Consider the following 55002-nt stretch of genomic DNA (forward strand, 5'->3'; position numbering starts at 1 on the left):
CGAGGAGCGACTGGGTACTTTCAGTGATCACCGCCTGTGGCTGCAAGGCCTCGTGGCGGGTATCGATCGACAGGCCAGCGAGGCCTGACCGCAGTGTTCACACGAAACCCATCCTTTCATTGGTGCATCGCCTTCGCATCAGCTCTCATGCTCCACATGCCCGCGCATCCGGCCGAGGCCAAACCCGCTCGCGACACGACGTCCGCGCAAGCGCAGATCCCGTTCTTCGATGCCGTGGAGCGCGGTCGCCTGCGCGAGGTCGAGGAATTTCTTGCGCAGGGCTTTGGTGCCAACGATGTGCAGGGCTACGGTTTCAATGTGGGCGACTCGCCGCTGATGAAGGCCGCGCAGCAAGGCAACGCGCAGATGGTGAAGTTGCTGCTGCGTCGCCATGCCGATGTGAACTACCGCAACGCCAACGACGGCGAGACGGCGCTGCTGCGCGCAGCCAAGTTCGCGGGCTCCGGCGGCATCAGCGACACGCACGCCATCGACTACCGCCAGACCCTGGCGCTGCTGCTGAAGGCGGGCGCGAACCCCGACACCCCCGATCGCAACGGCGGCCTTCCGTTGTTCTTCGCGCCCACGACCTGGGCCATTCGGGCGCTGCTGGCCGCCGGTGCCGACCCCAACGCCGCGAGTTCGAACCCGCCGCTGATCGAGCATGCGCACGACCCGGCGCGTGTGCGGCTGTTGCTCGCCGCGGGCGCTCGTCCTGATGTGCGCGATGCGCAGGGCGTGTCGGCGCTGGCGATGGCGGCGGAGAAGGGGAGCCTGGAGAGCATTCGGCAGCTCCTGGCGGTCATGGAGCCGGACGCAGTGCGGGGCGCCGATGCCGATGGGCACAACGCGCTCGATGCAGCGGCCAGGGGCGGCGATGCGGGGATCGTTCGCCTGCTGCTGGCGCAGGGCCTGCCGGCGACCGAGCGCACTGTGCGTGCAGCCGCGACGCAGGGGCATCTGCAGGCAGCCCGCCTGCTGCACCGGGCCATGGACCCGCCGCAGTGGCCGTCCCTCGAAGCAGGGGCACCGGCCGAGGCACGGGTCTACCTGCTGATCTTGCAGCAGAAGCCAAAGGAGGCTCTGGCCGCCTATCGCGCCTTCGAAACCGTCGCGTGCGGACGCATGACGCCGTTGGCGTCGGCGGTCGATGCCGGCAACGTGGAGGCCGTGCGCGCCTTGCTGGCCCTGGGCGTCGACGTGAACCACCAGACCCCCGCGCCGCTGCGCAGCGAGCTGGTGCCGCAGCCGCAGACCTCGTCGGGGCTGCCCCGCCTGGTCCATGTGCTGCCGCCTCCTTGCAAAGACGTTTCGCTCGCGTCGCAGGCAGGTTCACCGACGTTGCTGCAGGCCACGCTGCCTGTCGGCCGGGTGCCGTTCGCGCCCGCGCCTGGCACTGAAAGCGCCTTGCCGCCAGCGGGGTTCTGGACGGACAACGCGCTGATGCGCGCGGTGACGCGCAACCACCTCGAGATCGCGCGGCTGCTGGTGGCTGCAGGTGCCGATCCGGCGCTGCGAAGCCACTACCCGCCGCATGCATCGGCGCAGGCATGGCTGCAGGCGCGCCCGCCATCGCATGGCGCGTCGCTGACCGCATGGAAGAAATTGCTGAAGCTGAGTCGGCCCTGAGATGCAAACCCTGTCGCTCGATATCCGAGGTTGGCTTTGGTAGATTCCGCCACTCCGATCTCCGCTGACAGGAGCGCTTCATGAGTGCACAAAAAGAATTGCATCGCGGCCGCCTGATCGACCACATCGGACTGGTCGTTCGCGATCTGGCGGCCAGCAAGGTCTTCTACAGCGCCGTCTTCGAGGCGCTGAAGATCCCGATGGGCGGCTCCGACGCGCGCAACTTCTGGGCCGACGAACTGTTCGTGTCGACGCGCGACAGCGACGAAGTGCAGGGCGAACTCACCGGGCGCCACCACATCGCATTCCAGGCGCAGGACCGGGCCATGGTCGACGCCTTCTACCAGGCCGCATTGGCGCACGGAGGTCGGGACAACGGCCCGCCGGGTGAACGCGCCTACCACCCGGGGTACTACGCGGCGTTCGTGCTGGACCCGGATGGCAACAACATCGAAGCTGTGTTTCACGGCGAGGCCGATCGCAGTGCGGCTTCGGTGTGGATCAGGTTCTGATCCGTTCGAGGTACGTCGTGAAGGCGAGGGCGGTCGTCAGGCCCAGGGGTACTTTCCCTGCAGCGACGCCAGCTCGTCCTGTTCTGCCTGCGTAAGCAGGGCGCCGAGCCGCAGCTTTCGCTTGAGGCTGCGCAGGCGCTTCAGGTCGTGTCGGAGCCAGAAAACCGTGCCGCCCAGCAGGACCAGGAGGCCGATGGCGCCCCCTACGAAGTTCAGTTTTTCACTCATGCGTGACGCGTCCAGCGTTCGCCCGTACCCACGCAGTCGTTTCGGGGTTACTCATCATCAGGAGGCGTTCGTTGTGTCTCTCGCATCGGGGCCATGCACTGATCAAAGAGCCTGCCCGGAGCCAGAACGAGCCTTTTTGAACAGCACTGTCATTTCTTCGCTCGGGCTGCGATAGCCGCATGCCTCGAAGAATCGCTTCGCATTGCCCAGCGCCTTGACATAGACAGGGACACCAGGAAACTCCGCTTCAACGGCGCTCAGTAGCGCCCGGCCGATGCCCGAGCCCTGGGCGTCCGGGTGGACAGCCAGTTCACCGAGCATCGTCGTGAATGCCCCGTCGCTGAAGGCTGAGACATAGCCGAGAAGCGCGCCGCTGCCTGCACGTGCGTGGACGACGAGCGGGTAGGCCCGGTGGGAGCGTTCGAACGATGTTTCGTCGTACCCGCTGCCCCAACCGACCAACGCCATCAGATGGCCAAACTCCTGCCAGGTGACGGTTCGTTCGTTCGAAATCATGTAGTTCATGGCAAGGCTATTTTCCGCGCGTTGGCAGCGCGAGAACGAAAAGGGGCCACGCCACCCGCGCGCCCCTTCTCCCTAACTCACAGCTTCGGCGTGTACTTCACCGTGAACAGCACATTGCGCGGATCGCCGTAGTTGTTGTTCCCGTTGGCCTCGCTGTAGGCCGGGATGTAGTAGCGCTTGTCGAAGACGTTGTTGATGTTGACGGCCAGCGCCACCTCCGGCGTCAGCTGGTAGGCCAGGCGTGCGCTCCACACGGCGAAGCCGGGCACCTTGTACGTGCGGTCGTAGCCTAGCGTGTGGCTCTGGATGCTGAATCCACCGCCCACGCTGAGCAGGCTCCAGTCGCCGGGCAGCTGGTAATTGGTCCACACGCGCAGCATGTGCTTGGGCGTCCACTGGCTGAAGATCTTGCCCTTGTTGTCCGGGTCTTCGAGGAACCGGGTGGTGTTGTAGGTGTAGCCCGCCGTGAGCTGCAGCCGCGGCGCGACCTCGCCGCTGACCTCGGCCTCGAAGCCCTGGCTGCGCACCTTGCCCGACGACTTGGAGCAGTACCAGCCGTCGCAGGCAAAGCCGCCGTCGCGGTCGGTCACGGCGCGGTTGGTGTGGTCGTAGCGGAACACGGCCAGCGAGGTGTTCAGGCGGCCGTCCATCAGTTCGCCCTTCAGGCCCACCTCGTAGTTGCTGCCGATGATGGGCTTGAGCCCGTCGCCCGAGACGGTGCGCTCGGTCTGCGGCTCGAACACGTCGGTGTAGCTCGCGTAGGCCGACCATTGCTTGTTGAGCGCGAACACGAGGCCGACGTACGGCGTCACTTCGCCCGACGTGCTGACGGTGCTCGTGAAGCCCGCGGACTGGCTCGAGTAGAGGTAGTCGTACCAGCTCAGGCGCGCGCCGACGATGGCCGTGAGCGGCTCGGCCAACTGGGCCCGCCAGCTGCCGTAGATGCCCTTTTGCCGCACGTCGTAGTGCGTGTGGCTTTTCCCGCCGCCCGCCGCCATGATGGTGTCGTAGTTCTGCGCAGGGCGGTTGTGGTCGATGGCGAAGATGTTGCCGCCGCCGCTGAACCGGCGCGCATACCGGTCGGTCGACTCGAACTTCGAGTAGTTGGCGCCGATGGTCAGGTCGTGCTGCATCGACAGCGCGTCGAAGCGTCCGCGCAGGTAGACGTCGAAGCCGAGCTTGCGCGAATCGAAGCGGGTGTCCCAGTCGGCGAAGTTCAGCCCGCTGCCGTCGGCTTGCACGTCGCCGTGCATGCGCTGGTGCTGCGCGCTGTTCTTCTCGTTCATGCCGAGCGCGGAGAACTTCAGCTTCCACTTGTCGTTGAAGCGGTGCTCGGCGTCGACATACACCGTGGTCTGCTCGATGTCGCTGTGGTTCCACAGGGCGCCCGTGAACACGGAGCGCGGCAGGCCGATGTCGGTGCCGTCCGGGTAGCGCGGAAAACCGCGCAGCATCGGACGCCCCTTGGCGTGCGAGTGGCTCACGCCGAAGCCGACGGTGGTGTCGGGCGAGATGTCGTAGTCGATGGCGCCGTAGAGCGAGCGCGTCTTGCGCCACACGTAGTCGGTGAACGAGTGGCTGCGGTCTTCGTCGACCACCACGCGGCCGCGCAGCGTGCCTTCGGCATTGAGCGGACCGCCGGCGTCGAGTTGCGCGCCGTAGTGGTCCCACGAGCCCGCCTTGCCGGTGAGCGTGAGCGTCTTCTCGGGCTGGCCGCGCTTGCGCACGAGGTTGATCGCGCCGCCCGGGCTGCCCGTGCCCTGCAGCAGGCCCGAGGCGCCGCGCAGCACTTCCACGCGGTCGAAGAACACCGTGTCTTCGGTGGCCCAGTTGCCCAGCGAGTACATGTTGCGCGGCACGGGCACGCCGTCGTATTGCCAGGCGTCGATCTGGAAACCGCGCGACGTGAGGACCATGCCCGGCCCCACGCCCTTGACGCCCACCACGCCCGTGACGTTGTTGACCGCGTCGCGCAGGTCGACGAGGCCCTGGTCATCCATGCGCTGGCGCGTGATCACGCTCACCGATTGGGGAATGTCCTTGAGCGCCTGCTCGCCCTTGCCGAGCGTCAGCGCGCGCGCCGTGTACGAGCGCGTGCCTTCGGTGGTGGCGCTGCGTTCGGCCTCGGCCGTGACGGTGACCGGTGCCAGCGTCGTGCTGCCGTCGGCGCCGGTGTCTGCAGGGCCGCCGATGCTCGAGCGGCGCAGTGCATACGCGCCGCCCGCACCACCCGCCGCCTCGAGGCCCGAGCCGGCCAACAGCCGCGCGAAGCCTTCGCCCACGGCGTGCTGGCCCTGCAGGCCGGGCGACCGCTTGCCCTGCGCGAGGGCAGGCGGAATCGTGATGCTCACGCCGGCAGAGGCGGCGAAGCTCGACAGTGCCTCGTCGAGCGGACCGGGTGCGATGTTGTAGGCCTTGCGTGCTTCGGCTTGTGCGGCCGGTGCGCTGGGCGTGCCCGGCGTCTGCGCGGCGACCGTCCCGGCAGCAGCGCATGCCATGGCGAACAACGCGCCATGCACGGCGAGCGACAGCGCACGCAACGAGACGGCGTCGGAATCAAGGGGGGACGGTCGGCGACGGGCCATGGATTTCTCTCTCTCCTGCAAGGGGTGTGAAGTTGCTGTTCCTCAAGGCTTCACACGCGAGGAAAGAAAAGGGGACAGGCCGCGACAGAAAAAATCGTCACGGCCGGAATCGCCGCCAGCACCCGATGCCTCAACCGCCCGGCGCGACCACCGTGACCCAATAGCGCGTGCGAAAGAGCACGTCCACCGGCAAGGCCTGCGGCAGGCTGTCGAGCACCGGGCCCGTGTCGCGCAGCTGGAACACGCCCGACACGCGCAGGTCGGCCACCGCCGGATCGCAGCGCAGCACGCCGGGCCGGTAGCGGCCCAGCTCGGCGAGGAAGTCGTGCAGCCGCATGTTCCTGGCGCGCAGGACACCGCGCGACCAATCGTCGGCATCGGCGTCTGCCGCCGTGATCTCGCCGATGGCCGCCGAAGAAAACATGGCCTGCTCGCCGGCACGCACCACCGCCGTCAGGCTGCGCGCGTGGTCGGGGCGAACCTCGACCGCGCCGTCGAGCACCGTCAGATGGCTGCGATCGCCTTCGTGCTGCCGGACCACGAAGCGCGTGCCCAGCGCACGCAGGCGCCCCTGCGCGGTCTCGACGATGAAGGGGCGGTAGGCGGGATCGGAAGAGGGCACGGCATCGGGTGCCGTCTCGATGAGTATTTCGCCCGCATGCAGCCGCACCACGCGCTGCGTCGCGCCGTAGGCCACGTCGATGGCCGTCGCGGTGTTGAGCTGCACGCGCGTGCCGTCGGCCAGTTGCAGTTCGCGGCGTTCGCCCGTGGCGGTGCGGTGGTCGGCCAGCCATTCGCGCGCCGGTGAGGCGCGCCAGGCCAGCCAGCCGGCAGGTGCCGCGGTCAGCAGCACGGCGAGTGCCTTGGCAGCTGTGCGGCGGTCGCTTCGCACCGCTCGGCCCAGCACCGGCATCGACAGCGCGCCCGGCAGCCTGCCGAACTTGCCGCTGACTTGCTCGGCGCGCTGCCAGGCCGCTTCGTGCGCGGGGTCGGCCGCACGCCAGCGTGTCCATTGCGTGCGATCGGCCGCCGTGGCCTCGCCCGACTGCAGCAGGACGAACCATTGCGCCGCCTGCAGGGCGACGGCCTTGTCGACCACGACCGCCATCGTGCGTTGCACCGTCACGCGACCAGCAGGATGCAGCGGGCCATGGCCTCGGCCATGTAGCGCTTGACGGTGCGCTCGCTCACGCCCAGCTTCGCGGCGATCTCCGCATAGCCCAGTCCTTCGAGCTGCGCCATCAGGAAGGCCTGGCGCACCGGCGGCGCCAGGCCGTCGAGCATGGCGTCGATCTCCTGCAGGGTTTCGAGAATGATCGCCTGCTGCTCGGGCGAGGGCGCCAGCGGCTCGGGCAACGCGCTCAAGGCCTCGAGGTAGGCCTGCTCCAGCGAACGCCGGCGGTACAGATTGGCCAGCAGCCGCTTGGCGACCACCGTCAGGTAGGCGCGCGGCTCCCGCAATTGCCAGTCGCACTGCTTCTCGGGCGTGTGGTCTGGCGCGGTGAGGATGCGCAGGAAGGTGTCTTGCGCGAGGTCTGCCGCATCGAAGGCATTGCCGAGCTTCCTGCGCAGCCAGCCCTGCAACCACCCGTGGTGCTCGCTATAGAGGGTGTGGATGTGCGGGTGCAGAGCGGGATCGGCGGCCATGGCGGACGTAGTGCGGTGGCCAGGCCATCCAAATAAGAATTATTCTCATTGTATGACGACTGTGCACCAATGGCTACGTTCGGGGCTGCTGCACCAGTTGAAGCTCGTTGCCGGCGGGGTCGCGCAACGTGGCGAGGATGCCGCCCCAGGACTGCGGCTCGGGGAGGCCGCTGAAGGCCACGCCGAGCGACGAGAGTTCTGTGTACTTCGACTGGATGTTTTCCACGTCGAAAGACAGGCCTGTGAAGCGGCCCACCAAGGCCAGGTCTTCTGGCGGGGCATCTGCTTCGACACTTTCGACCACCAGGCTCATGGGTCCTGCGCCGAACACGCAAAAGCCCTGGTCGCGGCCGTCGGCCTTCAGGGGCAGGCCGAGGATCTCTTCATAGAAGCGGGAGGCGAGGGCGAGGTCCTGGACGAAGATGCGGGCGGTGTGAAGCTGCATGGGCTCTCCTGGCTGGGGGTGAGGTGCATGCTAGGCGGGGGCTTTGGCCGGAACAAGAGGCCGTGCTGTTCAGTGAAGGGCGCTCGCAAGGCGCTCGAAGTGGCGCTGGTAGACATTCGCGTAGTTGTTGCCGACCTGGCAGCACGTGATGTCTCGGTAGCTCACCAGGGATGGGCTGCCTGCCCAGTTGCCGGCCCCCGTGAAATGCTCGATTTGCAGCGAGTCGCCTTTGGTCTGAACAACTCGCCCGATCAAGAACTCGTTGATTTCGCCGGCCTCGCATTCCACGATCATCAGCGCGTGACGCAAGGTCAGCTGCGCAATCAACGTGCGCCAACTGCGCACGTCAAACTCGAAGCCAAAGGGAACCTGCTGCCCCAAGCCTTCTTCGAAGATCAGCTTCTTCTGGAGGCTGTGAGTGGCCGTCAATTCCACCTGTGTGATGTCTTCAGTTCGCAGCGCCATCAAGCCGTCCAACCGGAAGTCGTAGACGTACTGAATCAGGACCAGTTCTGACGAGACCGCCAGCACGAAGCCTTGGATCTGCGAATCGTCGATGCCCGTCCGATAGATCGAGACGAGATCACGGTCCTCCAAATGCTGTTCGAGCTGCTGCTTCTGGGGTGTCATCGGGGAGCGGTAGGGCCCGTGCTACTTCTTCGCAAGAAACGCTGCAACCAACGCATTCGCATGCCCATGACCCATCTGATGCTGGGTCTTGAGCTGGCTCACGAGCTCCATGTGCTTCAGCGGGCCCGCAGCCTGAAGAATGTCCATCCAATGCGCGATCGGCTGGCCGTAGGTCTTCTCGATGGAGGGGAAGTACGAGGCGGGTCCTTTTACCTTGGCGGTCTCGGTCATGGGCGGTTCTTTCGCAGGTGGTGTGTGAGATTCGTGCAAACGCGGGAGGGCATTCTTACAGCTGCCAGCTCCTGTTGCTGGCATTGGGCTGGATCAGGTCCCACATGTTTCCGCACAGGTCCTTGAACACCGCCACGATCCCGTGCGGCTGTTCCTCCGGTGGGCGAACGAATTCGACGCCGGCGGCCTTGTACTTTTCGTAGTCGCGCCAGAAGTCGTCCGTGTACAGGAACAGGAACACACGGCCGCCAGCTTGGTCGCCGACAGCGCGTTGCTGCTCTGGCGCCGACGCTTGCGCCAGGAGAAGGCAGGCCCCTTGTCCACCCTGAGGCTTGACCACGACCCAGCGCTTTCCTTGCGCCGGCACGGGCGTATCTTCGACGAGTTCGAAGCCCAGTGTGCCGACGAAGAATTCGAGCGCCTTGTCGTAGTCGGGGACCACCAGGGAGACGAGGCCGAGTGATTGGTGCATGGGTCGCGATTGGAAAAAATCAGGGATGGTAAGGCGATGCATCGCTCATGTGCGAACCTGGCCCGCTTGCGATCGGTATCGGCGCAAAGGGGCTGAAGCAGAAGCTCAGGCAGTGCGAGCTAGCCTAGGCTGACACCCCCGCTTCGCCAACACATTCATTGGAGTTGGGATTGATTCGACCCAGGCCAAAACTTCGCCCATTCGCGCCCCAGCCTCTGGCGTCCAACGCGTCATCGGTCACATCGAAAACTTTGAAGTTCCACTCCGCTCCGGGCCGAGGAAATAGCAGAGACCCGTTCGACTCGGTGTACCTAAGTGTCCACTTGTTTCTTTGGACTTTCCAAGTGCCAGATGCCTTCACGACCTTAGACAGCTTCCTGTTGGTGATCAGGCTCTCTACGCCACGCCCCTTGAATGTCCCATCCGCCTCGAACTTGAACACGACCGACCCGGGAAAAGCCGAGTCACTGCCTGAAGTTCCGACCCAACAGCCAACGAGCCTTCTCTCCAGATCTGGATTTCTTGAAAGAACCTTTTCGTTGAAAAGGGCACCGCCTACGAGCGCAGCAAGTGCGAAAAATCTCCAGGAGATACGGGGCAGCTTCATGGTTGGCTGGTGTCTGCTAGTGCCCGCATTCTGCCCGCGGAAGCAAGCTACCCAGTCACAGGCTTGGTTCCGACCAAGACGGGCTGATAGAACGCGGCGTCGAGTCGCTTCACGTCCTCGAAGCCAGCCTCTCTCATCAGCTCGCAAAGACGTTCGACTGAGATTGCGTAGTACCTGGAGCGCATGACATGGGTCTTCACCAGCCCGGTGGCCAGCTCGTCTTCGACGACGAAGAAGGAAAAGTCGTAGTGGTCGCCGTCGAAATTCCAGACCTGGAACAGCACGTACCGCTTGCCGTCCTCAACCCGCGCGCCATAGTGCTTGACCAGGTTCGTCCCGCGCTCTTCCTTGTCGTAGTCCCTGACCGTGATGACGCACCCGCCGCCGGGGCGCAAGCATGCGAGGAACTGGCGCAACGCAAGCAGCAGGTCTTCGTCGGTCAGCAGGTGAGGGACCGAGTTGTCGCACGAAATGACGAGGTCATATCCAGTACCGTGGTCCTCGTGGGCCGTGCGCATGTCTCCGACCTTGAAGTCGACGGCCAAGCCGCGAAGGTCCGCTTCGCGCCGAGCACGTTCGATTTCCCTGCTCGACAGGTCTGACCCGACGACGGAGTAGCCCCGCCCGGCAAGCGCAAGAGCCTGGGTGCCGATGCCGCAGGAGACGTCGAGCACCGTGCGATGCCCGGGCCATTCTGATTGGATGACGCTGTCGAGCTGCTCGCCCTGCCGCCGGATGCTGTGGTTCCAGTCGGGGAACATCAGGTGATACAGCGGGGCGAGGTCGTCGTAGAAGTCCATCGTTTGACGTCAGGCTGTGAAGGGCATCGCGAGTTTACGAATGATCGGCCCGTCGAAGGGCTGGTCTTGGCCGATGTGAGCCATCGTACCCAGGGCCGACGATGCGCCCAGAGCAGACCTACGATCGATGTGCGGTGTCGACGAAGAGTAGGCCGTCTGAGCGCACCGAAAGAATCTTCATTGCCTCATGAGCCAACTCCCGGAACTGGGCCTCCCCGGAGCTAGAGAGGTTGCTCGGCAACTGACTAAAGTTTGCCTTGAGATGAAGTCGGTCCCCGATCTGAACTGATGACCATGCGTTGATCTGAATCACGGCCAGCGAATGAACTGTGATGAGCGCATACCAATAGTCACCTTCACGCATTTCGCTCGTGGCGCTGAGAAGCTGAGTGAAAGAAGCTTCCCTTTCCTCATCGACAGCCCAATCCCATGCCCCCGTGGGCAGTCGCCTTTCCTCAACGCCTAGTGCCTGCAAGTCCGCAGGCGCTGTGTCGTCTTGCTGAAAGCGGCGCTTAACAAACGTCATAGATGAAATCTCGAGCGTTCATGGACCATCGAAGTCTCGATCAACTTTCTCAGCACTGCGGAAACGTAGTTCATGTTTCAGATCTTGCGTCGTTAGTTGGGAGGCGTTCGTGTGAGTTTGCATCTAGCCGAAAGCGGACGACTATGCCACCTCGGCGCCGCTCCTCATAAGGGACTCCAAGAGAAAGAGCGCCTCTTCGGAGTTGAGAGCCCTCGAGCGATGCGCCGTGCTGCGCACGCTGCGACCGGTAGCACGGTGTGTAAGCCTTGCGCAGCTTGTTGTATGAAAGATCATGTCGCTGTCCACTGCGAACTCACGCCTGAAATATGCAGTGGAGATGTCCCCAGATTCAAGGGAGAAATCCGCCGGTGAGGCCGCCCTTATCAGCTTGGCCGAAACGCCTTGCGGACAGCCCGCTTGAATCTCTTCTGGCAGGCGCCGGCCGGTTTCAGGAGACAACCGATCGCAGATCTTCAAGACGACGCTAGCAAGGTCGCCCGCTGCTGTGGCCTGTTCCTCATCGACGATCTCTATAGATTCCAAGTCGATTCCAACCCGGTGACACGCGCGAAGAACCTCTGCCGTCCAGCAGCCGCTGTGCGTATTGGCTGAGTGAACCAACAGGTACGTTTCAGGCAATCGAATCCGATAGGGCATGCCGCAATATAGAGCGCTTCTGCCCAAATTCTGAAGCTTCGATGAAAGTCCGCCGTTGGCCGCATCCCATCCTATTCAGGCTGCAGAAAGACAAGACCATTAAGTGCCTCTTGAAGGCTCCACTGCTGCCACCCAGGCCGAGCAATCGAACCGTCAGAGCGCAATGGAGAAAGGTTGAATCCTTCTTCTACATCCTCGAAGTACATGGCGACGCTGCGGTGCATCGCGACAACAAAGACGCTCTCGAATTCACCAGAGCGCTCGATAGCCGCTAGACGAAATGGAATGCGGTACTGCGCAAAAATTTCGCGTTCCCTCAGTGTGCACTCCGAGAGTTGGAGTCCGACCAAGGCTTCAAGCTCAACAGCGGAAATCGGCGACCATTTCATGGTTTCCTCTGATCGAACTTGGAGGGAGGGATTCCGGCCGAACAGTTTCGCAAGGCCTCGCAGCGTAGCCATCAACTTCCGCTCTTCTTGGTCACTAGAAGTCGTCGATGGGACGGATCTGGCGACGGGCTCTTCACGATGCCGCCGCGCACCCCTCAGGCTTGAACACTCGCGTGGTCGAAGCCGGAAACTTTTCAAGTTTGGCCGCTGGCCGCGAGGGGCGCGGGACCAGCTCTCCGCCGCAGTTCGGGCATGTGCCTGCGAGGCGTTGGCTCGCGCACTCACTGCAGAACGTCCACTCGAAAGAACAGATGCGGGCATCGGCTGAATCCGGCGGCAAGTCTCGGTTGCAGCATTCACACCCGGGGCGCATTTGGAGCATGGCGAAGCCTCAGAGAGTTGAGTCGGTCGAGCTTAAGCGAAGGTGTGCTCGCCGATGTATGGCGAGCACGGGAGGCTGGCGCGTGTTGCCGCACGACGAGGCCGCGTGCGGGCATCGCGATAGTCAGGCTGTCGGCCCGGCGGGTCCGAGTGCCAGGCTCATCGGCTGCACCATCAGGGGTGAGTGTTCCCGCAGCGGCTCCAACGCGCCATCGGGGCGGAAGCCGCACCCCATGTACAGGCGCATCGCGGGCGTGTCCGCGACAGTGACACCCAGGCCCACGCGCTTCATCCCTGCGCGCGCAGCCCAGGAAACCGCCGCTTCGAGTAAAGCGCGACCGGCTCCCATTCCTCGCGATGCAGGATCAACCCACATCTGGAAAAGGTCGGCGACAGCCGGCTCATCGTTGGACAACTTGCACCAGATGAGACCGCAGGCGTCGTTGCGGTTGAACGCGAAAAGCACGCGATCTTTCCCGGACGAAGTCGCCGCGGCAATGCGGGCGGACCACATCGCATCGGTTCTCGTGGCCTCCGCCTCGTACGTGCTTCCGAAGGCGTCCGGGGAGTCGAGCAAGGCCCGCAGGCGCAGGTCTCGATAGGTCTTCCATTCGTCGGGTTGTGCTGGTTGCACCGAGATCAAGTCATCACCTTCGGGTTAAGGGTTATGTGTGGGCCGAACGCTTCCTCTCGGCCTGCTTCATCGATGTGAGCCAATCGGGTGGCGAACCAGAAAGCAATGCGTGTCGTTGGCGCTCTCGTGAACGAACCCGTGGCGCCCGTACAGCGCGCCAACTGGGTTCCACTTCAGATGCTCCAGCCGCACTGCCTGTTTGTCGTGGTCCGCTTGGGCCAGCAGCTGGCGAAGCACCGCTGAACCGATGCCGGCGCGCTGGAAATCCGGCAAGACGTAGAACTCACCGATGCGGCGGTGACCGTCGACCTCCCATGTGGCGATCGTGCCGACCGGTGTGCCGCCCTTGAGGATGACCGACCACGGGCGCTCCTGCCATCGGCTCTGGTGCAGGTTCCGCTGGAAATCGTCATCCCATCCCCATCGCGCTGCCACGTAGGGGCCGAGCGCCTGTCGCTTGGCATCGAACGAAAATTCGAAATCCGAGTCGAGGGCAGTGCGCAAGGTAGGGGTCATGGATGGGCATTCGTTCCGGTTCACCACCGGATGCCGCGACGCATGCGGTTCAAGCGGCTGCTCATGATCCACGCAACCACCGGCCCGATCACCATCCCAGCCAGGCAGCTCCACACAACGACATGACTCCTGAGTTCGAGCAGCCAGGTGAGCATCGGGTACTGCGCGGCCACGGCGTCTGGGAAGCTCCACCAATAGGAAGAACCGCGGCTGGAGCCCGTGCGATGCTTGGTGCCGTCGAGCCAGTACGCGGCCAACGGTGCAAGGCCCAGATACGCAAACATCGCGGCCCAGGGGCCGAGCACGATGGCGCCCAGGAAGGCGTCGATGAAACGGGAGCGCATCGATTTACCGCTCACGCATGCGCCGCCAGATCAGATCCGCCGCCTCGCTCGCACTCACCAATGTCGAGTCGATGACCAGGCGGCTCGTGCCCCAGGCCTCGTAGTCATGCCCAAGCACAGCCTCCCAGCTCGGCAACGCAAAGCCCGCCATGTCGGCTTCCCGGTTCTCCACACGCCTGCGATGTTCAACGACGTCTGAGCACACGACCTCAACCTCCACCAGATGCGACGACACCTCTGTCGCCACGGCCCGCCACGCCTCACGCGTGACCGACAGCGGGTTGACGCAATCAGCAACCACGGACATGCCGAGCGCAAGGTTGGACCGAGCCAGCGCGTAGGCCACGACGTAGCCCGCCGGGCCCACGTCGTCAGCGCGCCCGCTTGCGGTTTTCAGTGCGTGCTCGATGGCGTCGATGCGCAGGTACACCGACGGGGCACGCGCCACGAGTTCGCGCGCGATGGTGGTCTTGCCTGTGCCGGGCAGTCCGCTCAGGACGATCAGGGTTCGAGGTTCCGAAGTCGATCTCATGGAAGGGGATGGCGGCTGCGAAAGGCCGTTCGTCGGCGATCGTACCCACCATTCGTTCATGCGGGCCCGTCGACCCGTCAGATCAGCGGCACCGTCGCCTCCTTCAGCACCCGCAGCACGAAGTGCGACTTGCTATGGCGAATGCCGGGAATCTTGTAGAGCTTCTCGCGCAGCAGCCGCTCGTAGTCGCGCGTGTCGCGCACGGCGATGCGGATGTAGTAGTCGTAGTCGCCCGACACGAGGTAGGCCTCCTGGATCTCGGGAATGGTGGCGAGGGTGCGGCCGAAGTCGTACAGGGTTTCGTCGGTGTGGCTCTCGAGGGTGACCTGCACGATCACCGAATCGTGGTAGCCCAGCTTGGCCGGGTCGACGTCGACGGTGTAGCGCTTGATGACGCCCGAGGCCTCGAGCTTCTTGATGCGCGTCCAGCAGCTGGTGGGCGACAGGCCGACCTCGTTGCCGATCTCTTGCAGGGTCTTGCGCGAGTCGAGCAGCAGCACCCGCAGGATCGCCAGATCGGTCTTGTCGAAAGATCCTTCGTTGTCTGTCGATGTTTGGCGATTGGTTTTCATGTTTCGAGCTTAAACAGCCAAAAGAAAGAAGCAAATTCTGCCTCAATAGCGGAAGAATTGACGGCATGCGACTGCTCGACCTTCCCCCCACATCCTCGCCCTCCCTCTCGCCGGCCATGCCCGAGACCCCACCCCGCGTGCGCAACGGCGCCGAAGCGCTGCTCGACACGCTGGTCGAGTGCGGCGTCGACACGATCTTCGGCTACCCCGGCGGCGCGGCGCTGCCGCTGTACGACGCGTTGCACGGCGAACCCCGCCTGCGCCATGTGCTGGTGCGCCACGAACAGGCGGCGGTGCATGCGGCCGAGGGCTATGCGCGCAGCACGGGCCGCGTGGGCGTGGTGCTGGTCACCTCGGGGCCGGGCGTGGGCAACACGATCACGGGGCTGCTCGACGCGATGAGCGATTCGGTGCCGGTGCTGTGCATCAGCGGGCAGGTGTCGACGGCGGTGATCGGCACGCAGGCTTTCCAGGAGAGCGACGCGCTGGGCATGTCGCGCCCGGTGACCAAGTGGAACCGTCAGGTGCGCGCGGCCGACGACGTGCCCGCGCTGGTGCGCCGCGCGCTCGACATCGCCACCACCGGCCGCCCCGGTCCGGTGCTGCTCGACGTGCCGAAGGACATCCAGCTGATGCGCCTCACGCACGGCGCCGCACCGGCGCCGCTGCGTGCGCTGCGCACGGGCCGCGCGCCGCTGCCGCCGCGGGCGATGCTGCAGCGCGCCGCCGACCTGATCTCGACCGCGCGCCGGCCGGTGCTCTACGGCGGCGGCGGGCTCATCAACTCGGGGCCGGCGGCCTGCGAGGCGTTCACGCAACTCGTGCACCGGCTGCATGCGCCGTGCACGCTCACGCTGATGGGGCTGGGCGCGTTCCCCGCGTCCGACCCGAAGTTCGTCGGCATGCTGGGCATGCACGGCATGCTCGAAGCCAACCTGGCGATGCACGAGGCCGACCTGGTGGTGTGCGTGGGCGCGCGTTTCGACGACCGCGTGACGGGCAAGCTCGACGAGTTCTGCCCGCATGCCCGCAAGATCCACATCGACATCGACCCCGGCAGCATCAACAAGGTGGTGCACGTCGACGTGCCGATGGTGGGCGACTGCGGCGCCATCGTCGAAGCGCTGTTGGGGCTGCTGCCCGACGAGTTTGCGCCCGAGCGGCTGGCGCCGTGGTGGGCGCGCATCGAGCGCTGGCGTGCCGAAGACTGCCTGGCCTTCACACCGTCGACCGAAGAAATCCTGCCGCAGCAGCTCATGTCGTCGCTGCAGCGGGCCATCGCGGGCCGCGACGCGATCGTCTCGACCGATGTGGGCCAGCACCAGATGTGGGCCGCGCAGTATCTGCGCTTCGACAGCCCGCGCCACTGGCTCACTTCGGGCGGCGCCGGCACCATGGGCTACGGGCTGCCCGCGGCCATCGGCGCGCAGATCGGCCACCCCGATGCGCTCACGGTGTGCGTGAGCGGCGACGCGTCGGTGCTGATGAACATCCAGGAGCTGTCGACGGCGATGCAGCACGGCACTGCGGTGAAGCTGGTGCTGAGCAACAACGGCTACATGGGCATGGTGCGCCAGTGGCAGGAGCTGAACCACGGCAACCGCCTGAGCCACAGCTGGAACGAGGCGCTGCCTGATTTCGTGGCGTTGGCCAAGGCCTTCGGCTGGGGGGCGCGGCGGGTGTCAGACCCGGCCGAGCTGGAAGACGCGCTGGCCGAATGCCTGGCGAGCAAGGGACCGTTCTTTCTCGACGTGCAGGTGGCGGCGCAGGAGAACTGCTTCCCGATGATGCCGTCGGGGTGCGGGCACCACCGGGTGATGCTGGCGAAGGACAGGTGGTACGAGGGGGAGTGAGGGCTGGGGCCTGACAACATCGGGCGGCCTCCATCGCCGCTCACCGCCGCAGACGGCGGCTGACGCGGCGACGCGCTCGGCGCACGTCGCCGCAGCGCGCCTCAGGGCGCCCGAACCGGCGTGACCTTGCGGATCACATTGCCGAAGGTGTCGGCGACATACAGCGTGCCCGCTGCATTGATCGTGAGCCCTTGCGGCTTATTGAACATGGCAGCATCGCCGATGCCGTCTTGGCTACCCGGAGTACCCTTTTGGCCGGCGAGCGTGGAGACCACCCCTGCCGGTGTGATCCTGCGCAACAGGCTGTTCCCGAAATCGGCCACGTAGACATTGCCGTCCGCGTCGACAGTGACGCCGCGGGGATTGGAGAAAGTCGCGGAGTTGCCGGGGCCATCGGTGGCGCCGGGCGTCCCCGTCCCTGCAAGTGTCGTGACCACCCCGGCGGGGGTGATCTTGCGAATTCGATGGTTCTCGGAGTCGGCGACGTAGAGGTTGCCTGACGCATCGATGGCAATGTTGTAGCCGCGCCCGAATTTCGCGGCGGGTCCCGTGCCATCGGCAAAGCCCCGCGGGCTGCTGCCGGCAAGTGTGGTGACATTGAGGGCCGGGTCGATCTTGCGAACGACGCCGCCGTCATACTCCAGAACGTACAGATTGCCGGCAGCATCCACGGCCACCGACGTGGGCGCGTTGAAAGTGGCGCCGGTTCCGTTGCCATCGGTCGTGGTCTTCGTGCCATTGCCCGCCACCGGGCTCACATCGCCCGTCGGCGTGACCCTGAAGATTCGATGGCCTTTGGCGTCCGCGACGAAGGCGGTGTCGGTCGCATCCACGGTGAGGCTGGCGAGGTCTACGAACGGTGGGTTGGGGCCGTCGCCGGCAATCGTAATGACGTCGGCCTCGGGCGAAATCTTGCGCACGAAATTGTTTCCCCAGTCACCGATGAGCAGACCACCATCCTTGGTGAGGGCGATGCCGTAAGGCAGCAAGAACGATGCGGCCGTACCCTTGCCGTCGGCGGCGCCCGGGGTGCCGCCGGCGAACGTCTCGACCTTGGCGGCGGCGGCCGAGCAGGCCACCGTCACGTCGCTCACGTCGGCCGAGGCCTTGCCGGTGCCCTTGGTGACGGTACAGACCTGCCACAGGGGTTGCGTACGGATGCTGACCTTGTAGTCCGAGCCCTCGACCAGGGTCGTTGCAAAGGTGAACTTGCCATCGGCCGACAGCTGGAGGTCGTCGCCGGCATTGTTTTGCAGCACCAGGCGGCCTTCAAGGCCGGTGACCGTGCCGCCGATGGAATGCTTCACGACGGGCGGCACTGTCGCCGGAGGGGGCGGTGCGACCATCGGCAGAAAAGCACCGCCACCTCCACCCCCGCCGCACGATGCCACCAACATGACCGCACCGGCCACGGCGCCGATTCGCGCGACCGAACTTGCTTGACTGAAAAGCATCTTGACCCCTCTTTATGGTTGTAGGACTCAACAAAAAGAAGCCCCCTGTCGACGGGCGTGCAGGGGGTTTCCAAATGTCAATCATTGTTAAAAAGAGTGTCTGCAGATATCCCCAGAACTTGGTATTTTTCGCGGTCGGCCCTCTCATCTGGCGCCAGCAATGGCTCCCTGGTCCGCCAGCCAGGGGACCTGACAACATCGCGCGGCCTTCATCGCTGCTCACCTTCACCCCAACGCTCTCCCGCAAGCGGGAGAGGGAGTCATTCATTCGGGAGCCCTGCGGGAGCCCCCTTCACGAGTGCCCGTCCACCCGCATCTGGAAGAGGAAGTAGGGCGGAATGCACGCCCCGCGTCCTTCGGGCTGGCCTTCGGCTTGCGCGCAGATGTAGTCCTCGCGGCAAGGCTGTTGTGCCGAGCAGCTGCGCAGGTTGCCGGGCCGCGTGTGCTTGCTCAGGCAATCGCCGAAGGGTTGCTTGGCTGCCAGGCACTGGTTGAAGTCGCTGAGGATGGCGATGCCGCCGCAGGTGCCGTTCGGGTCTTTCGGATCGCAGCGACCCGAGCACATGCCGCCGGGGAAGCCGACCGAGGTTTTCTCGCAGGCCGAATCCGCGCCTTCGCAGGTCGTGGCGGCGGTGCGCGGCAGCTTCTGCGCGCGGTCGCGCCACGGGTCGGCCGAGGCGGTGATGCGCGTGGGCTCGCAGCTGGCGCCGACGGTGGCTTTGTCGGGCGCGGCGTTCGCGTCGTCCGGCGAGGCCAGCGGGCGGAATGCGTCGGGCAGGGGTGTCGTCAGCGCGGCCTTCACATAGCGCTCGCGCCGCGCCAGTTCATCCTGCAGGTGTGGCGAGTGCGGCAGCGCGAGCGCGTTGCCGGTCGTGAAGGTGCGCGAGGCGCCGCGCCGGTCCACGCCCAGCAGGTGAAAGCCCGCGACCGCGCGGCTCTGGTGGCAGCCCGCGCAGCTCAGGTCGTCGAGCCGGCGCAGCACGGCCTGCGGTGACTGCAGCGTGCGGCTGCCGGGCACGGGCTGCCAGTCGCCGGGTGCGAACAGCTGTTCGAAGGGGCGGTTCGCCAGGCGCTCGAGGCCGCGCGGCGCAACCGAGACCGACTCGGTCGCCAGGAAGCGATCGGGGATGCGCACGGTGGCGCTGTCGAGCGCGCGCAGCGTGTCGGGCTGCTGCAGCCATTGCAGCAGCGCCTTGCGCAGCGGGGCATCGGCCTTGAGCTTCGCGACGTCGGGGGTGTTCTCGAGCGGACCCGCGTCGAAGCGCTGCGTGCCCGCGTTCCAGCGGAAGGCGCGCAGCAGGTACTCGGCATGGCCGCCGAGGTCGGGCCGCACGGCCGAGGGCCAGCGCACGCTCTGCAGGTTGGTCGTCACCTGCGCGATGCGGGCCTGCGCGAGCCGCGGCGGCGCGAGCGGGCCGTCGGCGGACACGAGCCAGCGGCCGAGGGCTTCGTCCTTCATCGATGCCTGTGGTGGTTGCCAGCGCCGCGCGGCGCTGGCGCAGCTGCCGTCGGCATCGGGCGCATCGCCGCGCAGCTCGACGGCGACGGTCATCGGCAGGCGCGATTGCATTGCGGCCGAGCGATAGGCGAGCCGGTACACGAGCCGCGTCTCGCCGCAGGCGCCGGGCTGGAAGGGGCGGCGGTCCATGCGGTTGGCCACGCCGACCAGTTCGAAGAAAGCGTCGGGGCTGGCGAGCCAGCGTGCGTCGAAGATCCGGTGCGGGTAGCGCGCAATGCCGACGCCGGCCTGCGGGTCGCGGCGTTGCAGGGCGGCGAGGCTGGTCTTCAGCGGGTCGGCGATCGATTGCCAGGCGGGCGAGCGTGCGAGCGCCTGGTTGGTGGCGATGCCGCTGGCGGCAGAGGGCACGTCGAACCAGCGGCCGAAACCGGCGCCGGCTTTCTCGGCGGCCTGCAGCGCGACGGGCGAGGTGACGAGCAGTACCGGGTCGGCTGCGTGGGCGAAGGAGGATGCGAGCGCGAGGCCGGCGGTCAGAAGGTGAAGTAGGCGTGGCACGCGGACGATTGTGCCGCCGCGAATCAGCTCGCCAGCATCTGCTGTCGCATGAGCCCGGCCACGGCCACGCCCTGCGGATCGCCCAGCCGCTCCAGCGCGGCGATCACGCCCTTGCGGTCGTCTTCCGAGCGGTCCTGGTTGAGCTTGAACTTGCCTTCGAGCACGCGCACCGGAACCTCGACCGCCGCGATCATGTCCAGGCGCGGCGCCACGAAGTCGAAGGGCATGGCGTCGAAGTCCCAGTTGCCGCCCAGCGGCGTGTCGTACAGCGCGACGGTGCGGCGCAGCACGGCATGGATGGCCATGCGTTCCTCGATCACGCGGGGCGTGCCGCGCGCGTGGATCGCGGTGTAGTTCCAGGTCGGGAAGGTGCTCTGCCTCACGTACCAGCTGGGCGTGACGAAGGCATGCGGGCCCTGGAAGATGGCGAGCACTTCGGCGCCCGCACGCAGTTCGTCGAACTGCGGGTTCTTCTTCGACAGGTGCGTGGTGAGCAGGCCGGGGCCGTCGTCTTGTGCATCGAGCAGGAAGGGCAGGTGCGTGGCGCTGGCGCCGGAGGGCCCCACGGTGATGAGCGTGCCGAAGCTCCATGCGCGGATGCCGGCGTGCAGCGTCGCGAGGTCGTTCTCGATGTACGGCTTGGGCGTGTACATGGCGAGGGTTTCAGCGCGCGGCCAGCGTGTGCATCCAGCGGGCGGCGTCGTCGAAGGCGCGGCCGGCCACGTCGGCGATCGACACAGCTTCGAGAAAGCCGTGGATCGTGCCTGGGTAGAGCACGTCGGTCACGGCCACGCCGGCTTCGCGCAGGCGCGCGGCCATGAGCACGCTGTCGTCGTGCAGCGGGTCGCACTCGGTGATTGCGAGGCACGCGGGCGGCAGGCCTTCGAGCCGCGCCGTGAGGCTGGCCAGGCGCGGGTCGCGAAAGTCTTCGGGCCGGCGCAGGTACAGGCCGTAGAACCACACCATCATGTGCAGCGACAGGCCGTACTCACCCGCGCCGTAGCGCACCACCGACTCGCGGTACAGCTCGGTGCTGTAGGCGCCGTAGTTCAGCAGCATGCCCAGCGGCAGCGCCTCGCCTGCGTCGCGCAGCACGAGGCAGGCACCCGCCGACAGATTCGCGCCCGCCGAGTCGCCGCCGATGAAGAGCTGCGCGGGGTCGATGTCGAGCGTGCCCGCGTTCGCCGCGAGCCAGCGCATCACGTCGACGCACTCATCATGCGGCTGCGGAAACTGTGCCTCGGGTGCCCGCGTGTAATCGATGCCGATGACGGCGATGCCCGCGCGGCCCGCGTACTCGCGCATCACGCGGTCGTGGGTGTCGAGGCTGAACAGCACGAAGCCGCCGCCGTGGATGTAGACCAGCGCGCCCTGCAGCCTGCGGTGCTGCGGGTAGTGCACGCGGATGCGCACGTTGCCGTGGCGCGTGGGCACCTGCTGTTCGACCGCGCGTGCCATCGCCGGGCCGCCTTCGGTCCACGGCGCGCGCACCTTCTCGGCGTTGGCGCGGCCCTCGGCGATCGGGATGGTGTGGCGCTTCGGGTAGCGGCCGCCCTCGGCCGCCATGAGGCGCATGAACTCGACGATCTGCGGATCGAGCGGGGGCGGGGCGGTGGGGTTCAGCCAGGTGGCGGGCAAGGGGTTGGCAGTCACGCAAACACTTTCTCGGGAGGGCGAAGGACGGGTTCGGCCAGCGACGCAAGCGGCCGAGGCGTGGCCGCCAGCAGCGCCTGCGTGTAGGCATGGCTCGGCCGGTCGAACACGGCGTCGCGCGGGCCTTGCTCGACGATGCGGCCGCGCTCCATCACGACGACGCGGTCGGCGATCTGCTCGACGGCCGCGAGGTCGTGGCTGATGAACAGGCACGCAAAGCCGTGGTGGGCCTGCAGGCTCTGGAACAGGCGCAGCACCTGCGCCTGGATGGTCATGTCGAGCGCGGACACGGGCTCGTCGGCCACCACGAAGGCCGGCCGGCGCACCAGGGCGCGTGCAATCGCCACGCGCTGGCGCTGGCCGCCCGAGAGCTCGTGCGGGTAGCGCGCGCCCAGGCCGTCCAGGCCGACTTCGTCGAGCGTCTCGTGCACACGCTTCACACGCGCGGCGGCATCGAGCGCGGGCAGGTGGCGCAGCGGCTCGGCCACGATTTCCTGCACGCGCATGCGCGGGTCGAGCGACGAGAACGGGTCCTGGAACACCAGCTGGCAGGCGAGCCGGAAGCGGTGCAGCGCGGCGCGGTCGGCGCTGCGCACGTCGTCGCCGCGAAACAGGATCTGCCCCGCGTGCGACGGCGCGAGCCGCAGGATGGCGCGGCCCAGCGTGGTCTTGCCCGAGCCGCTGCCGCCCACCAGCGCGACCATCTCGCCGGGGTGGATGTCCAGGTCGAGCCGGTCGATGACCTGCACCGGCGCATGGCGCTTGAAGAAGCCCGCGCGTGGGCCGGGGTAGCTCACGCACAGGCCGCGCACCTGCACCAGCGGCTGCTGCGCCGCGGCCGGGGCCGGCTTCGCGGCCTGGCGGCGCGGCAGGGCGTCGACCAGCTTGCGGGTGTAGGGCTGCTTCGGGTCGACGAGGATGGCGGGCACGTCGCCCGTCTCCACGAGCTTGCCTTTCTCCAGCACGATGGCGCGCTTCGCATAGCGCCCGACCAGCCCGAGGTTGTGCGTGATGAGCAGCACGGCCGTGCCCTGGTCTTTCGCGAGTCCGACCATGAGGTCGAGCACTTCGCGCTGGCTCAGCGTGTCCAGCGCGGTGGTGGGCTCGTCGGCGATCAGCAGGCGCGGTTTGAGCAGCATCACGCTGGCCAGCATGATGCGCTGGCGCATGCCGCCCGAGAACTCGTGCGGGTAGGCGTGCAGGCAGCGCTCGGGGTCGGCGATCTGCACGCGGCGCAGCATGTCGAGACAGCGTGCGCGAATCTCCGAGGCCGACAGCTTCGTGTGCATGCGTAGGCCCTCGGCCATCTGCTCGCCGATGCGGTGCACCGGGTTGAGCGAGACCATCGGCTCCTGGAACACCATGCCGATGCCGGGCCCGCGGATGGGGCGCATGGCCTTCACGTCGCGGGTGCTCAGGTCTTCGCCGTCGAACACGATCTGCCCGCCGCTTTGCGCGATGCCGGGCGGCAGCAGCTGCAGGATGGCGCGCGCGGCCATGGTCTTGCCACTGCCCGATTCGCCCACCACGGCAAGGAACTCGCCGGGGCGCACGTCGAACGAGAGGTCGTGCACCAGCGTCTGGGCGCCGCCGTGCAGGTCGATCTTCAGGTGCCGCACCGAGAGCACGGGCGCTGCGGAAGTAGAGGGATGGGTCATGACTTCTCCGTGCGCGGGTCGAGCCGGTCGCGCAGCGATTCGCCCAGGAGGTTGATGCCCAGCAGCGTGAGCGCGATGCACAGGCCCGGCACCAGGCACAGCCACACGGCCGAGGCCATGTAGGGGCGGGCGCTGGAGAGCATGTTGCCCCAGGTGGGCGCGGGCGGCGGCACGCCCAGGCCGAGGAAGCTCAGGGCGCTTTCCGACAGCAGCACCCAGCCGAACATGCTGGTGGCCAGCACGGCGACGGGCGCCACGCAGTTGGGCAGGATGTGGCGCCACATGGTGTAGATCTCGCCGTTGCCGATCATGCGCGAGGCCTCGACGTACTCGCGCTCGCGCAGCGACAGCACGGTGCCGCGCACCACGCGCACCACCGAGGGCGCGTAGGCCATGCTCAGTGCGAGCACGATGCCCCACTGGTTGGCGCCCACGATCACCATCACGCCCAGCGCCAGCAGCAGGCCCGGAAAGGCCAGCAGCGTGTCGTTGAAGGCCATGAGCACGCGGTCGGTCCAGCCGCGCACGAAGCCGGCAAGCACGCCCACCACGAGGCCGACAGCGGTGGCCAGCGCCACCGTGAGCAGCGCGATGAGGCAGCTGGTGGAGGCCGCGCGCATGGCGCGGCTGGCCACGTCGCGCCCGAACTCGTCGGTGCCCAGCCAGTGCGCCATCGAGGGCGGCTGCAGCTTGCCGCGCAGGTCGATGCCCAGCGGGTTGTAGGGCGTCCACAGCGCGGCCACCAGCGCCAGGACCAGCAGCACGCCGATGAGCACGCCGCCCACGAGGGTATGGGTCTTGATCTTTTTCACTGCACCGACACCCGGGGATCGAAGAGGGGATAGCACATGTCCACGATCAGGTTGATGACCACGTAGATGCAGGCCGTGAACAGCAGGCAGCCCTGCAGCACCGGGTAGTCGCGCGCGAAGATCGAATCGATCATCAGGCGGCCCAGGCCGGGCAGGGTGAACACCGTTTCGAGCACCGCGATGCCGCTCAGCAGATGGCCCAGGATGAGGCCGATCATGGTGAGCGTGGGGTTGAAGGCGTTGGGCAGCACGTGGCGGCGCAGCACCTGCGACTCGGGCACGCCCTTGGCGCGCGCGTGCGTCACGTACTCGAGCCGCAGCACCTCGATGGTGCTGGCGCGCGACATGCGCGTGAGCACGCCGGTCTCGACCAGCACCAGCGTGACGATCGGCAGAATCACGTAGAGCAGGCCCTGCGAGAAGTCTTCCGACATGGGGACGTAGCCCACCACCGGCAGCCAGTGCAGGTACTGGCCGAAGAACATCAGCAGCAGCAGGCCGAGCCAGAAGCTCGGCACCGACAGCATCAGCGTGGCCGCGCCGATGATGGCGAGGTCGGTCGGCCGGTCCTTGCGCCAGGCGGCGACGAGGCCGGCGGGCACGGCGATCAGCGAGGCCAGCGCCACGGCGGTGAGCACGATCACGGCGCTCACATGAAAGCGCTCCCAGATCAGCGGCAGCACGGCCAGGCCGTTGGTGGTCGACACGCCCAGGTCGCCGGTGAGCGCGTGGCGCAGCCACACGACGTACTGGGTGACCAGGGGCTGGTCCAGCCCCATCTGCTGGCGGGCGAGTTCGAGCTGCGCGGGGTCGGCGCCTTCGCCGAGCATGAGCTGCACCGGGTCGCCCGGAATCAGCCGCATGAGCGTGAAGACGGCAATCGACACCAGCAGCAGCGTCGGGACCGTCATGGCGATCCGGCGCAAGAGGTAGGCAAGCATGGCGGCGGCGCCCCGTCAGCCGCGCGCGTCGAGCCGGACGTTCCAGAACCGCGGCTTGGCCGGCGCCCAGCCCTTGAAGCCGGCCACGCTCTTGCGCATGGCGGTGGCGTCGCTGGCGTTGAAGAGCACGACCATCGGCACGTCCTGCAGCATCTGCTTGTGCAGCTCGTCGAACAGCACCTGGCGGCGCGCCTTGTCACGCGAGACCATGCTCTCGGTGAGCCGGGTCTGCGCGGCGGCGCTGTCCCACACCTTGCGCGGCTGCGCGGCCTTGTCGCCGGACACCATCTCGTAGTTGAGCGAGGGGTCGATGCGTGCCGAGTAGATGAAGGCCATGCTCTGGTACTGGCCCTTGGTGTAGCGGTCGAGCTGCGTGGCCCAGTCGAGCACTTCGAGTTCGATGTTGATGCCGGCCTCGGAGGCCATGGCCTGCACCAGCACGGCGGCCGAGTACAGCGCCTCGTAGCGCTTGTTGGCGACGAGCTTGATCGACTGGCCGCGGTAGCCGGCTTCGGCCAGCAGCTTCTTCGCGCCGGCGATGTCGCGCTTGTAGCCGCCGGCCTGCACGGCGCTGTAGAACGGGCTGGACGAAGGCACGACCGAGTTGTTGACGGCCGACAGGCCCTCGGTGACCGACTTGGCGATCTCGGGCGTGTCCAGCGCCAGTGCCAGCGCACGGCGGACGCGCACGTCTTTCAGCAGCGGGTCGGTGGTCTGCAGCAGCAGCGCCACCATGGTCATCACCGGCGTGGTGTCGACGCGCACGTCGCTGCGCCCGCGCATCTCGACCACGTCGGCGGGGCTGGGGCTGATGAAGGCGTCGATGCCGCCGCTGTACAGCGCCGCCTTGGCTGCGGCCGAGTCGGGAATGACGACGAAGCGCAGGTTCTCGATCTCGGCCTTCTTGCCGCCCGTGAGGCCGTCGCGCGCCTCGGGGCGCGAGCTGTAGCCGTCGAAGCGCGTGAGCTCGATGTACTGGCCGCGCTTCCACTCCTTGATCTTGTAGGGGCCGGTGCCCACGGGCTCCTTCCACTGGCCGTCGGCGCCCAGCGAGCTGCGGTGCACGATGGCGGCGCCGCCGCAGTCGGGGCGCGCCATCATCGTGAGAAACAGCGCGCTCGGGCGCTCGATCTTGAACACCACGGTCTTCGGCGTGGGCGCTTCCACCGCGAGCACCTTGGTCATGCCCTTGCCGTCGAACTCGGGCAGGCAGCGCCAGCCGCTGGTGGGCTTGAGGTAGCGCTGCCAGCTCCACACCACGTCGTCGGCCGTGAGCACCGCGCCGTTCTGGAACTTCACGCTGTCGCGCAGGGTGAAGGTGTAGGTCAGGCCGTCGGCTGAGGTGTCGACCTTGCTCGCGAGCATCGGGCCGACCGAGGTGTCTTCGCGCAGCGCGACCAGGCCTTCGACGACGTGGATGAGCACGTTGTCGGTGTTGTCGTCGCGGTTGCCGCCGGGGTCGGTGGAGCGGATGTCGGAGTTGATCTGGATCCGCATCGTCTGGCCGGCACCGGCCGGGGCCGGGGCCTGGGCAAAGGCCGCGCTGGCGGCGAGGCCGAGACCGAGGGCCAGTGCGGCAGCGGCGCGCGCAGCGGGAGGGAGGGACGGGGGCGTGGGCAGGTTCATGGCAACACTCCTGGCGATGGCTGGGCGGGGCGGGCGGATCAGAGGGAATACTCGGTGAAGCGGTGCGCCTTGAAGGGCGCCGGCGCGATGCGCATCTTTCGTGCCGCCGGGTCCATGACGATGGTCGCCACGGTGGCCGACGAGGCACCGCCGGGGCCCGCGCTCGGGCTGCGGCACACGGCGCGCGGCGCGCCGAAGCGGTCCTGCAGCGCGTCGAGCACGTCCTGCTCGGTGAGCAAACCTGCAGCGCGCCGGTTGTGCAGCGCCTCGGTCACGCGGCGGTCGCGGTAGAGCGAATCGGGCGTGGTCTCCAGGCTGCGGTCGACCACGCGCGCCAGTGCCGCCGGGGTCTTGAAGTGGTTGGCGTGCACCAGGATGCCGCCTTCGGGCTGCTGCCAGAACACCTGCTCGGGGCAGGTCTCCAGGCTCACGGCCTCGCCCTCGGCGTGCGTGATGATCATGTTGTTGGAGATCGAGCGCGCGCTGCGGCACACCACGCCCAGCGCGTTGGCGTACAGCGTCGACTGCAGGATGCCGCGGCGGATCAGCGCCAGCGGCACGCCTTGCTGCTTGCCGTCGTTGTCGGCCTTGATGAAGTTGCCGGTGACGGCGATGCCCGCGCTGTTGAGCCCCGCGCGTGCCAGCGTGCCGGCCTCGGCGAAGGTGAGCATGGCCGGGCCTTCGTCCGGCTGGATACGCAGCACCACGCCGAGTTCGAGGCTCTCGACGCGCCAGTCCCAGTTCTGCGCATGGATGAGCTTGCCGTCGCGCGCGGCCGAGGGCATGACGACCACGCCGGTGCAGCCGTCGGGCGGCTCGGTGGCTTCGAGCTGCTGGAAGGCGTAGAGCATTTCGCTGCGCGCGTTGAGCGCCACGATGTCCTCGGCCGGCACGCCCGCGCCTTCGCCCACGCCCTCGATCTCGCGCAGCATGCCGGCGTCGAAGGCCTCGACCATCGGCATGAAGCGGCGCGCCAGCGCGCGCGTGCGCTCCCAGCTCAGGCCCACGCGCTCGAAGGCGGCGCGGTAGGTGCGCAGGCTCAGGTCGATGCGGTCGCCAGCGGCGCGGCCGTACTGGCGCCCGCGCTGCTGTGCGTCGCCTTCGATGTCGTAAAGGGGGAACGAATCGATGTCCATGGTGTGTCTTGTCTCCGGGGCTTGTCTTGTGTGTCTGTGCGATGCGGCCTGGGGTGCTCAGGCTGCGGTGTCGGTGGCTTGCGCGGTCTGCGCGATGGCGGCGCGCAGGCTGTCGATGATCTGGTCGATGTGCCGGCGCTCCAGCGTGAACGGTGGCGACAGTGCAATGGTGTCGCCCACCGAGCGCACTAGCACGCCGCTTTCGTCCAGGCAGTGTTGCGCCACCGCCTGCGCATGCGTGCCGGGGCCCGAGGCCCAGGCTTGCAACTCGATGCCGGCCAGCAGGCCGACGTTGCGCACGTCGATCACGCCCGGCAGGCCGCGCAGGCTGTGCAGGCCGTCTTCGAAGTAGGGCGACAGCTCGGCGGCGCGGGCGATCAGGCCGTCTTCGGTGTAGGCGTCGAGCGTGGCCATGGCGGCGGCGCAGGCCAGCGGATGGCCCGAGTAGGTGTAGCCGTGCGAGAGCTCGACCGCGCTCACGCTGCCGTGCATGAAGGCGTCGTGCACCGCGCCGCGCATGAGCACCGCGCCCATCGGCACGGCGCCGTTGGTCAGGCCCTTGGCGGTGGTGATGAGGTCGGGCGTCACGCCGAACAGGTCGGACGCGAAGTTGCTGCCCACGCGCCCGAAGCCGGTGATGACCTCGTCGAAGATCAGCAGGATGCCGTGCCTGTCGCAGATCTCGCGCAGGCGCTTCAGGTAGCCGCGCGGCGGCGGCAGCACGCCGGTGGAGCCGGCCACGGGCTCGACGATCACGGCGGCGATGGTCGAGGCGTCGTGCAGCGAGACCAGCGCCTCGAGCGCGTCGGCCTTGTCGATGCCGTGCGGCGGCTCGCCGCGCGAGAAGGCGTTGCGCGCCAGGTCGAGCGTGTGCGGCAGGTGGTCCACGCCGTTGAGCAGCGGCCCGAAGGTGCTGCGCTGGCGCCCGATGCCGCCCACCGAGATGCCGCCGAAGCCCACGCCGTGGTACGAGCGCTCGCGCCCGATGAGCCGGTAGCGGCCCGCGTCGCCGCGCGCCCGGTGGTAGGCCACCGCGATCTTCAGCGCGGTGTCGACCGACTCGGAGCCCGAGTTGGTGAAGAACACATGGTCCATGCCGGCCGGCGCCATCTGCGTGAGGCGCTGCGCCAGCGTGAAGGCGGCGGGGTGGCCGATCTGGAAGTTGGAGGCGTAGTCGAGCACGTCGATCTGCGCCTTCATCGCCGCGCTGACCCGCGGGTTGCGGTGCCCGGCGTTCACGCACCACAGGCCGGCGATGGCATCGAGCACGCGGCGGCCGTCGGCCAGGTCGTAGTGCAGGCCCTCGCTGCCGACGATGAGGCGCGGCGCCTGCTTGAACTTGCGGTTGGGCGTGAAGGGCATCCAGAACGCGTCGAGCGAACCGGGTGGCGTTGTCAGGATATCGGCGGAAGCCACGGTGTTTTTCTCCTTGGGGAAACGACCCGTCGTCCGGGTCGGCGTGGGGCCGATCTTGAAATCCAAATTGTATTTTTGGCGCGAGATGTACATGGTTTTTTGGGGCCAAAAATACAAAAGACCCGCGATGATCGGCATCCAGCCCGTGTTTCCGGAGACCCATGGATGGCCCCGCAGCAGCAGATGCAGACGCAGATGGACAACAAGTCGGTCCCGCCGCTCACCCAGCGCGTGAGCCGCTACATCCTCGACCAGGCCCTGGCCGGCGGCTACGAGAACGGCCGCCACATGACCGAGACCGACCTGGCCGGCCGGCTCGGCATTTCGCGCACGCCGGTGCGCGCCGCGCTGCGCCTCTTGCACGAGCGTGAGTTGCTGGCGCATGTGCCCAACCGCGGCTACACGCTGGTGGCCGATCGCGAGGCGCTCGACCGCGCACGCCGCGAGATGCCGGAAGACGAAGAGAAGACGCTCTATTACCGCGTGCTGCGCGACCGCCTCGCGGGCAAGCTGCCGACGCGCGTCAACGAACTCGAGCTGGCCCAGACCTACGGCGTGCCGCGCCCGCTGCTGCGCAACGTGATGACCACGCTGCTGCAGGACGGCGTGCTGCGCGGTCGCCACTACCAGCGCTGGGAGTTCACCGAAACCCTCGACTCGGTCGAGAGCGAGCGCGAGAGCTACCGCTTTCGCCTGGTGGTCGAATGCGCGGCGCTGCGCGAGCCGGGCTTCAAGGTCGAGCATGAGCGGCTGCTCGCCTGCCGCGAACAGCAGCAGACCTTGCTGGCGCATGCCTCGCGCCATTCGTGGATGGAGTTCTTCGAGGCCAACGCGCAGTTCCACGAGCTGCTGGCCAGCGCTTCGGGCAACCGCTTCATCCTCGATGCGGTGAAGCAGCAGAACCGGCTGCGCCGCATCTCCGACTTGTCGGACTACCCGCTCGTGAACATCGACCTGCTGCGCAAGTCGTGCCGCGAGCACCTGCAGATCCTCGACGCGGTCGAGGAGAACAAGCTCGAAGTCGCCGCGAAGCACATGCACGCCCACCTGAGCCGTGCCAGCGACATCCTGGAGCGCCGCGTGATGGGCGACCTGGATGCGCTCGGCGAATGAGCCACCGCACCCTTATGACCACCCAAGAAACGACGGCTCCCGATGCCGCGCTGGCCGACGGCTGGCGCGATGGTTTTCCCACGGCCGGCACCGCGGTGCAGCGCCCGCGCGAACGCCCGATCTTCCAGGCCCCAGAGAACCGGTGGGCCTTCTCGCACCTGCGCGAGCTGCAACCGACGCGCAACGTGTCGCGCGGCACCGGCCCGGTGTCGGTGCTGCCGCGCGCCGAGCGGCCCGAGCTCGACACGCTGGCCTTCACCTTGCCCGCCGACGGCTCGCGCACCGACTGGCACAGCGCGCTCACAACGATCTGCGCCGACGGCGCGGTGGTGCTGCACCGCGGGCGCATCGTCTACGAGCGCTACTTCGGCGCGCTCGACGAGCACGGGCAGCACATGGCGATGTCGGTCACCAAGTCGGTCGTCGGCACGGTCGGCGCGATGCTCGCGGCCGAGGGCGCGCTCGATGAGCATGCGCAGGTGCGGCACTACATCCCCGAGCTGGCGGCCAGCGCCTTCGGCCGCGCCACCGTGCGCCAGGTGATGGACATGACGACCGGCATCGACTACTCGGAGGACTACACCGACCCCGATGCCGGCGTTTGGAAGCACGCGCGCGCCGGTCAGCTGTTGCCGCGTCCTGCGGGCTACGCGGGTGCCGAGGGCTACCGCCAGTTCCTGCAGACCGTGCAGGGGCAGGGCACGCACGGCGAGGCCTTTGCCTACCGCACCGTCAACACCGACGTGCTGGGCTGGCTCATCAGCCGCGTGGCGGGCCAGCCGCTGGCGCGGGTGCTGGGCGAGCGCATCTGGTCGCGCCTGGGTGCTGAGCAGGACGCGGCCTTTGCCGTGGACGGGCAGGGCGCCGAGTTCGCGGGCGGCGGTCTGTGCACCGGCCTGCGCGACCTCGCGCGGCTGGGCGAAATGATGCGGCTGGGCGGCGCCTTCAACGGCGCGCAGATCGTGCCCGAAGCCGTGGTGGCCGACATCCGCCGCGGCGCCGATCCGGCGCGCTTTGCGCTCGCGGGCTACACGCGGCTGGCCGGTTGGAGCTACAGAAACATGTGGTGGGTGGCGCACGACGCGCGCCGCACCTTCACCGCGCAAGGCATCCACGGCCAGGCGCTGCACATCGATCCCGAGGCCGAGATGGTGGTGGCGCGCTTCGCCTCGCACCCGCTGGCCGCCAACGCGCACCTGCCGACCTCGATGCCCGCCTTTCGCGCGCTGGCCGAGCACTTGATGCGCGGCTGATTTCCGTCTCTTCTCTTTCTATTTTTTCTTCATGCTCACCCAAGTCACGACCAACGCGAGCCTGCAGGCCCGCAAGAACGCCGCCTGCGCGCAGGGCATCGGCACGCTCACGCCGCACTTCACCGCCCGCGCCGACAACGCCGAGCTGTGGGACGTGGAAGGCCGACGCTTTGTCGACTTTGCCAGCGGCATCGCCACGCTCGCCACCGGCCACCGCCACCCGCGCATCGTGGCCGCCGTGCGCGCGCAGCTCGACGACTTTCATCACACCTGCTTCCACGTCACGCCCTACGAGGAATACGTGGCGCTGTGCGAGCAGTTGAACCGCGTGGTGCCTGGCCGCAGCGCGAAGAAGAGCGCGCTCTTCACGACCGGCGCCGAGGCCATCGAGAACGCGATGAAGGTGGCGCGCGCCGCCACCGGCCGCAGCGGCGTGGTGGCGTTCTCAGGCGCGTTCCACGGCCGCACCTTCATGGGCATGGCGCTCACCGGCAAGGTCGCGCCGTACAAGGCGGGCTTCGGCCCGATGCCGGGCGACGTGTGGCATGTGCCGTTTCCGGCCGCGCCGCTGGGCGTGACGGTGGACGACAGCATCGCGGCGCTCGACCGGCTGTTCAAGACCGACGTCGATCCGCAGCGCGTGGCCGCGATCGTCATCGAGCTGGTGCAGGGCGAGGGCGGCTTCTACGTGGCGCCGCACGCGCTCATGGAACACCTGCGCGCGGAGTGCGACCGCCACGGCATCCTGCTGGTCGTCGACGAAATCCAGACCGGCTTCGGGCGCACCGGCAAGCTGTTCGCGCTGGAGCACTACGGCATCGAGGCCGACCTGGTGACGACCGCCAAGAGCCTGGCCGGCGGCTTTCCGCTGTCGGCCCTCACGGGGCGCGCCCAGCTCATGGACGCCACGCGCGTCGGCAGCCTGGGCGGCACCTACGCGGGCAACCCGCTGGCGGTGGCCGCGGCGCTGGAGACGATGCGCGTGATCGAGGACGAAGGGCTGGTCGCACGCGCCCGCATGCTCGGCGAGCGATTGACGGCGTGCCTCGCGGCACTGCGCACCGAGGTGGCGCGCATCTGCGACGTGCGCGGCCTGGGCGCGATGGTGGCGGTGGAGTTTCGCGATCCGCACAGCGGCGAGCCCGATGCCGAGTTCACGAAGCGCGTGCATGCGGCGGGGCTCGAGCGCGGTCTGCTGCTGCTGACCTGCGGCGTGCACGGCAACGTGGTGCGCTTCCTGTTTCCGCTCACCATTCCGGAGGCGGTGTTCGAAGAAGGGCTGGGGCTGCTGGCCGAATCGATTCGCGCGTCCAACGTCTGAACGACTAACGGCGCGGCGCAATACCGAGCGTGCGGCAGAAGTCGTAGAAGTCTTCGAGCTGCAGCGACTTGTCGAACACCGCGTCGACGCCTGCCGACAGCGCGCCTTCACGCACCTCGGAGGTCGCGTGGTTCATGAACACCACGGTGCGCTGCGCGGGCGACTTGCGCTCCCTCAGGTGGTTGGCCACGGTCAGGCCGTTGCCTTGCGCGAGGAACACGTCGATCACGGCGGCGTCCCAGGCGTCGGGGTTCGCGTCGAGCCAGTCGATGGCTTCGTCGCTGCTGCTGGCGGTGGCGACGACTTCGCATCCGGAGAATTCCCTCAGTCCATCGGTCAGGGTGGTGGCGATCAGGGGGTTGTCTTCTATGAGGTAGATGCGGGTCATCGGTGCGTAGCCTGGAAATGAAATGCGTCGGCTCGTCTGCGCTTGTGGCGCGGGTCTGCCGGGCCGGTCCATTGTCACGAGGCGAGGGCGGGGCGGAGTCGGACAACGCCGCCACATGGCGTCCCCCGCGCACGCGAAAGCGCTGTTTGTGCATTGCATCACTGGCGTACAAGACGCGGGCGCGGGGCGTGCCTATCTTGCGGGGCTTCTTTGACTCCGTCACGACAGGTTCTTCGATGCCGCGTTCTTCGTCTTCTTTCGCTCCACCCTTCACCGCCTCGGGCCGCAGCGCGCTCGTGCAGGCGCCGCCGTGGCACTACGCCGGGTGGCTGGTCAACGTGGACTTCTCGTTCGATGCCGCACGCGGCGCGGCGCTGGTGCCGCCAGAGGTCGGCGTGGCCACGGGCCATGGCTGCGTGCATTTCGCCGACTGGCAATCGTGCGGCGACGACGGGCGCGAAATGCTCGACCCCGTGTACGCGCAATACCGCGAGACCATCGTGGTGCTCGAGATCGAATCGGCGCGCGGCGACACATCGCGCCGCTGCTTCTACTGCCCGCTCATCTACGTCGACCAGGACATCTCGATGCTGCGCGGCTGGCTGCAGGGCTGGCCCAAGAAGATCGGCCAGACCTGGCTCACGCGCAGCCTGCCGCTGATCCATCCGGCCGCCGCGCCGATGGCCGCCGGCAGCCGGCTCGGCGCGAGCCTCAGCGTGAAGGAGCGGCGGCTGGTGGATGCCACGGTCACGCTGTCGGGCGAGGCGAGCGGGCCGCTCGGCTTCCTGGCCGCGCCCACCATCGGCGCCGTCGGCTGGCCCGACCTGACGCAAGCAGGCAGCGTGGCGGTGCCGCGCTACCTGCGCGCCGACATCATCGACCGTGTCGAAACCGGCTGGGTGCAGGGCGAGGCCACGCTGCGTTTCCACGAGCATCCGGTCGAGGAACTCGCGCTGCTCGGCCCCGTGCAGGCGACGCAGGCCAGCGCGGGCTGGATGGGCCTCACGGTGCGCGGCGCGATCGCAGTGTGAGGAGGGCGCTGCCTCCGACAGGTAGCTGCGCTACCCTCGGCGGGTCATGACGCTTCCCGCCCCGACGACCTCGCACGTGATCGGCCTGCCGCTGGCCGACGGCACACCGGTCGAGGTGATGTTCGCGGGCGACCCCAAGGCGCACTTCGCGCTGCATTGGCATGCGGAGTGGAGCGTGGGCGCGATCGTCGAAGGCCGCTGCGAGTTCGTCTGCGCCGGCGCGCCCCGCTCGGCGCAGGCCGGCGAGCTGGTGCTGATGCCGCCGTTCGCGCTGCACACGGCCGGCGTGAGTGCCCAGGGCTTTCGCATGGTGATGCTGTATGTGCCGCACGCCTGGGTGGCGGCGCGAATGGGGTGGCCGGCTGGTCGGCGCGGGTCGCTGCGGCAGGAGGTCTGGCGCGACGAGGCGAGCGTCGATGCGCTCGCGCAGGCGGCATCGGCGAAGGACAGTGCGCGCATCGGCGTGCTGCTCGACGGCATCTTCCGCACGCAGACGACCGAGCCGCTCGTGGCGGTTGCGCGGGCGGCGGCTGATGCGCGCGTCGAGGCCGTGTGCGACCTGCTCGCGACCGAGGACGCCTGCCGCATCGAACCCACGTCGCTCGCCGAGCGGCTCGGCGTGTCGCGCGAGCACTTCCATCGCCTGTTCCGCGCGGCGGTCGGCATGGCGCCAGCGCAGTACGCGCGGCTGGCGCGCATCGCCCGCGCCAAGGTGCTGCTGCGCGAAGGCCACGGGCCCGCCGAGGTGGCCGCGCAATGCGGCTTTGCCGACCAGGCGCATTTCTCGCGCTGGTTCCGTCGCTGCTTCGGCGTGACGCCGGGGAACTACCGGGCAGGCGGCTCGCCAAAAACCGTCGCGTGAGAAACTACGCCCCCGAGCGAGCGCCCCGCGTATGAACGACAAGTCCTTGAATCTGAAAGAAAAAATCATCTCCGTCGCGCCCATGATGGACTGGACCGACAGGCATTGCCGCGTCTTCCACCGCCTCATGACACGCCACGCGCTGCTCTACACGGAGATGGTGACCACCGGCGCGCTGATCCACGGCGACGTGCCGCGCCACCTGCGCTTTCATGAAGAAGAACACCCTGTCGCGTTGCAGCTCGGCGGCAGCGAGCCACACGACCTGGCCCATTGCGCGAAGCTCGGCGAGGAGTGGGGTTACGACGAGATCAACCTGAATTGCGGCTGCCCGAGCGAGCGCGTGCAGCGCGGCGCGTTCGGGGCCTGCCTCATGAACGAGCCGCAGCTGGTGGCCGATTGCGTGAAGGCGATGGTCGACGTGGTCGATGTGCCGGTCACGGTGAAGCACCGCATCGGCATCGACAAGATCGAGAGCTACGAGTTCGTGCGCGACTTTGTCGGCGCGGTGAGCGAGGCGGGCTGCGGCACCTTCATCGTGCATGCGCGCAACGCCTGGCTGCAGGGCCTGAGCCCGAAGCAGAACCGCGAGATTCCGCCGCTGCGCTATGCGCTGGTGCACCGCCTGAAGCACGACTTTCCGGCGCTGCAGTTTTCGATCAACGGCGGCATCGCCACCAACGCGCAGGTGCACGAGCACCTGCGGCTGCTCGACGGCGCCATGATCGGCCGCGAGGCGTACCACAACCCCTGGTGGCTGGCCGAATGGGACGCCGAGTTCTACGGCGACGCCCCCCAGACGCTCACGCGCGAGGACATCGAGGCGCAGATGTGCGACTACATGGTGCGCGAGGCAACCGAACACGGCACCAACTGGTGGTCGATCGCACGCCACATGCTGGGCCTGCGCAACGGCCTGCCCGGCGCGCGCCGCTGGCGCCAGGTCTGGAGCGACCACCGCCTGAAGACCCGTCCGCCGCACGAAGTGATGGCGCTGGCGCACGAACCCGTCGCCGCTCAGGCCGCCTGATTCCCTTCGCCGCCGTCACCGACTTTGTAGACAGTCAACACAATTGAGCGAAGTTGACGCTCGATGGAACACAGTTTCATGACAATGCAACAACAAGTGTGAGCGAAGCACCTGTTTTTGCTCAAGAATAAGGCGGTCAGGGAAACAAGAAAAAGGTTCTGTCTTATGAGTGAAGCTGTGGGCGGCAAGGAAGAAGTCAGTGCGCTTGCCAGGGGGTTGTCGCTGCTGAAGGTCATCGGGATGTCAGCGGCACCCGTCGGAAACCGGGAATTGGCCGACACCACCGGCATCCCGAAGGCCACGGTGTCGCGCCTCACGGCGACGTTGGTGGGCGCGGGGTTTCTGCGGCAGTCGCAGGACAGCGAGCGCTTCAGCCTGGGGCCGGTGCTGCTCGACATGAGCAGCCGCTACCTGCGCAATTTCGACCTGAGGTCGCTGGCGCGTCCCCATCTCGGCAACCTGGCGGAACTGTCGGGGGCCAGCATCCACATGGCGGTGCGCGACGATCTGGACATGCTGGTCATCGACTCGCTGCGCCCGCGCTCGGCGCTCATCAGCTCCCGCATCGACGTCGGCTCGCGCATGTCGATCGCCACCTCCGCCTCCGGCCGTGCCTACATCGGCGCCTTGCCCTCGGCCGAGCAGTCGGCGCTGCTGGAGCAGATCCGGCTCGAAACCGGCGAGAACTGGCACGCCATCGAGCCGCGCCTCATCGCCAGCCTGGAAGAGTACGCCCGCCTGGGCTACTGCACCTCCTTCGGCGAATGGAACCCCCAGATCCACGCCCTGGGCTTCGCGCTCGAAGGCCCGCGCGGCGAGCGCTACGGCGTGAGCTGCGGCGGCCCCGCGTACCTGCTGCCAAGGGAGACCATGCTGACCCGCGTAGCCCCTCGCATGCTGGAAATCGCCCATCGCATCTCTACAGAGGCAGGCACCCTCACCTTGGACTGAACGAGGCCGCGCCGCAGGCGCAGGCCCCTTCGCGAGACGCCGCGGAACCGGCTCTGCCGGGCCGCAGGCGTCGCCCCCGGAAGGGGGTTGGCGAAGCGACACGAAGTGCGCGAAGCCTGGGGGAGAGCCTTATACAGCGGCTTCGAGGCCGTTGAGGAAGTGCTCGCGCATGCGCGCCATGGCCGTGGCCGCGTCGCGCGCCTCGATGGCCGCCATCACCGCGCGGTGCTCCGCCAGCGATTCGGCAATGCGCCCCGCCTTCAGCAGCGAGTTGTGGCGATTGAGCTTCATCACCTTGCGCAGGTCGGCCACCATCTGGTCGCGCCACTTGTTGTTGGCAATGGCCAGCAGGCTCATGTGGAAGCGCTCGTTCACCGCAAAGAAGTGCTCGCGGTCTTCCTTGCCGGGGGCGGCGGCGGCTTCCAGCTCGGCATGCAGCGCCTTCAGCTCGGCGCGCTGGGCGTCGGTGGCGCGCTCGGCCACCACGCCGGCGGCGTCGCTCTCGAGCAGGGAGAGCAGGTGATACACATCGGCCAAATCCTGCTCCGACACTTCGGTGACGTAGGCGCCGCGGCGCACCTTCATCGTCACCAGCCCTTCGGCGGCCAGCACCTTCAGCGCCTCGCGCAGGGGCGTGCGGCTGATGCCGTATTCCTCGGCCAGCTTGAGTTCGTCGATCCAGCTGCCGGGCTCCAGCTCGCGGCGGAAGATCCGTTGGCGCAGGAGCTCGGCCACCTCTTCATAGAGGGCGCGGGGGGTCAGGGTGACGGCGGACATGGGCTGCACTGTACTTCAAAAAATGCGTTTGAATTAATAATTACGGATGGGTTAGACTTGTGAACGGCTTGCAAATCCGTGCAAGCGACCTTGCGAATCCCGTCAGACCACCGCCTGGAGCGGCGCCTTCCATGAGCAGCAGCACACCCGAACCCACCTACAAGCCGGCCGACCTCGACGCCTGGGCCAAGTCCGCCGCCAAGTCGGCGCCCGGCGGCGACGTGAATGCGCTGAACTGGATCACGCCCGACGGCATCAGCGTGAAGCCGCTGTACACCGCGGCCGACTTGCAAGGCCTGAAGTACACCGACACGCTGCCCGGCTTCGAGCCCTACCTGCGCGGCCCGCAGGCCACCATGTACGCGGTGCGCCCCTGGACCATCCGCCAGTACGCCGGCTTCTCCACGGCCGAAGAATCGAACGCGTTCTACCGCAAGGCGCTGGCCGCCGGCGGCCAGGGCGTGAGCGTGGCCTTCGACCTGGCCACCCACCGCGGCTACGACAGCGACCATCCGCGCGTGACCGGCGACGTTGGCAAGGCCGGCGTGGCGATCGATTCGGTCGAGGACATGAAGATCCTGTTCGACCAGATCCCGCTGGACAAGGTGAGTGTCTCGATGACGATGAACGGCGCCGTGTTGCCGGTGCTCGCAGGCTACGTGGTCGCGGCCGAAGAGCAGGGCGTGGCGCAGGATCAACTGAGCGGAACCATCCAGAACGACATCCTCAAGGAGTTCATGGTCCGCAACACGTACATCTTTCCGCCGGCGCCGAGCATGCGGATCATTGGCGACATCATCGAGTACACGGCGCAGAAGATGCCCAAGTTCAACTCGATCTCGATCAGCGGCTATCACATGCAGGAAGCCGGCGCCAACCAGGCGCTGGAGCTCGCGTTCACGCTGGCCGACGGCAAGGAGTACGTGAAGACCGCGCTGGCCAAGGGCCTCGACGTCGACGGCTTTGCCGGCCGCCTGAGCTTCTTCTGGGCCATCGGCATGAACTTCTACCTCGAAGTGGCCAAGATGCGCGCGGCGCGCCTCTTGTGGTGCCGCATCATGAAGGAGTTCAACCCCAAGAACCCCAAGAGCCTGATGCTGCGCACGCACTGCCAAACGTCTGGCTGGTCGCTCACCGAGCAGGACCCGTACAACAACGTGGTGCGCACCACCATCGAGGCGATGGCCGCGGTGTTCGGCGGCACGCAGTCGCTGCACACCAACGCGCTCGACGAAGCCATTGCGCTGCCCACCGAGTTCAGCTCGCGCATCGCGCGCAACACGCAGCTGATCATCCAGGAGGAGACGCACATCACGAACGTGATCGATCCCTGGGCCGGCAGCTACATGATGGAAAAGCTCACGCAGGACATGGCCGACGCCGCCTGGACCATCATCGAAGAGGTCGAGGCGATGGGTGGCATGACCAAGGCCGTGGACAGCGGCTGGGCCAAGCTCAAGATCGAGGCCGCCGCCGCCGAGAAGCAGGCGCGCATCGACTCGGGCAAGGACGTGATCGTCGGCGTCAACAAGTACAAGCTCAAGAACGAGGACGCGATCGACAGCCTGTCGATCGACAACGTCAAGGTGCGCGAGCAGCAGGTGGCGCGCCTGCAGAGCATCCGCGCTTCGCGCGACAACGCCAAGGTGCAGGCCGCGCTCGACGCGCTCACCGAAGCCGCCGAAAGCAATACCGGCAACCTGCTGGCGCTGAGCATCGACGCGGTGCGTGCGCGCGCCACCGTCGGCGAAATTTCCGATGCCCTCGAAAAATCCTTCGGCCGCCATCGCGCCGACACGCAGAAGGTGACCGGTGTGTACGCTGCCGCCTACGACTCGGCCGAAGGCTGGGAAAACCTCAAGACCGAGATCAACGCGTTCGCCGAGGCGCAGGGCCGTCGCCCGCGCGTGATGATTTCCAAGCTGGGCCAGGATGGGCACGACCGCGGCGCGAAGGTGGTGGCCACCGCGTTCGCCGACCTGGGCTTCGACGTCGACATGGGCCCGCTGTTCCAGACGCCCGAAGAGTGCGCGCGCCAGGCCATCGAGAACGACGTGCATGCCGTGGGCGTGAGCACGCTCGCCGCCGGCCACAAGACCCTCGTGCCGGCCATCATCGAAGAGCTGCGCAAGCAGGGCGCGGACGACATCATCGTCTTCGTCGGCGGCGTGATTCCGCGCCAGGACTACGACTTCCTCTACGAAGCCGGCGTCAAGGGCATCTACGGCCCGGGCACGCCCATCCCGGCCAGCGCCAAGGACGTGCTGGAGCAGATCCGCGCGGCCGTCGCAGTCTGAGACGAATCGACGTGGGCGATCTCTTGTCGCGGCTGTCGCTGCAGCCCGTGGATTCCAGCGATTTCGAAGACATGCTGGCCGTGCGCATCGATGCGATGCGTCCGAGCCTGGAGCGCGTCGGCCGTTTCGACCTCACGCGCTCGCGCGAGCGCCTGTCGGCCGGTTTCGTGGTGCCGTACATGCACCACATCGTGCTCGACGGCGAGCAGCGCCTGGGCTTCATCACGCTCAAGCCCGAGGACGCGGATGCGCTGCGCCTCGATCACCTGTACCTGCGCACCGGCTTCCAGGGGCGCGGCATCGGCGAATGGGCGCTGCGCTGGGCCAAGGCGCAGGCGCGCGAACAGAAGCTGGACATCAAGCTCACCGCGCTCGTGCAGAGCGACGCCAACCGCTTCTACCAGCGGCACGGCTTCGTGCTCGAAGGCGAGGAGGGCGTCGACCTGCACTACCGCTGGCGCGTGGCGTCGGAGGCCGCGTGCTGAACACCGTCGGCGCGCTCGAACGCGCGCTCGCCGATGCGCCGGGCATGGCGCAGCGGCGTGCCATCGCCAAGGCGATCACGCTGCTCGAATCGACGCGCACCGACCACCGCGCGCAGGCCGACGAGCTGCTCACGGCACTGCTGCCGCGCACCGGCGCATCGTTTCGCCTCGGCATCTCGGGCGTGCCCGGCGTGGGCAAGTCGACCTTCATCGAAACGCTGGGCCTGCTGCTGATCGGCAAGGGCCACCGCGTGGCCGTGCTCACCATCGACCCGTCCTCCACCGTGTCGGGCGGCTCCATCCTCGGCGACAAGACGCGCATGGAGCGCCTGTCGGTGCACGAGCGCGCCTACATCCGGCCCAGCCCGTCGAGCGGCACGCTCGGCGGCGTGGCCGAGAAGACGCGCGAGGCCATGCTGGTCTGCGAGGCCGCGGGCTACGACATCGTGATCGTCGAGACCGTGGGCGTGGGCCAGAGCGAAACGGCCGTGGCCGGCATGACCGACATGTTCGTGCTGCTGCAGCTGCCCAATGCGGGCGATGACCTGCAGGCGATCAAGAAGGGCGTGATGGAGCTGGCCGACCTGGTCGCCATCAACAAGGCCGACATCGACCGCGACGCCGCCACGCGCGCGCAGGCCCAGATCACCTCGGCGCTGCGCCTGTTCGGCCACCAGGGCAACCCCGACCACGCGCACGCCGTGCACGACGCCCACAGCGGCGTGGAGCGCCGCTTCTGGCTGCCCAAGGTGCTGCAGCTCAGTGCGCTCGCCGGCACTGGGGTCGACGCCTTCTGGGACGCCGTGCTCGAATTCAAGACGCTCCAGACCGCCAACGGCAAGCTCGCGAAGCGCCGCGAAAAACAGGCCACCGCGTGGATGTGGGAACGCATCGACGCCGGGCTCAAGCAGGCGTTTCGCCAGCATGCGCAGGTGCGCGAGCTGCTGCCGCAACTCACGCAGCAGGTGGCCCAGGGCAGCCTGCCGGCCTCGACGGCGGCGCGCCAGCTGCTCGCAGCGGCCGCCATCACCGCCCGGGTGTGACACCTCGGCCCCCACAAGACTCTCCCAGCAATCCAGAACCACAGCTTCGGAAGCACACCATGCAAGAACTGATCGAACAACTCGAAAAGAAGCGCGCCCAGGCGCGACTCGGCGGCGGGCAGAAGCGCATCGACGCGCAGCACGCCAAGGGCAAGCTCACGGCGCGCGAGCGCATCGAGCTGCTGCTCGACGACGGCACGTTTGAAGAGTGGGACATGTTCGTCGAGCACCGCTCGGTCGACTTCGGCATGGCCGAGCAGAAGATCCCCGGCGACGGCGTGGTCACGGGCTACGGCATGATCAACGGCCGCCTCGTGTTTGTGTTCAGCCAGGACTTCACGGTCTTCGGCGGCGCGCTCAGCGAAGCCCATGCCGAGAAGATCTGCAAGGTGATGGACCAGGCCATGAAGGTCGGCGCACCGGTCATCGGCCTGAACGATTCGGGCGGCGCCCGCATCCAGGAAGGCGTGGCCTCGCTGGGTGGCTATGCCGACGTGTTCCAGCGCAACGTGATGGCCTCGGGCGTGGTGCCGCAGATCAGCATGATCATGGGCCCATGCGCCGGCGGCGCCGTGTACTCGCCCGCCATGACCGACTTCATCTTCATGGTGAAGGACAGCAGCTACATGTTCGTCACCGGCCCCGAGGTGGTGAAGACCGTGACGCACGAGAGCGTGACGGCCGAAGAGCTTGGCGGTGCCATCACCCACACCACGCGCAGCGGCGTGGCCGACATGGCGTTCGAGAACGACGTCGAGGCGCTGATGATGCTGCGCCGCCTGTACAACTACCTGCCGCTGAACAACCGCGAGAAGCCGCCGGTGCGCCTGGGCAACGACGGCCAGGGCGACCCGGCCGACCGGCCCGACTACTCGCTGGACACGCTGGTGCCCGACAACCCGAACAAGCCCTACGACATCAAGGAACTGATCCTGAAGGTGGTGGACGACGGCGACTTCTTCGAGCTGCAGCCCGACTACGCGAAGAACATCGTGATCGGCTTCGCGCGCATGGAAGGCCAGACGGTCGGCATCGTGGCCAACCAGCCGCTGGTGCTGGCGGGCTGCCTGGACATCAAGAGCAGCATCAAGGCGGCGCGCTTCGTGCGCTTTTGCGATGCCTTCAACATCCCCGTCATCACCTTCGTCGACGTGCCCGGCTTCATGCCCGGCACCGGCCAGGAGTACGGCGGCATCATCAAGCACGGCGCCAAGCTGCTGTACGCGTACGCGGAGTGCACGGTGCCCAAGATCACCGTCATCACGCGCAAGGCCTACGGCGGTGCATACGACGTGATGGCCTCCAAGCACCTGCGCGGCGACGTCAACCTGGCCTGGCCGCGCGCCGAGATCGCGGTGATGGGCGCCAAGGGCGCGGTGGAGATCATCTTCCGCGAAGACAAGAACGACCCCGAGAAGCTCGCCGCCCGCGAGGCCGAGTACAAGGCCCGCTTCGCCAACCCGTACGTGGCCGGCGCGCGCGGCTACATCGACGACGTGATCCTGCCGCACGAGACGCGCAAGCGCATCTGCCGCTCGCTCGTGATGCTGCGCGAGAAGAAGCTCGAGAACCCGTGGCGCAAGCACGGAAACATTCCGCTCTGAGCCGCACGGAGAAAGAAGAACATGTTCAAGAAGATCCTGATCGCCAACCGTGGCGAAATCGCCTGCCGCGTGATTCAAACGGCCAAGAAGATGGGCATCCTCACCGTCGCCGTCTACTCCGACGCCGACAAGGAAGCCCGCCACGTCGAGCTGGCCGACGAGGCCGTGCACATCGGCGCCGCGCCCAGCCGCGAAAGCTACCTGCAGGCCGACCGCATCATCGCGGCCTGCAAGAAGACCGGCGCCGAGGCCGTGCATCCGGGCTACGGCTTCCTGTCGGAGAACGAAGCCTTTGCGCGCAAGGTCGAGGAAGAGGGCATTGCCTTCATCGGCCCGAAGCACTATTCGATCGCGGCCATGGGCGACAAGATCGCCTCGAAGAAGCTCGCGAACGAAGCCCAGGTCAACACCATCCCCGGCTGGAACGACGCCATCGAGACGGCCGAGCGCGCCGTCGAGATCGCCAAGGACATCGGCTACCCGGTGATGATCAAGGCCTCGGCCGGCGGCGGCGGCAAGGGCCTGCGCGTGGCCTTCAACGACAAGGAAGCCTTTGAGGGTTTCACTTCTTGCCGCAACGAGGCGCGCAATTCCTTCGGCGACGACCGTGTGTTCATCGAGAAGTTCGTCGAGGAGCCGCGCCACATCGAGATCCAGGTGCTGGGCGACTCGCACGGCAACGTCATCTACCTGAACGAGCGCGAGTGCTCCATTCAGCGCCGCCACCAGAAGGTGATCGAGGAGGCGCCGTCGCCCTTCATCACCGACGCCACGCGCAAGGCGATGGGCGAGCAGGCCGTGGCGCTGGCCAAGGCCGTGAAGTACCAGAGCGCGGGCACGGTGGAATTCGTGGTCGGCAAGGACCAGAGTTTCTACTTCCTGGAGATGAACACGCGCCTGCAGGTGGAGCACCCGGTGACGGAGTGCATCACCGGCCTGGACCTGGTCGAGCTGATGATCCGCGTGGCGGCCGGCGAGAAGCTGCCGCTGGCGCAGGCCGACGTGAAGCGCGACGGCTGGGCCATCGAGTGCCGCATCAATGCCGAAGACCCGTTCCGCAACTTCCTGCCCTCGACGGGCCGCCTGGTGAAGTTCCAGCCGCCGGCCGAGAGCATGTTCGCGAGCGACACCGGCCACCTGCACGGCGTGCGCGTGGACACCGGCGTGTACGACGGCGGCGAGATCCCGATGTACTACGACTCGATGATCGCCAAGCTCATCGTGCACGGCAAGGACCGCAACGAGGCGATCGCGCTCATGCGCGAGGCGCTCAACGGCTTCGTGATCCGCGGCATCAGCAGCAACATCCCGTTCCAGGCCGCGCTGCTGGCGCATCCGAAGTTCGTGGCGGGCGATTTCAACACCGGCTTCATCGCCGAGCACTACGGCAAGGGCTTCCATGCGGAAGACGTGCCGCACGCCGATCCGGCGTTCCTGGTGGCGCTGGCCGCCTTCGTCAACCGCCGCTACCGCGCGCGCGCCTCGGGCATCAGCGGGCAACTCGCGGGCCATGGCGTGAAGGTGGGCGAGCAGTTCGTGGTGGTCGAGCTGGGCCCCGAGGGCAAGCACGTGCACCACGCGGTGTCGGTGAGCGACTTCCAGGGCAAGACCGGCGCCAGCGCCGTCACGGTGGGCGACAAGCGCTACCAGATCGAGAGCGACTTCGCGCTCGGTGCGGTGCGCGTGCAGGGCACGGCCAACGGCAAGCCCTTCACGGCGCAGGTGGAGCGCGGCGCGGGCAAGAACCCGCTGGCGCTGCGCGTGTCGCACGACGGCACGCAGATCGAGACCATGGTGCTGTCGCCGCTGGGCGCGCGCCTGCTCGAGCTGATGCCCTACAAGGCACCGCCCGACCTGAGCAAGTTCCTGATGTCGCCGATGCCGGGCCTGCTGGTCGAGGTGTCGGTCCAGCCGGGGCAGCAGGTCCAGGCCGGCGAGAAGCTGGCTGTGATCGAGGCCATGAAGATGGAAAACGTGCTGTTCGCCACGCAGGACGGCGTGGTGGGCAAGATCTCGGCGGCCAAGGGCGAATCGCTCGCCGTCGACCAAATCATTCTGGAGTTCAACTGATGGGTGCCAACGACCTGCAACAAGCGGCAATCACGCTGCACCGCCCGGCCAAGGCCGTGGCGACGCCCCAGGGCCCCTGGTCCGTGGAGGCCATCCAGGCGCTGCTGGACAAGCCCTTCATGGAACTGCTGTTCGAGGCGCAGACCGTGCACCGCCGGCATTTCCCCGAGGGCGACATCGAACTGGCCACGCTGCTGTCGGTGAAGACCGGCGGCTGCCCCGAGAACTGCGGCTACTGCCCGCAGTCGGCCGAGTTCGACACCGGCGTGAAGGCACAGAAGCTCATGGAGGTCGACGAGGTGGTGCGCGCCGCGCAGGCCGCCAAGGACGCCGGCGCCACGCGCTTTTGCATGGGCGCCGCCTGGCGTGCGCCCAAGGACCGCGACGTCGAGAAGGTGGCGGTGCTGGTCGAGGCCGTGAAGGGCCTGGGCCTGCAGACCTGCGCCACGCTGGGCATGCTGGAGCCGCACCACGCGCAGCAGCTCAAGGCCGCGGGCCTCGATTACTACAACCACAACCTGGACACCGCGCCCGAGTACTACACCGACGTGGTCGACACGCGCACCTACCAGGACCGCCTGGACACGCTGGCGGCCGTGCGCAGCGCCGGCATCAGCGTGTGCTGCGGCGGCATCGTGGGCATGGGCGAGCAGCCGGTGCACCGCGCCGGGCTGATCGCGCAGCTCGCCAACATGGACCCGTACCCCGAGTCGGTGCCGATCAACAGCCTGGTGCGCGTGCCCGGCACGCCGCTGGCCGACTCGGAGCCGGTCGATCCCTTCGACTTCGTGCGCATGATCGCCGTGGCGCGCATCACGATGCCGACCGCGCGCGTGCGCCTGTCGGCCGGCCGCCAGCAGATGGGCGAGGCGGTGCAGGCCCTGTGCTTCATGGCCGGCGCCAACTCGATCTTCTACGGCGACAAGCTGCTGGTCACCGGCAACCCCGACGTCGATGCCGACGTGCAGCTGCTGCGCAAGCTCGGCCTGCGCTCGCACCGCACGCAGGAGCAGGCCGAAGAAGGCGGCTGCGCATGACCACGCCGCGTCCCTTCAAGGTGCTGGGCATCCAGCAGATCGCCATCGGCGGCCCCGACAAGCTGCGTCTGCAGAAGCTGTGGGTCGACATGCTGGGGCTCGAGGTGACGGGCACCTTCCGCAGCGAGCGCGAGAACGTCGACGAAGACATCTGTTCGATGGGCAGCGGCCCGTTCAAGGTCGAGGTCGACCTGATGCAGCCGCTGGACCCCGAGAAGAAACCGGCGGTGCACACCACGCCGCTGAACCACGTCGGCCTGTGGATCGACGACCTGCCCAAGGCCGTCGAATGGCTCACGGCGCAGGGTGTGCGCTTTGCGCCGGGCGGCATCCGCAAGGGCGCGGCCGGCTTCGACATCTGCTTCCTGCACCCCAAGGCCAACGACGAGTTCCCGATCTCGGGCGAGGGCGTGCTGGTCGAGATGGTGCAGGCGCCGCCCGAGGTGGTGACGGCCTTCAACGCGCTCGCCGCTACGCGCTGAGCGCCTTGCGCACCGGCGGCTTCACGTCGGCGCGCTGCGGCGGCAGCATCGGCTGGTGCTCGCGCGCCGGGTTCAGGATGATCGAGGTCGCGGTCTCGGTCAGGATGCAGAACTTGGCGAGCACCGCATCGAGGTGCGGCACGTCGATCACGGCGATCTCGAGGATCCAGCTGTCCTCGCCGGTCACGTTGTAGGCATTGACGCATTCGGGCGTCTCCTGCACCAGCTTCACCACGAGGTCGTAATCGGCGCGACCGACGCGGATGATCCCGCGGATGCCGTAGCCCAGCCGCGTGAGGTTCACGGTGGCGCGGTAGCCGGTGATGACGCCGGCGGCTTCCAGCTTTTTCACGCGCTCGGTCACGGCCGGCTGGCTCAGGTGCACGCGGCGGCCCAGCTCGGCCATGCTCAGGCGGGCGTCGGCCTGCAGTTCGGCCAGGATGCGGGTGTCGTGGGCGTCCAGCGTGGGGGTCAAGGTGAAGTCCATGGAAGTCCTTTAATTCGACGGTGCGGTGCGAGCAGAACCATGAATTTCGCATGGCTGCCGGCCCATGGCTTTCATACCATGACGGGCATTCCATACCAAGAAGAGACACCCTCGATATGTCGACACTCGCCACGCCCGCGCAGGCCGCGCCTGCCGCTTCCTCCTCGCGCCCCCGGCTGACGCCGCTGCTGTGGCTGTGCCTGGCCGCCACCTGGGTGGTCTGGGGCTCGACCTACCTGGCCATCAAGTACGCGCTGATCAGCTTTCCGCCGTTCCTGCAGATGGGCTCGCGCTTCCTGGTCGCGGGCGTGCTGCTGGCGGCGTGGATGCGCTGGCGCGGCACGCCCTGGCCGACGCGCCTCCAATGGCGCAATGCGCTGGTCGTCGGGGCGCTGATGCTCGGCGGCGGCATGGGTGGCACGGCGCTGGCCGAGGTGTCGATCGGCTCGGGGCTGGTGGTGGCATTCATTGCCGTCATTCCGTTGCTGATTGCGCTCTTGAACCTGATCTGGGGCGTGAAGCCGGCGCGGCTCGAAGCAGCGGGCATTGCGCTCGGGCTGGTCGGCGTGCTGATGCTCACGCAGGGCAGCGGCTTCAAGGCCTCGCCCGAAGGGCTGGTGGCGATCTGCGTGGCCTGCATCTGCTGGTCGCTCGGCAGCGTGCTGAGCCAGCGCAAGCTGCCGCTGGCGCCCGGTGCGATGGGCTTTGCGAGCGAGATGCTGTGCGGCGGCGTGGTGCTGATGGTGCTGGCTGCGGTGTCGGGCGAAACGATGAGTTGGCCGCCGCAGCCGGTGGCGCTGGGGGCGTGGGTCTACCTCGTGGTGTTCGGCTCGCTGATCGCGTTCAACGCCTACATGGTGCTGCTCGCGCAGGCGCCGGCCGGGGTGGCGGCGAGTTACACCTTCGTCAACCCGGTGATCGCGATGCTGCTGGGCGTGTGGATCGCCCACGAGACGGTCACGCGCTTCGAGTGGTACGCCGTGGGCGTGGTGCTGGCGGGCGTGCTGCTGTTGCTGTTCAAGCGCCCGCAGAAGGGCTGAGTTCGACGAGGCTCAGGCGGGGCGGCGCCAGAAGGCGAGGGTGGCGGCCAGCAGCCACATGCCGACCGCGCAGCTGCGGTTGAGCACCTTGAGGCCGCGGCGCGAGAGCCAGCGCACGGCCTGCGTGCCGGCGCCGGCATAGGCCAGCATCACGCAGGTGTCGAGCACCACGAAGATCGCGCCCAGCACCAGGTACTGCATGCCCTGGGGCTTGGCGGTGTCGATGAACTGCGGCAGGAAGGCCGCGAAGAACAGCACCGTCTTCGGGTTCGACAGCGCCACCATCAGGCTGCGCACGAGTGCGATGCGGCCGTGCGGACGGACCTCGATGGCCGACTTGGCCAGTGCCGTGCCCAGGTCGGTCGCTTCGCTGCGCCACAGCTTGATGCCAAGCCACACCAGGTAGGCCACGCCCGCGACGCGGATCGCGTTGAAGAGCCATTCCGAGGCCGCGAGCAGCGAGCCCAGCCCGAGCGCCACGACCGCGATCAGCGAGACGCTGCCGAGCGACGCGCCCGCGATGCCCCAGCTGGCGCGGCGCATGCCGCCGTCGATGCCGTTGGACAGCGCCAGCAGCATGGTCGGGCCGGGGATCACCGCCAGGGCGAGCGAGGCGACGGCATAGATCAGCAGGGTGTCGAGGGTCATGGTTTGTTGGCGGCTTGGCGCTGTTCGGCGGCGGCCCGGGCGCGCGCCAGGGCGGCTTCGACGATGGAGCGCTTGCGCGTGTCGGCGGCCTGCGGTTCGGCGGCGGCGGGGGGCGGCTCAGCCTCGCGCTTCGCGGTGTCACGATGTTGGGCGTGCAGCTTGTAGCGCTGCAATGCGGCCTCGGCCTGTGCCTGCGACCACGCCTGCCAGCCGCTGCGGCCGGGTGTTTCAACCTCGAGCGAGATGCAATCGACCGGGCAGACCGGAATGCACAGCTCGCACCCGGTGCAGTGCGCTTCGATCACCGTGTGCATGCGCTTGTGGATGCCGATGATCGCGTCGGTCGGGCAGGCGTCAAGGCAGAGCGTGCAGCCGATGCACCAGGCCTCGTCGATGACGGCCATGGCGCGCGGGCCTTCGGTGCCGAACTGCGGATCGAGCGGCAGCACGGGTCGGCCCGTGAGCAGCGCGAGGCGTTCGATGCCTTCGGCGCCGCCCGGCGGGCACTGGTTGATGTCGGCCTCGCCGTCGGCGATGGCCTGCGCGTAGCCCGCGCAATCGGGGTAGCCGCACCGTGTGCACTGCGTTTGAGGCAGTGCGTCGTTGATGCGTGCGGCCAGCCCGTTCACGGTGGGTGATGCGCGCGGCTCAGCGCGCGGCGCTGGCGCGGGGCTTCTTTGCCGCTGCGGCCGGCTTCCTGGCAGCCGGCGCGGCCTTCACGGCGACCGCTTTCTTGGCAGCGACCGGCGTCTTGCGGGCCGCGGCGGTGGCCACGACCTTCAGCTTCTGGCCCGGCTTGATGCGGTCTTCGGCCGGCAGCTCTTCGCGCGCACCGGCGCGGCGCTGGGGCTCGTCACTGGCGGCGATGAAGTTGCGCACCTTCGGGTAGACCAGATCGCGCCAGCGGCGGCCGCTGAAGATGCCGTAGTGGCCCGCGCCCTTGACTTCGTAGTGCTCGCGCTTGGCATCGGCGATGCCGGTGCACAGGCTGTGCGCGGCCTGGGTCTGGCCCGAGCCGGAGATGTCGTCGAGTTCGCCTTCGACGGTGAGCAGGGCGGTGGCGTGGATGTCCTGCGGACGCACACGCTCCACCTGGCCGGCGGGGCTCTTCACGTCCCAAGTGCCGTTGACCAGGTCGAAGTCCTGGAACACGGTGCGGATGGTTTCGAGGTAGTAGTCCGCGTCCATGTCGAGCACGGCGTTGTACTCGTCGTAGAACTTGCGGTGGGCTTCGGCGCTGGCGTCGTCACCCTTGATCAGGTCCTTGAAGTAGTCGTAGTGGCTGCTGGCGTGGCGGTCGGGGTTCATGGCCACGAAGCCCGTGTGCTGCAGGAAGCCCGGGTAGACCTTGCGGCCCGCGCCCGGGAAGCCTTGCGGCACGCGGTAGATCACGTTGTTCTCGAACCACTCGAAGCTCTTGTTGGTCGCGAGGTTGTTCACGGCCGTGGGCGATTTGCGCGCGTCGATCGGGCCGCCCATCATGGTCATCGTGAGGGGCAGCGGCTCGCCGCGGCTGGCCATGAGCGACACGGCAGCCAGCACCGGCACGGTGGGCTGGCACACGCTCACCACGTGGCAGTTGCCGTACTCGGCCTGCAGGCGGCGGATGAACTCCTGCACGTAGTTGATGTAGTCGTCCAGGTGGAACTCGCCGTCGGACAGCGGCACCAGGCGCGCGTTCTTCCAGTCGGTGATGTAGACCTTGTGGTCCTGCAGCATGGTGCGCACGGTGTCGCGCAGCAGCGTGGCGTAGTGGCCCGACAGCGGCGCCACGATCAGCACCACGGGCTGGCTCTTGAGCGTCTTGAGGATGTGCGGTTCGTCGGTGAAGCGCTTGAAGCGGCGCAGTTCGCAGAAGGGCTTGTCGAGCTCGACGGCCTCCTGGATCACGACCTCTTCGCCGTCGACCTTGACGGACTTGATGTTGAACTCGGGCTTCTCGTAGTCCTTGCCCAGCCGGTACAGCAGGTCATAGCCGGCGGCCATGCGCTGTGCCATCGGCAGTTGGCTCCAGACGGCGCCGGGACCGTAGAGCTTGGAGGCGGCCTGGGCGAAGTCCGAGAAGGGCTCCATCAGGGAACGCTGGGCTTCGTAGAGTTGATAGAGCATCGCGGGTCTTTGAGTGGATGTTGCAGTGCAATATATCAGTGCATTTGCCGCGGCGCAGGGGGCCGAACCCTAGCCCGCAGCGGGCTGGATTCGGCTTCTGTGGCCGAATGTGAACGAATCGTCAAAAAGTCGATTCAGTCACACCCGGTTGTCACCTAGATGACCTTCGCAATCGACGCGCAGACGTAGTCGATGTTCTTGCTGTTGAGCGCGGCGACGCACATGCGGCCGGTGTCGGTGCCGTACACGCCGAACTCGTTGCGCAGGCGCACCATCTGGTCCTTGGTCAGGCCCGAGTAGCTGAACATGCCGATCTGGGTGGTGATGAAGCTCATGTCTTCCTTCACGCCGGCGGCCTTCAGGCCGTCGACCAGCTTCTGGCGCATGGCCTTGATGCGCACGCGCATCTCGCCCAGTTCCTTTTCCCACAGGGCGCGCAGCTCGGGGGTGCCCAGCACCGCGGCCACCACGGCGCCGCCGTGGATCGGCGGGTTGCTGTAGTTGGTGCGGATGGCGATCTTGAGTTGCGACAGCACGCGGCTGGCTTCTTCCTTGTTCTCGCACAGCACCGACAGGGCGCCGACGCGTTCGCCGTACAGGCTGAAGCTCTTGGAGAACGAGGTCGAGACGAAGAAGGTCAGGCCGGCGTCGACGAACTTGGCGACGGCCGCGCCGTCTTCCTTCAGACCGTAGCCGAAGCCCTGGTAGGCCATGTCGAGGAAGGGCACGAGGCCCTTGGCCTTCACTGCGGCAACGACCAGGTCCCATTGCTCGGGGGTGATGTCGTAGCCGGTCGGGTTGTGGCAGCAGGCGTGCAGCACGACGATGGTGCCGGCCGGTGCCGCGTTCAGGGCGGCCAGCATGCCGTCGAAGTTGATGCCGCGCTGGGCGGCGTCGTAGTAGGGGTAGCTCTCGACCGTGAAGCCGGCGTTGGTGAACAGCGCGCGGTGGTTTTCCCAGCTCGGGTCGCTGATCAGCACGGTGGCGTTGGGGTTGAGCTTCTTGAGGAAGTCGGCGCCGACCTTCAGGCCGCCGGTGCCGCCGATGGCCTGGATGGTGGCCACGCGGCCGGAGGTGACGGGCTCGCTGTCGGGGCCGAAGACCAGGCCCTTGACGGCGTTGTCGTAGGCCACGATGCCGTCGATCGGCAGGTAGCCGCGGGCCGAGGGGGCCTTCATCATGTTCTGCTCTGCGGCCTGCACGCACTGGAGCAGGGGCAGCTTGCCGTTGTCGTCGTAATACACGCCGACGCCGAGATTGACCTTGAGGGGGTTGGTGTCGGCTGCAAATTGCTCGTTGAGGCCGAGGATCGGGTCGCGCGGCGCCATTTCGACCGCGGTGAACATAGACATGGAAAGGTCCTTTGGGATGAAAGCTTCGCTGGCAACCGGAGGAGGCTTTATCCTTTCCGGTTGCCTTGAATTTTACCGGCGCCACGCCACCTGTCGGGAACAGCCATGCCAGAGAACACCGAAGCCATAGCAGACCTGAAGAAAGTCGACCCGATAGGGCCGGCGAAGCAGGGCGAATTCATCCGCTACCCCGATTCGCCGTTCGAGCTGTTCCAGCCCTATCCACCGGCGGGCGACCAGCCCGCGGCCATCGACGGCCTGGTGGCCGGGGTGCTCGACGGCGAGGTGTTCCAGACCCTGCTGGGCGTGACCGGCTCGGGCAAGACCTTCACCATGGCCAACGTGATCGCCCGGCTGGGGCGCCCGGCCATCGTGTTCGCGCCCAACAAGACACTGGCGGCGCAGCTGTACAGCGAATTCCGCGAGTTCTTCCCGAAGAACGCCGTCGAGTACTTCGTGAGCTACTACGACTACTACCAGCCCGAGGCCTACGTGCCGCAGCGCGACCTGTTCATCGAGAAGGACTCCTCGATCAACGAGCACATCGAGCAGATGCGCCTGTCGGCCACCAAGAGCGTGCTGGAGCGGCGCGACACGGTCATCGTGGCCACGGTGAGCGCCATCTACGGCATCGGCACGCCCGAGGACTACATGGAGATGCGGCTGATCGCCCGCGTCGGCGACAAGGTCGGCCAGCGCGACCTGATCTCGCGGCTCATCCGCATGCAGTACACGCGCAACGAGCAGGACTTTGCGCGCGGCACGTTCCGGGTGCGCGGCGACACCATCGACGTGTTTCCGGCCGAGCACAGCGAACTGGCGATCCGCTTCGAGCTGTTCGACGACGAGATCGAGTCGCTGCAGCTGTTCGACCCGCTCACCGGGCGCATCCGCCAGAAGGTGCCACGCTTCACGGTGTACCCGTCGAGCCACTACGTGACGCCGCGCGACAAGGTGCTGGCGGCCGTGGAGACCATCAAGATCGAGCTGGCCGGCCGGCTCAAGGAGCTGACCGGCTCGGGCAAGCTGGTCGAGGCGCAGCGGCTGGAGCAGCGCACGCGCTTCGACCTCGAAATGCTGGCCGAGATCGGCCACTGCAAGGGCATCGAGAACTACACGCGGCACCTTTCGGGCGCGGAGCCCGGCGACCCGCCGGCGACGCTCACCGACTACATGCCGAAGGACTCGTTGATGTTCCTCGACGAGAGCCACCAGATGATGGGCCAGCTCAGCGCCATGTACAACGGCGACCGGGCGCGCAAGGTCACGCTGGTCGAGTACGGCTTTCGCTTGCCGAGCGCGCTGGACAACCGGCCGCTCAAGCTCGAGGAGTTCGAAAAGCGGGTGCGCCAGTGCATCTTCGTGTCGGCCACGCCGGCGCAGTACGAAAAGGACCACGCCGGCAACGTCGTCGAGCAGCTGGTGCGGCCCACCGGACTGATCGACCCCGAGGTCGAGGTGCGTCCCGCCACGCACCAGGTGGACGATGTGCTGGGCGAGATCCGCATCCGCGTCGAGAAGAACGAACGCGTGCTGATCACCACGCTGACCAAGCGCATGGCCGAGCAGCTCACCGACTACCTGGGCGACAACGGCGTGAAGGTGCGCTACCTGCACAGCGACGTCGACACGGTCGAGCGGGTTGAGATCCTGCGCGACCTGCGCTTGGGCACCTTCGACGTGCTGGTGGGCATCAACCTGCTGCGCGAGGGGCTGGACATTCCCGAGGTGTCGCTGGTGGCGATCCTCGATGCCGACAAGGAAGGCTTCCTGCGCGCGGAGCGCTCGCTGATCCAGACCATCGGCCGCGCGGCGCGCAACCTGAACGGCAAGGTCATTCTTTATGCCGACCGGATGACCGAGTCGATGAAGAAGGCCATGGGCGAGACCGAGCGCCGCCGCAACCGGCAGATCGCCCACAACGAGGCGAACGGCATCACGCCGCGCAGCATCGTGAAGCAGGTGCGCGACCTGATCGACGGCGTCTACAGCGAGAAGACCGGCAAGGAAATGGCCAAGCTCGACCTGGAACGCGCCAAGGTCGAGGACATGAGCGAAAAGGACATTGCCCGGGAAATCAAGCGGCTCGAAAAGCAGATGCTGGAGCACGCCCGCAACCTCGAGTTCGAAAAAGCGGCCCGGGTGCGCGACCAGCTGGCGCTGCTGCGCGAGCAGGCTTTCGGGGCGTCGGGCGGCG

55 protein-coding genes (2 of these 55 only partly in view) are annotated in these 55002 nt (G+C 67.4%); 20 read left to right on the forward strand and 35 right to left on the reverse strand.

The genetic code is table 11. The features are described from left to right. From VHAB30_RS07350 to VHAB30_RS07360, 3 genes are all read left to right on the forward strand, one after another. Positions 1 to 88: the 3' end of a hypothetical protein gene (locus VHAB30_RS07350; protein WP_159276365.1), read on the forward strand. 422 nt of this gene lie to the left of the window's left edge; the window shows 88 of its 510 coding nt (coding positions 423-510); its start codon lies off the left edge, out of view; it ends in the stop codon at positions 86 to 88. Positions 89 to 147: 59 nt separating this feature from the next. Continuing rightward, complete coding sequence (locus tag VHAB30_RS07355; protein ID WP_159276367.1) at positions 148 to 1629, forward strand: ankyrin repeat domain-containing protein; 1482 nt, start codon at positions 148 to 150, stop codon at positions 1627 to 1629. 80 nt (positions 1630 to 1709) lie between these two features. Beyond that, on the forward strand, positions 1710 to 2141 hold the full coding sequence (locus VHAB30_RS07360) for a VOC family protein (protein ID WP_159276369.1): 432 nt from the start codon (positions 1710 to 1712) through the stop codon (positions 2139 to 2141). A 36-nt stretch (positions 2142 to 2177) separates the two neighbouring features. On the opposite strand, the gene VHAB30_RS07365 is transcribed toward VHAB30_RS07360, so the two are convergent. The 18 genes from VHAB30_RS07365 to VHAB30_RS07450 all read right to left on the reverse strand — a co-directional run bounded on the left by VHAB30_RS07365 (position 2178) and on the right by VHAB30_RS07450 (position 14862). Then, positions 2178 to 2369, reverse strand: a complete 192-nt coding sequence (locus VHAB30_RS07365) for a hypothetical protein (RefSeq protein ID WP_139703061.1) — start codon at positions 2367 to 2369, stop codon at positions 2178 to 2180. Positions 2370 to 2471: 102 nt separating this feature from the next. Beyond that, positions 2472 to 2894 (reverse strand): GNAT family N-acetyltransferase, encoded by a 423-nt coding sequence (locus VHAB30_RS07370; RefSeq protein WP_159276371.1) that lies wholly within the window; start codon positions 2892 to 2894, stop codon positions 2472 to 2474. Between the two features lie 77 nt (positions 2895 to 2971). Beyond that, positions 2972 to 5479: a TonB-dependent siderophore receptor gene (locus VHAB30_RS07375; RefSeq protein ID WP_216850700.1), complete on the reverse strand. Its 2508-nt coding sequence runs from the start codon at positions 5477 to 5479 to the stop codon at positions 2972 to 2974. Positions 5480 to 5609: 130 nt separating this feature from the next. Continuing rightward, the gene (locus VHAB30_RS07380; protein ID WP_235926499.1) at positions 5610 to 6605 is read right to left on the reverse strand and encodes a FecR domain-containing protein; all 996 of its coding nucleotides are present in this window, start codon (positions 6603 to 6605) and stop codon (positions 5610 to 5612) included. Continuing rightward, positions 6602 to 7126: a sigma-70 family RNA polymerase sigma factor gene (locus VHAB30_RS07385; RefSeq protein WP_070061085.1), complete on the reverse strand. Its 525-nt coding sequence runs from the start codon at positions 7124 to 7126 to the stop codon at positions 6602 to 6604. The genes VHAB30_RS07380 and VHAB30_RS07385 overlap by 4 nt, the downstream gene beginning before the upstream one ends. Positions 7127 to 7199: 73 nt before the next feature. After that, on the reverse strand, positions 7200 to 7571 hold the full coding sequence (locus VHAB30_RS07390; RefSeq protein ID WP_159276374.1) for a VOC family protein: 372 nt from the start codon (positions 7569 to 7571) through the stop codon (positions 7200 to 7202). Positions 7572 to 7640: 69 nt separating this feature from the next. Beyond that, positions 7641 to 8201 carry a hypothetical protein gene (locus VHAB30_RS07395; protein WP_159276376.1) on the reverse strand — a complete coding sequence of 187 codons (561 nt, stop codon included), beginning with the start codon at positions 8199 to 8201 and terminating at the stop codon, positions 7641 to 7643. Positions 8202 to 8222: 21 nt separating this feature from the next. After that, positions 8223 to 8432, reverse strand: a complete 210-nt coding sequence (locus VHAB30_RS07400) for a DUF4287 domain-containing protein (protein WP_070061083.1) — start codon at positions 8430 to 8432, stop codon at positions 8223 to 8225. A 55-nt stretch (positions 8433 to 8487) separates the two neighbouring features. Continuing rightward, positions 8488 to 8904 carry a VOC family protein gene (locus VHAB30_RS07405; protein WP_159276378.1) on the reverse strand — a complete coding sequence of 139 codons (417 nt, stop codon included), beginning with the start codon at positions 8902 to 8904 and terminating at the stop codon, positions 8488 to 8490. Between the two features lie 654 nt (positions 8905 to 9558). Continuing rightward, positions 9559 to 10311, reverse strand: a complete 753-nt coding sequence (locus VHAB30_RS07410) for a class I SAM-dependent methyltransferase (RefSeq protein ID WP_159276380.1) — start codon at positions 10309 to 10311, stop codon at positions 9559 to 9561. Positions 10312 to 10429: 118 nt separating this feature from the next. Beyond that, the gene (locus tag VHAB30_RS07415) at positions 10430 to 10837 is read right to left on the reverse strand and encodes a hypothetical protein (RefSeq protein ID WP_159276382.1); all 408 of its coding nucleotides are present in this window, start codon (positions 10835 to 10837) and stop codon (positions 10430 to 10432) included. A gap of 728 nt (positions 10838 to 11565) precedes the next feature. Further along, positions 11566 to 11883: a hypothetical protein gene (locus VHAB30_RS07420; RefSeq protein ID WP_159276384.1), complete on the reverse strand. Its 318-nt coding sequence runs from the start codon at positions 11881 to 11883 to the stop codon at positions 11566 to 11568. 133 nt (positions 11884 to 12016) lie between these two features. Next, on the reverse strand, positions 12017 to 12265 hold the full coding sequence (locus tag VHAB30_RS07425; RefSeq protein WP_159276386.1) for a DUF1272 domain-containing protein: 249 nt from the start codon (positions 12263 to 12265) through the stop codon (positions 12017 to 12019). A gap of 123 nt (positions 12266 to 12388) precedes the next feature. Next, positions 12389 to 12898 carry a GNAT family N-acetyltransferase gene (locus VHAB30_RS07430; protein WP_235926831.1) on the reverse strand — a complete coding sequence of 170 codons (510 nt, stop codon included), beginning with the start codon at positions 12896 to 12898 and terminating at the stop codon, positions 12389 to 12391. Positions 12899 to 12964: 66 nt separating this feature from the next. Then, on the reverse strand, positions 12965 to 13414 hold the full coding sequence (locus VHAB30_RS07435) for a GNAT family N-acetyltransferase (protein WP_159276391.1): 450 nt from the start codon (positions 13412 to 13414) through the stop codon (positions 12965 to 12967). Between the two features lie 20 nt (positions 13415 to 13434). Then, positions 13435 to 13758 carry a hypothetical protein gene (locus VHAB30_RS07440; protein WP_159276393.1) on the reverse strand — a complete coding sequence of 108 codons (324 nt, stop codon included), beginning with the start codon at positions 13756 to 13758 and terminating at the stop codon, positions 13435 to 13437. A gap of 4 nt (positions 13759 to 13762) precedes the next feature. Then, positions 13763 to 14290, reverse strand: a complete 528-nt coding sequence (locus VHAB30_RS07445; RefSeq protein ID WP_159276395.1) for an AAA family ATPase — start codon at positions 14288 to 14290, stop codon at positions 13763 to 13765. Between the two features lie 77 nt (positions 14291 to 14367). After that, a complete protein-coding gene (locus VHAB30_RS07450) occupies positions 14368 to 14862 on the reverse strand; it encodes an Lrp/AsnC family transcriptional regulator (protein ID WP_174250212.1) in 495 nt (164 codons plus the stop codon). 65 nt (positions 14863 to 14927) lie between these two features. Here VHAB30_RS07450 and ilvB point away from each other — a divergent pair, with 65 nt between their 5' ends. After that, the gene (gene ilvB / locus VHAB30_RS07455) at positions 14928 to 16715 is read left to right on the forward strand and encodes a biosynthetic-type acetolactate synthase large subunit (RefSeq protein ID WP_159276397.1); all 1788 of its coding nucleotides are present in this window, start codon (positions 14928 to 14930) and stop codon (positions 16713 to 16715) included. 101 nt (positions 16716 to 16816) lie between these two features. On the opposite strand, the gene VHAB30_RS07460 is transcribed toward ilvB, so the two are convergent. From VHAB30_RS07460 to VHAB30_RS07505, 10 genes are all read right to left on the reverse strand, one after another. Further along, on the reverse strand, positions 16817 to 18022 hold the full coding sequence (locus VHAB30_RS07460) for an NHL domain-containing protein (RefSeq protein ID WP_159276399.1): 1206 nt from the start codon (positions 18020 to 18022) through the stop codon (positions 16817 to 16819). A gap of 439 nt (positions 18023 to 18461) precedes the next feature. After that, positions 18462 to 20183, reverse strand: coding sequence for a hypothetical protein (locus VHAB30_RS07465; protein ID WP_235926501.1), 1722 nt, complete (start codon positions 20181 to 20183; stop codon positions 18462 to 18464). 23 nt (positions 20184 to 20206) lie between these two features. Further along, the gene (locus tag VHAB30_RS07470) at positions 20207 to 20836 is read right to left on the reverse strand and encodes an FMN-binding negative transcriptional regulator (protein ID WP_159276401.1); all 630 of its coding nucleotides are present in this window, start codon (positions 20834 to 20836) and stop codon (positions 20207 to 20209) included. A 10-nt stretch (positions 20837 to 20846) separates the two neighbouring features. Next, positions 20847 to 21836, reverse strand: coding sequence for an alpha/beta hydrolase fold domain-containing protein (locus tag VHAB30_RS07475; RefSeq protein WP_216850701.1), 990 nt, complete (start codon positions 21834 to 21836; stop codon positions 20847 to 20849). Next, complete coding sequence (locus tag VHAB30_RS07480) at positions 21833 to 23494, reverse strand: ABC transporter ATP-binding protein (RefSeq protein ID WP_159276403.1); 1662 nt, start codon at positions 23492 to 23494, stop codon at positions 21833 to 21835. Before VHAB30_RS07480 ends, VHAB30_RS07475 begins: the two co-directional genes overlap by 4 nt. Beyond that, on the reverse strand, positions 23491 to 24306 hold the full coding sequence (locus tag VHAB30_RS07485) for an ABC transporter permease (RefSeq protein ID WP_159271486.1): 816 nt from the start codon (positions 24304 to 24306) through the stop codon (positions 23491 to 23493). The genes VHAB30_RS07480 and VHAB30_RS07485 overlap by 4 nt, the downstream gene beginning before the upstream one ends. Continuing rightward, entirely contained in the window at positions 24303 to 25247 is a 945-nt protein-coding gene (locus VHAB30_RS07490; protein WP_062473187.1) for an ABC transporter permease, read from the reverse strand. Before VHAB30_RS07490 ends, VHAB30_RS07485 begins: the two co-directional genes overlap by 4 nt. Positions 25248 to 25262: 15 nt before the next feature. Further along, a complete protein-coding gene (locus tag VHAB30_RS07495) occupies positions 25263 to 26873 on the reverse strand; it encodes an ABC transporter substrate-binding protein (protein ID WP_159276405.1) in 1611 nt (536 codons plus the stop codon). A 38-nt stretch (positions 26874 to 26911) separates the two neighbouring features. Beyond that, on the reverse strand, positions 26912 to 28009 hold the full coding sequence (locus VHAB30_RS07500; protein WP_159276408.1) for a C45 family autoproteolytic acyltransferase/hydolase: 1098 nt from the start codon (positions 28007 to 28009) through the stop codon (positions 26912 to 26914). 57 nt (positions 28010 to 28066) lie between these two features. Beyond that, positions 28067 to 29425 carry an aspartate aminotransferase family protein gene (locus tag VHAB30_RS07505; protein WP_235926504.1) on the reverse strand — a complete coding sequence of 453 codons (1359 nt, stop codon included), beginning with the start codon at positions 29423 to 29425 and terminating at the stop codon, positions 28067 to 28069. 165 nt (positions 29426 to 29590) lie between these two features. Between VHAB30_RS07505 and VHAB30_RS07510 the strand changes: the two genes are divergently transcribed. Genes VHAB30_RS07510 through gabT form a run of 3 tightly spaced genes read left to right on the forward strand, consistent with a single transcriptional unit; the run spans position 29591 to position 33112 of the window. Continuing rightward, a complete protein-coding gene (locus tag VHAB30_RS07510) occupies positions 29591 to 30538 on the forward strand; it encodes a GntR family transcriptional regulator (RefSeq protein ID WP_159276412.1) in 948 nt (315 codons plus the stop codon). Between the two features lie 14 nt (positions 30539 to 30552). Next, a complete protein-coding gene (locus VHAB30_RS07515; protein WP_235926506.1) occupies positions 30553 to 31791 on the forward strand; it encodes a serine hydrolase domain-containing protein in 1239 nt (412 codons plus the stop codon). A 31-nt stretch (positions 31792 to 31822) separates the two neighbouring features. After that, complete coding sequence (gene gabT, locus VHAB30_RS07520) at positions 31823 to 33112, forward strand: 4-aminobutyrate--2-oxoglutarate transaminase (protein WP_159276416.1); 1290 nt, start codon at positions 31823 to 31825, stop codon at positions 33110 to 33112. A gap of 4 nt (positions 33113 to 33116) precedes the next feature. Here the strand turns inward: gabT and VHAB30_RS07525 are convergent, their stop codons facing one another. Continuing rightward, entirely contained in the window at positions 33117 to 33500 is a 384-nt protein-coding gene (locus tag VHAB30_RS07525) for a response regulator (protein ID WP_062473196.1), read from the reverse strand. A gap of 236 nt (positions 33501 to 33736) precedes the next feature. Here VHAB30_RS07525 and VHAB30_RS07530 point away from each other — a divergent pair, with 236 nt between their 5' ends. From VHAB30_RS07530 to VHAB30_RS07545, 4 genes are all read left to right on the forward strand, one after another. Then, on the forward strand, positions 33737 to 34531 hold the full coding sequence (locus tag VHAB30_RS07530; RefSeq protein WP_159276418.1) for an acetoacetate decarboxylase family protein: 795 nt from the start codon (positions 33737 to 33739) through the stop codon (positions 34529 to 34531). A gap of 46 nt (positions 34532 to 34577) precedes the next feature. Beyond that, the gene (locus VHAB30_RS07535; RefSeq protein WP_159276421.1) at positions 34578 to 35393 is read left to right on the forward strand and encodes an AraC family transcriptional regulator; all 816 of its coding nucleotides are present in this window, start codon (positions 34578 to 34580) and stop codon (positions 35391 to 35393) included. Between the two features lie 31 nt (positions 35394 to 35424). After that, positions 35425 to 36423 carry a tRNA dihydrouridine(20/20a) synthase DusA gene (gene dusA / locus VHAB30_RS07540; RefSeq protein WP_159276423.1) on the forward strand — a complete coding sequence of 333 codons (999 nt, stop codon included), beginning with the start codon at positions 35425 to 35427 and terminating at the stop codon, positions 36421 to 36423. A 165-nt stretch (positions 36424 to 36588) separates the two neighbouring features. Beyond that, entirely contained in the window at positions 36589 to 37374 is a 786-nt protein-coding gene (locus tag VHAB30_RS07545) for an IclR family transcriptional regulator (RefSeq protein WP_159276425.1), read from the forward strand. A 129-nt stretch (positions 37375 to 37503) separates the two neighbouring features. Here VHAB30_RS07545 and VHAB30_RS07550 read toward each other — a convergent pair whose 3' ends face one another. Further along, entirely contained in the window at positions 37504 to 38151 is a 648-nt protein-coding gene (locus VHAB30_RS07550; protein WP_095947169.1) for a GntR family transcriptional regulator, read from the reverse strand. A 131-nt stretch (positions 38152 to 38282) separates the two neighbouring features. Between VHAB30_RS07550 and scpA the strand changes: the two genes are divergently transcribed. The 7 genes from scpA to VHAB30_RS07585 are packed head-to-tail and all read left to right on the forward strand — an operon-like array spanning position 38283 to position 47169. Next, the gene (scpA, locus tag VHAB30_RS07555) at positions 38283 to 40448 is read left to right on the forward strand and encodes a methylmalonyl-CoA mutase (RefSeq protein WP_159276426.1); all 2166 of its coding nucleotides are present in this window, start codon (positions 38283 to 38285) and stop codon (positions 40446 to 40448) included. A gap of 11 nt (positions 40449 to 40459) precedes the next feature. Continuing rightward, complete coding sequence (locus VHAB30_RS07560) at positions 40460 to 40933, forward strand: GNAT family N-acetyltransferase (protein ID WP_062473207.1); 474 nt, start codon at positions 40460 to 40462, stop codon at positions 40931 to 40933. Further along, complete coding sequence (meaB, locus tag VHAB30_RS07565; RefSeq protein ID WP_095745699.1) at positions 40927 to 41976, forward strand: methylmalonyl Co-A mutase-associated GTPase MeaB; 1050 nt, start codon at positions 40927 to 40929, stop codon at positions 41974 to 41976. Before VHAB30_RS07560 ends, meaB begins: the two co-directional genes overlap by 7 nt. Before the next feature lie 59 nt (positions 41977 to 42035). Further along, entirely contained in the window at positions 42036 to 43580 is a 1545-nt protein-coding gene (locus VHAB30_RS07570) for an acyl-CoA carboxylase subunit beta (protein ID WP_062473211.1), read from the forward strand. A gap of 21 nt (positions 43581 to 43601) precedes the next feature. Beyond that, on the forward strand, positions 43602 to 45650 hold the full coding sequence (gene accC, locus VHAB30_RS07575; RefSeq protein WP_095745698.1) for an acetyl-CoA carboxylase biotin carboxylase subunit: 2049 nt from the start codon (positions 43602 to 43604) through the stop codon (positions 45648 to 45650). Then, positions 45650 to 46687 (forward strand): biotin synthase BioB, encoded by a 1038-nt coding sequence (bioB, locus tag VHAB30_RS07580; RefSeq protein ID WP_062473215.1) that lies wholly within the window; start codon positions 45650 to 45652, stop codon positions 46685 to 46687. The genes accC and bioB overlap by 1 nt, the downstream gene beginning before the upstream one ends. Then, a complete protein-coding gene (locus tag VHAB30_RS07585) occupies positions 46684 to 47169 on the forward strand; it encodes a VOC family protein (RefSeq protein ID WP_056580047.1) in 486 nt (161 codons plus the stop codon). Before bioB ends, VHAB30_RS07585 begins: the two co-directional genes overlap by 4 nt. Here the strand turns inward: VHAB30_RS07585 and VHAB30_RS07590 are convergent. Next, entirely contained in the window at positions 47159 to 47656 is a 498-nt protein-coding gene (locus VHAB30_RS07590) for an Lrp/AsnC family transcriptional regulator (protein ID WP_062473217.1), read from the reverse strand. The two genes, VHAB30_RS07585 and VHAB30_RS07590, sit on opposite strands and share 11 nt — an antisense overlap. 116 nt (positions 47657 to 47772) lie before the next feature. Between VHAB30_RS07590 and yedA the strand changes: the two genes are divergently transcribed. Continuing rightward, complete coding sequence (gene yedA / locus VHAB30_RS07595) at positions 47773 to 48696, forward strand: drug/metabolite exporter YedA (RefSeq protein ID WP_159276428.1); 924 nt, start codon at positions 47773 to 47775, stop codon at positions 48694 to 48696. Between the two features lie 12 nt (positions 48697 to 48708). On the opposite strand, the gene VHAB30_RS07600 is transcribed toward yedA, so the two are convergent. The 4 genes from VHAB30_RS07600 to VHAB30_RS07615 all read right to left on the reverse strand — a co-directional run bounded on the left by VHAB30_RS07600 (position 48709) and on the right by VHAB30_RS07615 (position 52805). Continuing rightward, on the reverse strand, positions 48709 to 49344 hold the full coding sequence (locus VHAB30_RS07600; protein ID WP_101490007.1) for a LysE family translocator: 636 nt from the start codon (positions 49342 to 49344) through the stop codon (positions 48709 to 48711). After that, a complete protein-coding gene (locus VHAB30_RS07605) occupies positions 49341 to 49973 on the reverse strand; it encodes an RnfABCDGE type electron transport complex subunit B (protein ID WP_159276430.1) in 633 nt (210 codons plus the stop codon). The genes VHAB30_RS07600 and VHAB30_RS07605 overlap by 4 nt, the downstream gene beginning before the upstream one ends. A 19-nt stretch (positions 49974 to 49992) precedes the next feature. Then, positions 49993 to 51453 (reverse strand): polyhydroxyalkanoate depolymerase, encoded by a 1461-nt coding sequence (locus tag VHAB30_RS07610; protein ID WP_070061058.1) that lies wholly within the window; start codon positions 51451 to 51453, stop codon positions 49993 to 49995. Between the two features lie 155 nt (positions 51454 to 51608). Beyond that, entirely contained in the window at positions 51609 to 52805 is a 1197-nt protein-coding gene (locus VHAB30_RS07615; protein WP_159276432.1) for an amino acid aminotransferase, read from the reverse strand. Between the two features lie 105 nt (positions 52806 to 52910). On the opposite strand from VHAB30_RS07615, the gene uvrB reads away from it, so the two are divergent. Continuing rightward, positions 52911 to 55002: the 5' portion of an excinuclease ABC subunit UvrB gene (gene uvrB, locus VHAB30_RS07620; RefSeq protein ID WP_159276434.1), read on the forward strand. 26 nt of this gene lie beyond the right edge of the window; only the first 2092 of its 2118 coding nucleotides appear in the window; the start codon lies at positions 52911 to 52913; the stop codon falls past the right edge of the window.

Source organism: Variovorax boronicumulans (assembly GCF_009811375.1).
Taxonomy (GTDB): Bacteria; Pseudomonadota; Gammaproteobacteria; order Burkholderiales; family Burkholderiaceae_C; genus Variovorax; species Variovorax boronicumulans.

Excerpts from the sequence above, each read along its gene's own strand:
- VHAB30_RS07355 (WP_159276367.1), top strand. The coding sequence starts at position 148 with ATGCTCCACATGCCCGCGCATCCGGCCGAGGCCAAACCCGCTCGCGAC.
- VHAB30_RS07360 (WP_159276369.1), top strand. The coding sequence starts at position 1,710 with ATGAGTGCACAAAAAGAATTGCATCGCGGCCGCCTGATCGACCACATC.
- VHAB30_RS07365 (WP_139703061.1), bottom strand. The coding sequence starts at position 2,369 with ATGAGTGAAAAACTGAACTTCGTAGGGGGCGCCATCGGCCTCCTGGTC.
- VHAB30_RS07370 (WP_159276371.1), bottom strand. The coding sequence starts at position 2,894 with ATGAACTACATGATTTCGAACGAACGAACCGTCACCTGGCAGGAGTTT.
- VHAB30_RS07375 (WP_216850700.1), bottom strand. The coding sequence starts at position 5,479 with ATGGCCCGTCGCCGACCGTCCCCCCTTGATTCCGACGCCGTCTCGTTG.
- VHAB30_RS07385 (WP_070061085.1), bottom strand. The coding sequence starts at position 7,126 with ATGGCCGCCGATCCCGCTCTGCACCCGCACATCCACACCCTCTATAGC.
- VHAB30_RS07390 (WP_159276374.1), bottom strand. The coding sequence starts at position 7,571 with ATGCAGCTTCACACCGCCCGCATCTTCGTCCAGGACCTCGCCCTCGCC.
- VHAB30_RS07395 (WP_159276376.1), bottom strand. The coding sequence starts at position 8,201 with ATGACACCCCAGAAGCAGCAGCTCGAACAGCATTTGGAGGACCGTGAT.
- VHAB30_RS07400 (WP_070061083.1), bottom strand. The coding sequence starts at position 8,432 with ATGACCGAGACCGCCAAGGTAAAAGGACCCGCCTCGTACTTCCCCTCC.
- VHAB30_RS07405 (WP_159276378.1), bottom strand. The coding sequence starts at position 8,904 with ATGCACCAATCACTCGGCCTCGTCTCCCTGGTGGTCCCCGACTACGAC.
- VHAB30_RS07410 (WP_159276380.1), bottom strand. The coding sequence starts at position 10,311 with ATGGACTTCTACGACGACCTCGCCCCGCTGTATCACCTGATGTTCCCC.
- VHAB30_RS07415 (WP_159276382.1), bottom strand. The coding sequence starts at position 10,837 with ATGACGTTTGTTAAGCGCCGCTTTCAGCAAGACGACACAGCGCCTGCG.
- VHAB30_RS07420 (WP_159276384.1), bottom strand. The coding sequence starts at position 11,883 with ATGAAATGGTCGCCGATTTCCGCTGTTGAGCTTGAAGCCTTGGTCGGA.
- VHAB30_RS07425 (WP_159276386.1), bottom strand. The coding sequence starts at position 12,265 with ATGCTCCAAATGCGCCCCGGGTGTGAATGCTGCAACCGAGACTTGCCG.
- VHAB30_RS07435 (WP_159276391.1), bottom strand. The coding sequence starts at position 13,414 with ATGACCCCTACCTTGCGCACTGCCCTCGACTCGGATTTCGAATTTTCG.
- VHAB30_RS07440 (WP_159276393.1), bottom strand. The coding sequence starts at position 13,758 with ATGCGCTCCCGTTTCATCGACGCCTTCCTGGGCGCCATCGTGCTCGGC.
- VHAB30_RS07445 (WP_159276395.1), bottom strand. The coding sequence starts at position 14,290 with ATGAGATCGACTTCGGAACCTCGAACCCTGATCGTCCTGAGCGGACTG.
- VHAB30_RS07450 (WP_174250212.1), bottom strand. The coding sequence starts at position 14,862 with ATGAAAACCAATCGCCAAACATCGACAGACAACGAAGGATCTTTCGAC.
- ilvB (WP_159276397.1), top strand. The coding sequence starts at position 14,928 with ATGCGACTGCTCGACCTTCCCCCCACATCCTCGCCCTCCCTCTCGCCG.
- VHAB30_RS07470 (WP_159276401.1), bottom strand. The coding sequence starts at position 20,836 with ATGTACACGCCCAAGCCGTACATCGAGAACGACCTCGCGACGCTGCAC.
- VHAB30_RS07480 (WP_159276403.1), bottom strand. The coding sequence starts at position 23,494 with ATGACCCATCCCTCTACTTCCGCAGCGCCCGTGCTCTCGGTGCGGCAC.
- VHAB30_RS07490 (WP_062473187.1), bottom strand. The coding sequence starts at position 25,247 with ATGCTTGCCTACCTCTTGCGCCGGATCGCCATGACGGTCCCGACGCTG.
- VHAB30_RS07495 (WP_159276405.1), bottom strand. The coding sequence starts at position 26,873 with ATGAACCTGCCCACGCCCCCGTCCCTCCCTCCCGCTGCGCGCGCCGCT.
- VHAB30_RS07500 (WP_159276408.1), bottom strand. The coding sequence starts at position 28,009 with ATGGACATCGATTCGTTCCCCCTTTACGACATCGAAGGCGACGCACAG.
- VHAB30_RS07510 (WP_159276412.1), top strand. The coding sequence starts at position 29,591 with ATGGCCCCGCAGCAGCAGATGCAGACGCAGATGGACAACAAGTCGGTC.
- VHAB30_RS07515 (WP_235926506.1), top strand. The coding sequence starts at position 30,553 with ATGACCACCCAAGAAACGACGGCTCCCGATGCCGCGCTGGCCGACGGC.
- gabT (WP_159276416.1), top strand. The coding sequence starts at position 31,823 with ATGCTCACCCAAGTCACGACCAACGCGAGCCTGCAGGCCCGCAAGAAC.
- VHAB30_RS07525 (WP_062473196.1), bottom strand. The coding sequence starts at position 33,500 with ATGACCCGCATCTACCTCATAGAAGACAACCCCCTGATCGCCACCACC.
- VHAB30_RS07530 (WP_159276418.1), top strand. The coding sequence starts at position 33,737 with ATGCCGCGTTCTTCGTCTTCTTTCGCTCCACCCTTCACCGCCTCGGGC.
- VHAB30_RS07535 (WP_159276421.1), top strand. The coding sequence starts at position 34,578 with ATGACGCTTCCCGCCCCGACGACCTCGCACGTGATCGGCCTGCCGCTG.
- dusA (WP_159276423.1), top strand. The coding sequence starts at position 35,425 with ATGAACGACAAGTCCTTGAATCTGAAAGAAAAAATCATCTCCGTCGCG.
- VHAB30_RS07545 (WP_159276425.1), top strand. The coding sequence starts at position 36,589 with ATGAGTGAAGCTGTGGGCGGCAAGGAAGAAGTCAGTGCGCTTGCCAGG.
- VHAB30_RS07550 (WP_095947169.1), bottom strand. The coding sequence starts at position 38,151 with ATGTCCGCCGTCACCCTGACCCCCCGCGCCCTCTATGAAGAGGTGGCC.
- scpA (WP_159276426.1), top strand. The coding sequence starts at position 38,283 with ATGAGCAGCAGCACACCCGAACCCACCTACAAGCCGGCCGACCTCGAC.
- VHAB30_RS07570 (WP_062473211.1), top strand. The coding sequence starts at position 42,036 with ATGCAAGAACTGATCGAACAACTCGAAAAGAAGCGCGCCCAGGCGCGA.
- accC (WP_095745698.1), top strand. The coding sequence starts at position 43,602 with ATGTTCAAGAAGATCCTGATCGCCAACCGTGGCGAAATCGCCTGCCGC.
- bioB (WP_062473215.1), top strand. The coding sequence starts at position 45,650 with ATGGGTGCCAACGACCTGCAACAAGCGGCAATCACGCTGCACCGCCCG.
- VHAB30_RS07585 (WP_056580047.1), top strand. The coding sequence starts at position 46,684 with ATGACCACGCCGCGTCCCTTCAAGGTGCTGGGCATCCAGCAGATCGCC.
- VHAB30_RS07590 (WP_062473217.1), bottom strand. The coding sequence starts at position 47,656 with ATGGACTTCACCTTGACCCCCACGCTGGACGCCCACGACACCCGCATC.
- yedA (WP_159276428.1), top strand. The coding sequence starts at position 47,773 with ATGTCGACACTCGCCACGCCCGCGCAGGCCGCGCCTGCCGCTTCCTCC.
- VHAB30_RS07600 (WP_101490007.1), bottom strand. The coding sequence starts at position 49,344 with ATGACCCTCGACACCCTGCTGATCTATGCCGTCGCCTCGCTCGCCCTG.
- VHAB30_RS07610 (WP_070061058.1), bottom strand. The coding sequence starts at position 51,453 with ATGCTCTATCAACTCTACGAAGCCCAGCGTTCCCTGATGGAGCCCTTC.
- VHAB30_RS07615 (WP_159276432.1), bottom strand. The coding sequence starts at position 52,805 with ATGTCTATGTTCACCGCGGTCGAAATGGCGCCGCGCGACCCGATCCTC.